General features: G+C 65.4%; 46 protein-coding genes and 2 tRNA genes (1 of these 48 running past the window's edge). 13 read left to right on the top strand and 35 right to left on the bottom strand.

The features are described 5' to 3' along the window. Nucleotides 1-225: 225 nt before the first annotated feature. The 8 genes from mgtE to dusB all read right to left on the bottom strand — a co-directional run bounded on the left by mgtE (nt 226) and on the right by dusB (nt 11,443). Complete coding sequence (gene mgtE, locus QJT82_RS18260) at nt 226-1,596, bottom strand: magnesium transporter (RefSeq protein WP_028339785.1); 1,371 nt, start codon at nt 1,594-1,596, stop codon at nt 226-228. A 153-nt stretch (nt 1,597-1,749) separates the two neighbouring features. Continuing rightward, nucleotides 1,750-3,144 (bottom strand): GTPase HflX, encoded by a 1,395-nt coding sequence (gene hflX, locus QJT82_RS18265; RefSeq protein ID WP_028339784.1) that lies wholly within the window; start codon nt 3,142-3,144, stop codon nt 1,750-1,752. Nucleotides 3,145-3,155: 11 nt separating this feature from the next. Continuing rightward, entirely contained in the window at nt 3,156-3,404 is a 249-nt protein-coding gene (gene hfq, locus QJT82_RS18270; RefSeq protein ID WP_006020546.1) for an RNA chaperone Hfq, read from the bottom strand. A 376-nt stretch (nt 3,405-3,780) separates the two neighbouring features. After that, nucleotides 3,781-5,151 carry a sigma-54 dependent transcriptional regulator gene (locus tag QJT82_RS18275; RefSeq protein ID WP_018271700.1) on the bottom strand — a complete coding sequence of 457 codons (1,371 nt, stop codon included), beginning with the start codon at nt 5,149-5,151 and terminating at the stop codon, nt 3,781-3,783. 17 nt (nt 5,152-5,168) lie between these two features. Next, nucleotides 5,169-7,640 (bottom strand): ATP-binding protein, encoded by a 2,472-nt coding sequence (locus tag QJT82_RS18280; RefSeq protein WP_028339783.1) that lies wholly within the window; start codon nt 7,638-7,640, stop codon nt 5,169-5,171. Nucleotides 7,641-7,817: 177 nt separating this feature from the next. Beyond that, a complete protein-coding gene (ntrC, locus tag QJT82_RS18285) occupies nt 7,818-9,260 on the bottom strand; it encodes a nitrogen regulation protein NR(I) (RefSeq protein ID WP_021079341.1) in 1,443 nt (480 codons plus the stop codon). Between the two features lie 9 nt (nt 9,261-9,269). After that, a complete protein-coding gene (locus tag QJT82_RS18290) occupies nt 9,270-10,445 on the bottom strand; it encodes a nitrogen regulation protein NR(II) (RefSeq protein WP_026192783.1) in 1,176 nt (391 codons plus the stop codon). Beyond that, a complete protein-coding gene (dusB, locus tag QJT82_RS18295) occupies nt 10,442-11,443 on the bottom strand; it encodes a tRNA dihydrouridine synthase DusB (protein ID WP_028339782.1) in 1,002 nt (333 codons plus the stop codon). The genes QJT82_RS18290 and dusB overlap by 4 nt, the downstream gene beginning before the upstream one ends. Before the next feature lie 285 nt (nt 11,444-11,728). On the opposite strand from dusB, the gene QJT82_RS18300 reads away from it, so the two are divergent. From QJT82_RS18300 to QJT82_RS18310, 3 genes are all read left to right on the top strand, one after another. Further along, nucleotides 11,729-12,955 carry a bifunctional 2-C-methyl-D-erythritol 4-phosphate cytidylyltransferase/2-C-methyl-D-erythritol 2,4-cyclodiphosphate synthase gene (locus QJT82_RS18300; RefSeq protein ID WP_028339781.1) on the top strand — a complete coding sequence of 409 codons (1,227 nt, stop codon included), beginning with the start codon at nt 11,729-11,731 and terminating at the stop codon, nt 12,953-12,955. A 1-nt stretch (nt 12,956) separates the two neighbouring features. Beyond that, nucleotides 12,957-13,556 carry a CinA family protein gene (locus tag QJT82_RS18305; RefSeq protein WP_028339780.1) on the top strand — a complete coding sequence of 200 codons (600 nt, stop codon included), beginning with the start codon at nt 12,957-12,959 and terminating at the stop codon, nt 13,554-13,556. 173 nt (nt 13,557-13,729) lie between these two features. Next, complete coding sequence (locus QJT82_RS18310; protein ID WP_028339779.1) at nt 13,730-14,125, top strand: BA14K family protein; 396 nt, start codon at nt 13,730-13,732, stop codon at nt 14,123-14,125. A gap of 86 nt (nt 14,126-14,211) precedes the next feature. Here the strand turns inward: QJT82_RS18310 and QJT82_RS18315 are convergent, their stop codons facing one another. The 3 genes from QJT82_RS18315 to lipA all read right to left on the bottom strand — a co-directional run bounded on the left by QJT82_RS18315 (nt 14,212) and on the right by lipA (nt 16,268). Then, complete coding sequence (locus tag QJT82_RS18315) at nt 14,212-14,679, bottom strand: SRPBCC family protein (RefSeq protein ID WP_028339778.1); 468 nt, start codon at nt 14,677-14,679, stop codon at nt 14,212-14,214. Beyond that, the gene (locus QJT82_RS18320; protein WP_028339777.1) at nt 14,679-15,218 is read right to left on the bottom strand and encodes a DNA topology modulation protein; all 540 of its coding nucleotides are present in this window, start codon (nt 15,216-15,218) and stop codon (nt 14,679-14,681) included. Before QJT82_RS18320 ends, QJT82_RS18315 begins: the two co-directional genes overlap by 1 nt. Nucleotides 15,219-15,308: 90 nt before the next feature. Continuing rightward, nucleotides 15,309-16,268: a lipoyl synthase gene (gene lipA, locus QJT82_RS18325; RefSeq protein ID WP_028339776.1), complete on the bottom strand. Its 960-nt coding sequence runs from the start codon at nt 16,266-16,268 to the stop codon at nt 15,309-15,311. A 213-nt stretch (nt 16,269-16,481) separates the two neighbouring features. Here lipA and QJT82_RS18330 point away from each other — a divergent pair, with 213 nt between their 5' ends. Beyond that, nucleotides 16,482-17,087 (top strand): DNA-3-methyladenine glycosylase, encoded by a 606-nt coding sequence (locus tag QJT82_RS18330; RefSeq protein WP_028339775.1) that lies wholly within the window; start codon nt 16,482-16,484, stop codon nt 17,085-17,087. 18 nt (nt 17,088-17,105) lie between these two features. On the opposite strand, the gene QJT82_RS18335 is transcribed toward QJT82_RS18330, so the two are convergent. The 7 genes from QJT82_RS18335 to QJT82_RS18365 all read right to left on the bottom strand — a co-directional run bounded on the left by QJT82_RS18335 (nt 17,106) and on the right by QJT82_RS18365 (nt 24,761). Beyond that, nucleotides 17,106-19,973, bottom strand: a complete 2,868-nt coding sequence (locus QJT82_RS18335) for a valine--tRNA ligase (protein ID WP_028339774.1) — start codon at nt 19,971-19,973, stop codon at nt 17,106-17,108. 156 nt (nt 19,974-20,129) lie between these two features. Further along, nucleotides 20,130-20,864, bottom strand: a complete 735-nt coding sequence (locus QJT82_RS18340) for a DUF2497 domain-containing protein (RefSeq protein ID WP_028339773.1) — start codon at nt 20,862-20,864, stop codon at nt 20,130-20,132. A gap of 333 nt (nt 20,865-21,197) precedes the next feature. Further along, nucleotides 21,198-22,601 carry a TolC family outer membrane protein gene (locus tag QJT82_RS18345; protein ID WP_028339772.1) on the bottom strand — a complete coding sequence of 468 codons (1,404 nt, stop codon included), beginning with the start codon at nt 22,599-22,601 and terminating at the stop codon, nt 21,198-21,200. A gap of 213 nt (nt 22,602-22,814) precedes the next feature. Continuing rightward, on the bottom strand, nt 22,815-23,480 hold the full coding sequence (locus QJT82_RS18350) for a protein-L-isoaspartate O-methyltransferase (protein ID WP_028339771.1): 666 nt from the start codon (nt 23,478-23,480) through the stop codon (nt 22,815-22,817). A gap of 136 nt (nt 23,481-23,616) precedes the next feature. Continuing rightward, nucleotides 23,617-23,796: a hypothetical protein gene (locus QJT82_RS18355; protein ID WP_016842100.1), complete on the bottom strand. Its 180-nt coding sequence runs from the start codon at nt 23,794-23,796 to the stop codon at nt 23,617-23,619. Nucleotides 23,797-23,928: 132 nt separating this feature from the next. Next, nucleotides 23,929-24,003: transfer RNA gene (locus QJT82_RS18360), tRNA-Asn, on the bottom strand. A gap of 272 nt (nt 24,004-24,275) precedes the next feature. Further along, complete coding sequence (locus QJT82_RS18365; RefSeq protein WP_028339770.1) at nt 24,276-24,761, bottom strand: anthrone oxygenase family protein; 486 nt, start codon at nt 24,759-24,761, stop codon at nt 24,276-24,278. A gap of 94 nt (nt 24,762-24,855) precedes the next feature. On the opposite strand from QJT82_RS18365, the gene QJT82_RS18370 reads away from it, so the two are divergent. Both QJT82_RS18370 and QJT82_RS18375 read left to right on the top strand, forming a co-directional pair. Further along, nucleotides 24,856-25,500: a TetR family transcriptional regulator gene (locus QJT82_RS18370; RefSeq protein ID WP_028339769.1), complete on the top strand. Its 645-nt coding sequence runs from the start codon at nt 24,856-24,858 to the stop codon at nt 25,498-25,500. Between the two features lie 436 nt (nt 25,501-25,936). After that, nucleotides 25,937-26,119: a hypothetical protein gene (locus tag QJT82_RS18375; protein WP_016842103.1), complete on the top strand. Its 183-nt coding sequence runs from the start codon at nt 25,937-25,939 to the stop codon at nt 26,117-26,119. Nucleotides 26,120-26,162: 43 nt separating this feature from the next. Here QJT82_RS18375 and QJT82_RS18380 read toward each other — a convergent pair. The 6 genes from QJT82_RS18380 to QJT82_RS18405 all read right to left on the bottom strand — a co-directional run bounded on the left by QJT82_RS18380 (nt 26,163) and on the right by QJT82_RS18405 (nt 36,330). Next, nucleotides 26,163-26,236, bottom strand: a tRNA-Cys gene (locus QJT82_RS18380). A 108-nt stretch (nt 26,237-26,344) separates the two neighbouring features. Continuing rightward, nucleotides 26,345-27,070, bottom strand: a complete 726-nt coding sequence (locus tag QJT82_RS18385; RefSeq protein ID WP_028339768.1) for a tRNA-uridine aminocarboxypropyltransferase — start codon at nt 27,068-27,070, stop codon at nt 26,345-26,347. 35 nt (nt 27,071-27,105) lie between these two features. Further along, complete coding sequence (locus tag QJT82_RS18390; RefSeq protein ID WP_028339767.1) at nt 27,106-30,210, bottom strand: efflux RND transporter permease subunit; 3,105 nt, start codon at nt 30,208-30,210, stop codon at nt 27,106-27,108. Then, nucleotides 30,207-33,335, bottom strand: coding sequence for an efflux RND transporter permease subunit (locus QJT82_RS18395; RefSeq protein ID WP_028339766.1), 3,129 nt, complete (start codon nt 33,333-33,335; stop codon nt 30,207-30,209). Before QJT82_RS18395 ends, QJT82_RS18390 begins: the two co-directional genes overlap by 4 nt. Nucleotides 33,336-33,383: 48 nt before the next feature. Further along, on the bottom strand, nt 33,384-34,844 hold the full coding sequence (locus QJT82_RS18400) for an efflux RND transporter periplasmic adaptor subunit (protein WP_028339765.1): 1,461 nt from the start codon (nt 34,842-34,844) through the stop codon (nt 33,384-33,386). Then, nucleotides 34,834-36,330: an efflux transporter outer membrane subunit gene (locus tag QJT82_RS18405; RefSeq protein ID WP_028339764.1), complete on the bottom strand. Its 1,497-nt coding sequence runs from the start codon at nt 36,328-36,330 to the stop codon at nt 34,834-34,836. Before QJT82_RS18405 ends, QJT82_RS18400 begins: the two co-directional genes overlap by 11 nt. 586 nt (nt 36,331-36,916) lie before the next feature. Between QJT82_RS18405 and QJT82_RS18410 the strand changes: the two genes are divergently transcribed. Beyond that, nucleotides 36,917-37,951: a cysteine synthase A gene (locus QJT82_RS18410; RefSeq protein ID WP_028339763.1), complete on the top strand. Its 1,035-nt coding sequence runs from the start codon at nt 36,917-36,919 to the stop codon at nt 37,949-37,951. Between the two features lie 146 nt (nt 37,952-38,097). On the opposite strand, the gene QJT82_RS18415 is transcribed toward QJT82_RS18410, so the two are convergent. From QJT82_RS18415 to QJT82_RS18430, 4 genes are read right to left on the bottom strand one after another with little or no spacing between them, the layout of a single operon-like run. Continuing rightward, nucleotides 38,098-38,838: an amino acid ABC transporter ATP-binding protein gene (locus QJT82_RS18415; protein WP_028339762.1), complete on the bottom strand. Its 741-nt coding sequence runs from the start codon at nt 38,836-38,838 to the stop codon at nt 38,098-38,100. Nucleotides 38,839-38,849: 11 nt separating this feature from the next. Beyond that, nucleotides 38,850-40,370, bottom strand: a complete 1,521-nt coding sequence (locus tag QJT82_RS18420) for an amino acid ABC transporter permease (protein WP_028339761.1) — start codon at nt 40,368-40,370, stop codon at nt 38,850-38,852. After that, a complete protein-coding gene (locus QJT82_RS18425; protein ID WP_028339760.1) occupies nt 40,367-41,572 on the bottom strand; it encodes an ABC transporter permease subunit in 1,206 nt (401 codons plus the stop codon). The genes QJT82_RS18420 and QJT82_RS18425 overlap by 4 nt, the downstream gene beginning before the upstream one ends. Nucleotides 41,573-41,595: 23 nt before the next feature. Then, a complete protein-coding gene (locus QJT82_RS18430; RefSeq protein WP_028339759.1) occupies nt 41,596-42,612 on the bottom strand; it encodes an amino acid ABC transporter substrate-binding protein in 1,017 nt (338 codons plus the stop codon). A 328-nt stretch (nt 42,613-42,940) separates the two neighbouring features. Here QJT82_RS18430 and metC point away from each other — a divergent pair, with 328 nt between their 5' ends. From metC to QJT82_RS18455, 5 genes are all read left to right on the top strand, one after another. Next, nucleotides 42,941-44,137, top strand: coding sequence for a cystathionine beta-lyase (gene metC / locus QJT82_RS18435; RefSeq protein ID WP_028339758.1), 1,197 nt, complete (start codon nt 42,941-42,943; stop codon nt 44,135-44,137). 287 nt (nt 44,138-44,424) lie between these two features. Further along, nucleotides 44,425-45,225 carry a Flp pilus assembly protein CpaB gene (gene cpaB, locus QJT82_RS18440; protein ID WP_016842117.1) on the top strand — a complete coding sequence of 267 codons (801 nt, stop codon included), beginning with the start codon at nt 44,425-44,427 and terminating at the stop codon, nt 45,223-45,225. A gap of 91 nt (nt 45,226-45,316) precedes the next feature. Then, on the top strand, nt 45,317-46,708 hold the full coding sequence (locus QJT82_RS18445; RefSeq protein WP_245288680.1) for a type II and III secretion system protein family protein: 1,392 nt from the start codon (nt 45,317-45,319) through the stop codon (nt 46,706-46,708). 33 nt (nt 46,709-46,741) lie between these two features. Then, nucleotides 46,742-47,479, top strand: coding sequence for a CpaD family pilus assembly protein (locus tag QJT82_RS18450; RefSeq protein ID WP_028339756.1), 738 nt, complete (start codon nt 46,742-46,744; stop codon nt 47,477-47,479). Further along, entirely contained in the window at nt 47,476-48,744 is a 1,269-nt protein-coding gene (locus QJT82_RS18455) for an AAA family ATPase (RefSeq protein ID WP_028339755.1), read from the top strand. The genes QJT82_RS18450 and QJT82_RS18455 overlap by 4 nt, the downstream gene beginning before the upstream one ends. A gap of 19 nt (nt 48,745-48,763) precedes the next feature. On the opposite strand, the gene QJT82_RS18460 is transcribed toward QJT82_RS18455, so the two are convergent. Both QJT82_RS18460 and QJT82_RS18465 read right to left on the bottom strand, forming a co-directional pair. Continuing rightward, entirely contained in the window at nt 48,764-49,588 is an 825-nt protein-coding gene (locus QJT82_RS18460; RefSeq protein WP_028339754.1) for a tetratricopeptide repeat protein, read from the bottom strand. 140 nt (nt 49,589-49,728) lie between these two features. Beyond that, nucleotides 49,729-49,974, bottom strand: coding sequence for a PilZ domain-containing protein (locus QJT82_RS18465; protein WP_026192789.1), 246 nt, complete (start codon nt 49,972-49,974; stop codon nt 49,729-49,731). 339 nt (nt 49,975-50,313) lie between these two features. On the opposite strand from QJT82_RS18465, the gene QJT82_RS18470 reads away from it, so the two are divergent. Continuing rightward, nucleotides 50,314-52,011: a Na/Pi cotransporter family protein gene (locus tag QJT82_RS18470; protein WP_028339753.1), complete on the top strand. Its 1,698-nt coding sequence runs from the start codon at nt 50,314-50,316 to the stop codon at nt 52,009-52,011. Between the two features lie 49 nt (nt 52,012-52,060). Here the strand turns inward: QJT82_RS18470 and QJT82_RS18475 are convergent, their stop codons facing one another. From QJT82_RS18475 to QJT82_RS18495, 5 genes are all read right to left on the bottom strand, one after another. Beyond that, entirely contained in the window at nt 52,061-53,857 is a 1,797-nt protein-coding gene (locus QJT82_RS18475; RefSeq protein ID WP_028339752.1) for a M23 family metallopeptidase, read from the bottom strand. A 141-nt stretch (nt 53,858-53,998) separates the two neighbouring features. Next, nucleotides 53,999-54,337 (bottom strand): lipid-A-disaccharide synthase N-terminal domain-containing protein, encoded by a 339-nt coding sequence (locus QJT82_RS18480; RefSeq protein WP_016845896.1) that lies wholly within the window; start codon nt 54,335-54,337, stop codon nt 53,999-54,001. Next, nucleotides 54,337-55,128 carry a glycosyltransferase family 2 protein gene (locus QJT82_RS18485; RefSeq protein ID WP_035631165.1) on the bottom strand — a complete coding sequence of 264 codons (792 nt, stop codon included), beginning with the start codon at nt 55,126-55,128 and terminating at the stop codon, nt 54,337-54,339. Before QJT82_RS18485 ends, QJT82_RS18480 begins: the two co-directional genes overlap by 1 nt. A 66-nt stretch (nt 55,129-55,194) precedes the next feature. After that, a complete protein-coding gene (locus tag QJT82_RS18490; RefSeq protein ID WP_028339751.1) occupies nt 55,195-56,040 on the bottom strand; it encodes a phosphatase PAP2 family protein in 846 nt (281 codons plus the stop codon). Nucleotide 56,041: 1 nt separating this feature from the next. Continuing rightward, a protein-coding gene (locus QJT82_RS18495; protein ID WP_155258401.1) for a glycosyltransferase family 39 protein crosses the window boundary here: on the bottom strand, nt 56,042-57,671 show its 3' portion. The gene runs 35 nt beyond the window's last position; only the last 1,630 of its 1,665 coding nucleotides appear in the window; its start codon lies off the right edge, out of view — the gene reads right to left on this strand; its stop codon occupies nt 56,042-56,044.

The following is a 57,671-nucleotide window of genomic DNA, read 5'->3' on the forward strand; positions in this document are numbered from 1 at the left end:
TCGACGCCTTCACCTCCGAGGAATGTGCCAACTACCTCAAAAATTCAGGCTATCGAACTTAATGCCATCACGCTTTAACGGTAGGTTAGCGATACCAGTACCGCGCAATTCACCGCCAAGCTTGGTTGCGCTGAACAACTGCGACCGAACTCAATAACGATGGCCGGTGGTTATGGGTCCCTGCTTTCGCAGGGACGACACCGAGGTTGAGGGCGCAGGCTCAGCCTACAACAGCGTCCCGCGCAGGATCACCGCGGCAACACCGAAATAAATCACGAGACCGGTAACGTCGACCAGTGTCGCGACGAATGGCGCGGACGCGCTCGCCGGGTCGAAGCCGATGCGCTTGAGGATGAAGGGCAGCATTGAGCCGCACAGCGATCCGAACGTGACGATGCCGACCAGTGCGGTACCGACGGTCGCGGCGACGAGCACCCAATGCGGGCCGTAATCGAACAGGCCGAGCGTCTGCCAGAGCGTGATCCTGATGATGCCGATCAGGCCGAGAATGGCGCCGAGCACGATGCCGGTCGGCACCTCGCGCACGGCGACACGCCACCAGTCGCGCAGCCGCACCTCGTGCAGCGCCAGCGAGCGGATCAACAGCGAGGTTGCCTGCGAGCCGGAATTGCCGCCCGAGCTCATGATCAACGGGATGAAGAGCGTCAGGACGATCGCCCTCTCGAGCTCGCTCTGGTACGACTGCATCGCGGTCGCGGTCAGCATTTCCGACAGGAACAGCGCGCACAGCCAGCCAGCGCGCTTCTTGATCATCTCGCCGAAACCGATCCGCAAATACGGCTCGTCGATCGCTTCCATGCCGCCGAACTTCTGGGCGTCCTCGGTGGATTCCTCGACGATGGCGTCGATGACGTCGTCGACCGTGACGATGCCGAGGATATGGCCGGGGCCGTCGACGACCGCGACGGCGAGCAGATCGTAGCGCGAGATCAGCCGCGCCGCCTCCATGCGGTCGGCCTCCGGCGAGATCATCAGCGGCTTCCGTGCCGGCGCCGCGGTCAGCACATTGGCGTGCGGATCGCCCGAGATCAGGCGGCGCAGCGGCACGGCCTGGATCAGGGTCTTCTTGACCGGGTCGATCACGAAGATCGAGTAGACGGTCTCGCGGGTGCGCTCGACCATCCGGATGTGATGCAGGACCTCCGCGATGGTCCAGCTCGAGGGCACGCTGACGAATTCGGTCGTCATGATGCTGCCGGCGCTGCGCTCGGGATAGGCCAATAGCCCCGAGATGACGTTGCGGGTCTCCGGATTGAGCCCGTTCAACAGCGTGGTGCGCAGCGGCTCGACCAGTTCCTTGAAGATATCGGCGGCACGGTCGTCGGAGACGCCCGACAGCAGCGAGACCGCGGTGTCTTTCGGCAGTTCGGCGAGGATCTCGCAGGTATTGTCGAGCCCGGGCAGGTCGAGCACCTCGATTGCCTTCTCGGCCGGCAGCGAGCGCAGCAGCTTGGCGGCATCCGCGGGCTCGCGGGCGTTAAGCGCATCGACGATCTCGGGCGCGCGGACATGGGCAAGATCACCGTTCTGGCCGGCGACCGTGTCGTGGGTGAGGGTTTCGCTGGTGTCCTGCATCGATCGGCCTCGGCTTTGCGTCTTGCAGCGCAATGAACCAAGGCGGCGCGGATTTCAAACAGAAAGTGCGACGCTGCGTCGCAGGCGCACCGGCGCCCGCAACGTCACGGCATCGTCATATTTCGGAAGATTGCAGGGACCGTCTTCGAGGGCTTACGCCTCGTGGGGAACGGCCGCGAACCGGCTCATCACGATGTCGCGCTTGGTCTCGTCGACGCGCACCGTCATGTCGAAGCGCTCGCCATGCAGCTCCTTGTTCAGGACCTCGGCATTGCGGTGCAGCCAGCTGATGCCGGCGCCATCGGAGGCGTCGATCGAGAGATTGAGCGTCGAGCGCTTGGCCGCGAGGCGATCCTCGATCGCGGCGAGCAGCGCATCTATCCCCTCGCCTGTTGCGGCCGAAACCAGGAAGCATGGCCGCTCCGGCGGACGGCGCGCGGCGATATTGCGCAAATTGTCCCGCTCCTCGGGATCGAAGCGGTCGATCTTGTTCCAGACCTCAATGATGCGCTGGCCGCCGTCGGCGTCGGGGTCGATGCCGAGCTGGCGCAACACCGCCTCGACGTCGCGCTCCTGCGCCTCCGCATCCTCATGAGAGATGTCGCGGACATGCAGGATGATGTCGGCTTCCAGCACCTCTTCCAGCGTGGCGCGGAACGCGGCCACGAGCTGGGTCGGCAGATTGGAGATGAAGCCGACCGTATCGGACAGCATCGCCTTGCCGCCATGCGGCAGGTTGAGCGCGCGCAGGGTCGGGTCGAGCGTCGCGAACAGCATGTCCGCGGCCTGCACGTCGGCGCGGGTCAGGCGGTTGAACAGCGTCGATTTGCCGGCATTGGTGTAGCCGACCAGTGCCACCACGCGGTACGGCACGCGCTGGCGGCCGGCGCGATGCAGCCGCCGTGTCGCCTGTACCTTCTTCAACTCTCCCTCGAGCTTGGTGATGCGCTCGCTGATCAGGCGGCGGTCGGCCTCGATCTGGGTTTCGCCGGGGCCGCCCATGAAGCCGAAGCCGCCGCGCTGGCGCTCGAGATGGGTCCAGGACCGCACCAGGCGGCTGCGCTGGTAGTTGAGATGGGCGAGCTCGACCTGCAGCGCGCCTTCCTTGGTCTTGGCGCGGCGGCCGAAGATTTCCAGGATCAGGCCGGTGCGGTCGAGCACCTTGGTGCTCCAGGCCTTCTCGAGATTGCGCTGCTGGATCGGCGACAGCGCGCAATCCATCACGACGAGCTCAACCTCGTTGCTGGCGACGAGCCCGTTGATCTCCTCGACCTTGCCCTTGCCGAGATAGGTCGCGGGCCGGATCTGGCTGATCGGCGCGATGACGGAGTCCACCACGGTGAGGTCGATCGCACCGGCGAGGCCGGCGGCTTCCTCGATCCGCGCTTCATAGTCGCGGACAGAGGAATCCGTTTGCGCGTCGCCGTCTCCACGGCGCGTGCGCAGGTACGGGCCGATGACGATCACCCGCCCGGTGCTGCCGCTCCCCGCCGACCCGGGCCTAGACTTGGTCCGGTCGGCGCCCCCTTCACGATTGAAGGGTTCCAATCAGTTCACTCTCAAGCCGGTGCGTCCTCACCACCTTCGAACAACTGAATCGGAGCTCCGGGCATGATGGTCGAGATCGCGTGCTTGTAGACAAGCTGCGAGTGGCCGTCGCGCCGCAACAGCAAGCAGAAATTGTCGAACCATGTGACAATGCCCTGCAGCTTTACTCCGTTGACCAGAAATATCGTCAGTGGCGTCTTGGTTTTACGAACGTGATTAAGGAAGGTGTCTTGTAGATTTTGTGCGCGGTCTGCCGCCATTGTTTTTGTCCCGCAAGCTTGTGCTTCTTTTTATTGAACCGGTTGCTGCTCTCTGACGGAGCCTCCTCCGGCTGCCCACCTGCCACGAGATCCCCCTCCGGCAGGCATAGCGGTAGGATTAGAGGCTACGCGCGGTTTTTAGGCAAGCCAGTTCGCGGTGCAGTCGGTAGGAACACGGTGGCAATTCTAAGAAAGTGCGGGAAAAGAGACGAATATTCTCGTGGAGAGTGGATAAATCCCCGGTTGTACCGGCCCCACCCTCGCCCCGCCGATCGATCCAAACCGCCCCCGAGAGCCGCCCTGTCGGCCCCCCGGCGGATGACCGCCGGGGCTTCGCTCCGAACCCCCGGCGGACTGCCGGCCTGCCGCGCCGGGGTCAGCCGACCCCGAGCGCCTTCAGCTTGCGATGCAGCGCCGAGCGCTCCATGCCGACGAACTCCGCGGTGCGCGAGATATTGCCGGAGAAGCGGCTGATCTGGGCGATCAGATAGTCGCGCTCAAACACCTCGCGCGCCTCGCGCAACGGCAGGCCCATGATGTGCTCGCCATTGTTGGAGGTCGGCATCGCCGGCACCATCGAGCCGACGTCCTGCGGCAGCATGTCGGCGGTGATGATCGCCTCCGGCCCGCCGCCGGCCAGGATCATCACGCGCTCGACATTGTTGCGGAGCTGGCGGACGTTGCCCGGCCAGACATGCGACTGCAGCACCGCCATCGCGTCCTGCCCGATCTGCCGCTTCGGCAAGCCGGTGGCGGCCGAGATCTGGTCCATGAAATAGTCGATCAGCTCGGGGATGTCCTCGCGGCGCTCCGACAGCGGCGGCACCCGGATCGGCACCACCGAGAGGCGATGATAGAGGTCCTCGCGGAAGCGGCCCGCTGCGATCTCCTCCTCGAGATTGCGCGCGGTCGAGGAGATGATGCGGACGTCGACATGGACCTTGCTGGTGCCGCCCTGGCGCTGGAAGGTCTGATCGACCAGCACGCGGAGAATCTTGTTCTGGGTCTCGCGGGGCATGTCCGCGATCTCGTCGATGAACAGCGTACCGCCATGCGCCTCCTCGAGCGCGCCGGCCTTGCGCTGCTGTTCGCCGTTCGATCCCTCGATGCCGAACAGCTCGATCTCCATGCGCTCCGGCGTGATCGCGGCCGCATTGATCACCACGAACGGCCCCTCGGCGCGCCCGGAGGCATGGTGCAGCGTGCGCGCGGCAAGCTCTTTGCCGGCGCCGGAGGGACCGACGATCAGGATGCGGCTGTTGGCCTTGGCGGCGCGGTCGATGGTCTGGCGCAGCTGGTTCATGCAGGCCGAGCGGCCGGTCAGGACGCTCGCCGCGGGTGCCAGTTGCTTGAGCTCCTTCACCTCACGGCGGAGCCGCGAGGTTTCCAGCGCCCGGGTCGCGACCAGGATCAGCCGATCCGACTTGAACGGCTTCTCGATGAAGTCATAGGCGCCGCGTTTGATCGCTGCGACCGCGGTTTCGATGTTGCCGTGGCCCGAGATCATCACGACGGGCAGATCGGCATTGTCCTTCTTGATCTGCTCGAGCAGCTGCAGGCCGTCGAGCTTGGAGCCCTGCAGCCAGATGTCGAGGAAGACCAGGTTGGGCCGGCGGTTGGCGATCTCGGCGAGCGCCGAATCGCTGTCGCGCGCGGTGCGCGTGGAAAAGCCCTCATCGTCCAGAATACCCGCAACGAGGTCGCGAATGTCAGCTTCGTCGTCGACAATCAGAATGTCACTTGCCATGGGTTACACCTGCCTTGTCAGTCGCTCGTCGCGGCTTTGAATTTTGGCTGTTGCGCATTTGGCTCTTGATTATTTGGCCCTTGATCAGCGGGATCTTGGATTGGTTCTTGGGTCGGTTCTTGGATTTTTGGTTCATTGTTGGTCGCTTGTGCCGGGCTGTTGGTCGGCTCCTCCGGCGGATTTTTTTCACTGTCCGGTTCGGTCTTGTCCGGTTTGACGTCCGGTTTTTGGTCCTTGCCTTCGGACTTGCTCTCCGGCTTGGCCGCCTGGCCCGTGACGGCAAAGCGCAGCCGCATCCAGGCGCCGCGCTGGCCGTCGCGGAAATCGGAGGCATCCTTGAGCTCGATGCGGCCGCCATGGTCCTCCAGAACGCGGCCGACGATCGCCAGGCCGAGGCCGGTGCCCTTCGCCCGCGTCGTGACATAGGGCTCGAGCAGGCGCGCACGGGCGACCTTGGGCAGGCCGATGCCGTTGTCGACCACGTCGATCAGGATGTCGTCGTTCTCGCGCTGCGCCACGACGTCGATGCGGCCCTTGCCGAGTTCCTCGCGCGGCACCTGCTCGATCGCCTCGGTGGCGTTCTTGATGATGTTGGTCAGTGCCTGCGAGATCAGCCGGCGGTCGAATTGCGCCGGCAGCGGCGACTGCTTGATGTCGGCCTCGATGTCGAGATCGGGATGGGCGACCTTCATCAGGAACACCGCCTGGCGCACCACGTCGGCGACGTCCTCGCCTTCCATCACGGGCTTCGGCATCCGCGCAAAGCGCGAGAACTCGTCGACCATCCGCCTGATGTCGTCGACTTGGCGCACGATGGTATCGGTGCACTGTTCGAAGATCGACTTGTCCTTCTCCTCGGTGATGGTCTTGCCGAACTTGCGGCGGATGCGCTCGGCGGAGAGCTGGATCGGGGTCAACGGGTTCTTGATCTCATGGGCGATGCGGCGGGCGACGTCGCCCCAGGCCGATGTGCGCTGCGCCGACACCAGTTCGGTGATGTCGTCGAGCGTGATGATGTAGCTGTCGCGCGACTGGCTGGTCTGTTCGGCCGAGACGCGGACCGACAGATTGCGCTCATGGCCGTCGCGCAGGATCGTGACCTGCCCCTGCACCAGGCGCTGGGTTCCCTCGCGCGCGGTCTTCATCATCTCGTCGAGCTCGGGCAGCACGTCCGACAGCGGATGGCCGAGCGTCTCCGACTCGGCGTGCCCGATCAGCTTCTCCGCCGAACGGTTGAGGACGCCGATGGTGCCTGAGGCGTCGACCCCGATGATTCCGGCAGAGGCCGACGACAGCACCGCCTCGATGAAGCGGCGGCGGCTGTCGATGGTTTCGCTGGCATCGACCAGCTCGTTGCGCTGGGTGCGCAGCTCCTGCGTCATCTTGTTGAAGATTTCGCCGAGCAGCGCGAGGTCGCTTTCCGACTTGTTGACGGGCACCTGGACATTGAGGTTGCCGGTCGAGACCTCGCTCGCCGCGCCCATCAGCTGGCGGATCGGCGACACCAGCCCGTTGGCGAAGTTCAGCCCGATCAGCACCGAGGCCATCAGGATGGTCAGCGCGATCACCGCGAACATCAGCGCGAACGCGACCTGGATGCCGAGCCTGCGGGTCTCGAGCTGGGCATATTCGGCGGCGCTGGTCTGGGTCTGCTTGAGCTGGGCAACCACCGCCGGATCGAGCAGCCGCGCCACGTACAGGAACATGTCGTCATAGGCCCGCAGGCGGACCACGGAGGCGACGTAGTTTTCCGGAAAGACCGAGATCTTCGGCTCGGTCTCGTTGATGTCCTTCAGGATGTCGGGCGGCGGCGCCTCGTAGTTCAGGCGAACGCCGGTTTCGGCGCTGGCGACGATCTTGCCGTCCTTGTCCATCAGGACCGCGACCGGCAGGTTGCGCGACTCGGCGCCGGCCGTCATCAGCTGCAGGAACGTCATGCGATCCTGGTCGTAGAGCGGCCGCGCATGGGCGAGGTCATTGGCCATCGCCAGCGTGTCGCCGTTGATGAGCTGGGCGTGCTCCTGCATGTAGGCGCTGGCAATCGTCAGCGAATTCTGGATCACCTGCTTGGTCGGGCCGGAGAACAGCCGGTCGAGGCCGCGCTCGATGGTGACGTTGGCCACGATCGACACCAGCACGGCGGGCAGCACCGCGATCACCGAGAACAGGCCGACGATCTGGACATGCAGCCGCGCCGCGGCCCGGCCGCGCCGCCTCGCCTGCACCATCTGCCAGACTTCCCGGACGATGATGCCGACCAGCAGCAGGATGGTGCCGGCGTTGATCATCAGGAAGGAGCGGACCACCTCGGACGTGGGCTCGATCGGGGTCAGCCCGGTCAGCACCACGAAAGTCAGGAAGGCGGACAGCAGCGCGATGGCCACGGCAAACGGCGCCAGCCAGCGCCGCAGCGGGAAGCCCCGCGCCTCTGCATTGGGCTCGGCCGGTGAGGCGTGTAATGTTGAAGCGGTGGTCTCTGCGCTGGTCATACCGGCAATTGAGCTGAGAGCGATCGCCCGCGGGAATTGCGAACTGATGCAATCATATCACAATGTTGCCGAATTGCGACATTTCCGCGGCGCAAACCAAGGTGCGGCGCCGTGTCCCCAAAACCATTTGTGACTACTCAATAACGGCGGTGGGGCCCGTGCCGGCCCCGTCAACCTCTACCCGCCGCTCCGGTAGACCTGGATGTCGAGGTCGCGGATCTTCTTGCGCAGCGTATTGCGGTTCAATCCGAGCAGGTCGGCGGCCCGGATCTGGTTGCCGCGGGTCGCCGCCAGCGCGGCGGTCAGAAGCGGGATCTCGATCTCCTTGAGGATGCGGTGGTAGAGGCCCGGCGGCGGCACGCCGTTCGGGAAGCCGGAGAAGTGCGAGGACAGATAGGCCTCGACCGCGCCGCCGAGATTGTCGACGCCGACGGTCGCCGTGCTGCCCGAGGTGACCGCGGGCGGCGCCAGCTCGCCGTCGATGACGGAAGCGGTGATGACGTCCTGCGGATAGAGCGCGGCGAGCCGCCGGGCGAGGTTTTCCAGCTCGCGGACGTTACCCGGCCAGCGATGCTGCTTGAGCCGCTCCAGCGCCTGGGCGTCGAGCTTCTTCGGCGGCAGGCCGTCCTTCTCGGCGAGCGAGAAGAAGTGCCGGATCAGATCGGGCAGATCCTCGATGCGCTCGCGCAGCGGCGGCAGCCGCAGCGGCACCACGTTGAGACGGAAGAACAGGTCTTCGCGGAACAGGCCCTGCTGGATCAGGATGCGCAGGTCCTTGTTGGAGGCGGCGACGATGCGCACGTCGGTCTTGATCGGGGTGCGGCCGCCGACCGTGGTGTATTCGCCCTGCTGCAGCACGCGGAGCAGCCGGGTCTGCGCCTCCATCGGCATGTCGCCGATCTCGTCGAGGAACAGCGTGCCGCCCTCGGCCTGCTCGAAGCGGCCGGAGGCGCGGGTGTTGGCGCCGGTGAATGCGCCGCGCTCATGGCCGAACAGCTCCGATTCGATCAGGTCGCGCGGGATCGCCGCCATGTTGACCGCAACGAACGGGCCGTTGCGGCGCCGCCCATAGTCGTGCAGTGCGCGGGCGACCAGCTCCTTGCCGGTGCCTGACTCGCCCGAGATCATCACGGTGAGGTCGGTCTGCATCAGCCGCGCCAGCACGCGGTAGATTTCCTGCATCGCCGGCGAGCGGCCGACCAGCGGGATCGAGTCGAACTCGCCGTCGTCGGCGGGACTGGAGACCCGCTCCTTCGGCTCGGCCAGCGCGCGGCCGACGATGGTGATCAGCTCCTTCAGGTCGAACGGCTTCGGCAGGTATTCGTAGGCGCCGCGCTCGGAGGCGCGGATCGCGGTCATGAAGGTGTTCTGCGCGCTCATCACGATGACCGGCAGATTCGGCCGCATCTTCTTGATCCGCGGCAAGAGATCGAACGCGTTCTCATCCGGCATCACCACGTCGGTGATGACGAGATCGCCCTCGCCCTGGCTGACCCAACGCCATAACGTTGCGGCGTTGCCGGTCAGGCGCACCTCATAGCCGGCGCGCGAAAGCGCCTGGTTCAGGACGGTCCGGATGGCGGTGTCGTCGTCAGCGACAAGTATGCTACCTGCAGGCATTGGTGTTCCTCATCGTGCATCCTGAGAGGCAGGCGAGGACGTACCCGGAACGTCATCGCGGTTGCTTTGGTCGAGTTGTTTGGCGGCGCTGTACATCGGCATCAGCACGCGAAAGGTGGTTTTGCGCGGCTGCGACTCGCATTCGATGATGCCGCCGTGATCGCCGACGATCTTGGCGACCAGCGCGAGGCCGAGCCCGCTGCCGGTCTGCTTGGTGGTGACGAAGGGATCGAACAGGTTCGGCAGCAGGTCTTCCGGCACGCCGGAGCCGTTGTCCTTGACGCAAAATTCCAGCGGCAGCGAGACCCGCGATTTCTTGCCGGGCACCGACAGCCGCACCCCGGGCCGGAACGCCGTGGTGAGCTGGATCTCCGCATCGGTGCCGAGATCGGCGACCGCTTCGGCGGCATTCTTCACGAGGTTGAGGAACACCTGGATCAGCTGGTCCTGGTTGGCCAGCACCGGCGGCAACGACGGATCGTAATCCTCGATGAAGCGCACATTGCGGGCAAAGCCGGACTGCGCCAGGCGCTTCACATGATCGAGCACGGAATGGATGTTGACCGGGCCGCGCGCCACCGGGCGGTCGTCACCGAACACCTCCATGCGGTCGACCAGCGTCACGATGCGGTCCGCCTCGTCGCAGATCAGCCGCGTCAAGAGCCGGTCCTCGGAGGAGGCCTGCTGCTCCAAAAGCTGCGCCGCGCCGCGGATGCCCGACAGCGGATTCTTGATCTCGTGGGCGAGCATCGCCGCCAGCGCGATCACCGAGCGCGCCGCGCTGCGATGGGTGAGCTGCCGATCCATCTTGTCGGCGATGGTGCGCTCCTGCAGCATCACCACGATATGCCCGGGCCGCTCGGTCAGCGGCGCGACGTGCAGATCGACCTGGCGATCGCCGCCGATCCGCGGCGTGCCGAGATCGACCTTGTATTCGTTGACCGGCGAGCCGCTCGTCCGCACCTGCTCGATCAGCGCCAGCAGCGGGCTGCCGAACGGCACCAGCTCCTTCAGCGACTGCCGGCGCAGAAACTGGGTCGAGATCTCGAAGAAGGATTCGGCTGCGATATTGGCGTCGACGATCCGCCCGTCGGGTGCGACCAGCAGCACCGGATTGGGCAGCGCATTGAGGATGGCCTCCCCGTCAGTCGGCACCGGCCGGCGGAATTCCATGGCTGACGTCATGCGGCAGCACTCCAGGCAAAATCGTCGTAGGCGTCGGCGAGCGAGCGATGCACGCCGGACGGCTCTTCCGCGGTCAGGATCGCCTGCCGCCAGGTCTTCAATGTCGCGGCCGGTGCGCAGCTATAGGCCGCGGCAGCCTCCAGCGCCCAGCCGAGATGCTTGCGCGCATGCTTGAGCCCGATGCGCAGGCCATAGTGGCTGCAAACCTCGTCATAGAGCGCGCGAATGTGCTTGAGCTGCTCGGCGAGCGACGGCGCCGCCTCGGCAACCCCGGTCTCGAGGCGGCGGCCGATCTGTCCCGGCAGCCAGGGCTGCCCCTGCGCGCCGCGGCCGATCATGACGGCGTCGGCACCCGACATCTCGAGCGCGCCGACAGCCTTATCGAACGAGGTGATGTCGCCATTGACCACGACCGGGATGGTGACGGCGTCCTTGACCGCGCGCACGGCGCTCCAGTTCGCCTCGCCCTTGTAGAACTGGCAGCGGGTCCGGCCATGTACGGTGATCATCTGCACGCCGGCAGCCTCGGCGCGGCGCGCCAGTTCCGGCGCATTGAGCGAGCGGTCATCCCAGCCGAGCCGCATCTTCAGCGTGACCGGCACCTTGACCGCAGACAGCGTCGCCTCGATCAAGGTCACCGCATGGTCGAGGTCGCGCATCAGGGCGGAGCCGGACTGGCCGCCGGTCACGTGGCGGGCCGGACAGCCCATGTTGATGTCGATGACGTCGGCGCCGGCGCCTTCGGCGATCCGCGCGCCCTCCGCCATCCAGTGGGTCTCGCAGCCCGCCAGCTGGACCACATGCGGTCCGACCCCGGCTGCCTCGCAACGCAGCTTCGACATCGGCTTGCCGTTCACCAGATCGTTGCTGGCGGTCATCTCGGAGACCACCAGGCCGGCACCCAAAGTGGCAGCGAGTCGCCGGAAGGGCGCATCGGTAATGCCGGACATGGGCGCGAGGAGAACCCGGTTGGCGACAGCAATATCGCCGATCTTCAATGGGTTACGAGGAGTACTTTGCACGCCGGTCACAGCCGTCTCGTCGTTCTGTCAGCCACGCCATTGCAGCTGACGTCGTCTATTCTGCGCACAATTCTTGTGCAGTCAAGGTTCATGCCTACGGTTTAGACATTCCTACCATCAGTACAAGTGCACTGCAACAAAATCTGCTTTTCCCACAGTCATCGGCAAACGCTCTGTTTTTGCGCAGCGGTCATGCTAAGGGCTGTGCGCGGCGATATCAGCCGTCCCCCTCATCCCCGATTCGTCTGTCACTGGTTCAAAATGCCGAAGCCTGAGCGTACCGCAGCCATTCTTGTCGCAGCCGGCCGTGGACTGCGCGCCGGCGCAGGCGGGCCGAAGCAATACCGGACGATCGGCGGACAGACGGTGATCTACCGCGCCATGGAGGCGTTCTCCGCACACCCGGACGTGTTTGCGGTGCAGCCTGTGGTCAATCCTGACGACACCGCGCTGTTCGATGAAGCGGTCGCAGGCCTCCGTCATCGGCCGGCGACGCCGGGCGGCGCGACCCGGCAGGCCTCGGTCCATGCCGGGCTCGAGGCGCTTGCAAGCGAGAAGCCGGACATCGTGCTGATCCACGACGCCGCGCGCCCCTTCGTCACCGCAGCCGTGATCTCGCGCGCGATCGCCGCGGCCGGCCGGACCAGAGCTGCGATCCCCGTGATTCCCGTCACCGACACGATCAAGCTCACCGGCGATGCCGGCGACGTCGAGGCGACGCCGGAGCGCGCGCGCCTGCGGATCGCGCAGACACCACAGGCTTTTCGTTTCGACGTAATATTGGAGGCGCATCGTCGCGCAGCGCGCGAGGGCCGCTCCGATTTCACCGACGATGCGGCGCTTGCCGAGTGGGCGGGATTGACGGTTGCGACGTTTGAAGGTGATGCTGCCAACATGAAACTCACCACACCCGAGGACTTCGTGCGCGAGGAAGCGCGGCTCGCAAGCCAGCTCGGCGACATCAGAACCGGCACCGGCTACGACGTGCACGCCTTTGGCGACGGTGACCATGTGATGATCTGCGGCGTGCGCGTGCCGCACACGAAAGGATTCCTGGCCCATTCCGACGGCGATGTCGGGCTGCATGCGCTGGTCGACGCGATCCTCGGCGCGCTGGCCGACGGCGATATCGGCTCGCATTTCCCGCCGAGCGACGCCAAGTGGAAAGGCGCCTCCTCCGACCAGTTCCTGAAATACGCGGTCGAGCGCGTCACCGCGCGTGGCGGACGGATCGCCAATCTCGAGGTGACGCTGATCTGCGAGCGGCCGAAGATCGGGCCGTTGCGCGACACCATGCGGGCGAAGATCGCCGAGATATCCGGCGTCCACATCTCGCGCGTGGCGGTCAAGGCCACCACCAGCGAGCGGCTCGGCTTCACCGGCCGCGAGGAAGGCATCGCGGCAACCGCGAGCGCCACGGTCCGTCTCCCTTGGGATGATAAAGGTTGGGACGATAAAGGTTGGGATGATAAAGGCCGGAGTGCCTGACATGGGCGGCAGCGACGCTCGTGCCCTCTCCCGCTCGCTGCTCGACCTGTGCCGGATGCGCAAGCTGACCATCGCGACCGCCGAATCCTGCACCGGCGGCCTGGTCGCGGGTGCGCTCACCGACATCCCCGGCTCTTCCGACGTGATCGACCGCGGCTTCGTGACCTATTCGAACGAGGCCAAGCGGGTCATGCTCGGCGTCAAGGCGGCCACGCTGGAAACGTTCGGCGCGGTGAGCAAGGAAACCGCGACCGCGATGGCGATCGGCGCGCTGGAAAAGGCCGGCGTCGACCTTGCGGTCTCGATCACCGGCATCGCGGGCCCTGGCGGTGCGACGCCGGGCAAGCCGGTCGGCCTGGTGCATTTCGCCGTCGCGGCGCGCGACGGCCGCATCATTCATCGTGAGCAGCGATTTGGCGCAATCGGCCGCAGCACGGTGCGGCAGCGCTCCGTGGTCGAAGCATTGCGTATGCTGATGGAGCTTGCGCGCCCGCCGCAGGCCGCCAAGCCGCGTCGCGAGGCTGCCAGCCGGTTGCGGCCAAGGGTGGCCCGCTCGCCTCGGAGCCACACTGCGAAGCGCCGCCGGCCGCCGCGCGGATAGGCCCGACTCGAAGTCGGGTCGCGTCACGGCCCGCCCTACACTGACTTGTGTCAAGTGCGGCCCAGTGACGCCTACCTAAAATGGAACTCTGACGCGGCTTCGCCGCTTTATGTTGTTCCAACTCTGCTGTTTCGATTGTTCGTCCAACAGCAAAATCCCACAACAAGGAGAAAATGATGAAGTTGGGAACTTTGCTCGTGGCCGCCATCAGCGCTGGCGCCATGACGCTGTCGACTGTTGCGCCGTCGTCCGCCGCACCACTCGCTCCCGCACGATTGCAGGACCAGCCTAGCTCCGTCGAGCATGTGCAGTATCGTCACTGGCACGGTGGTCCGCGTTACGGCTATCGCGGCGGATACGGCTACCGCGGTGGTTACTATCGCGATCGCGGTAGTAACGGCGCGGCGATCATCGGCGGGCTTGCGGCCGGCGCGATCATCGGCGGTGCCATTGCGGCAAGCCAGGCGAAGGCCAACAACGACGCCTATTGCTCCCAGCGCTTCCGTACCTACGACCCGGCTTCGGGCACCTACATCGCATCCGGCGGCGTGCGGCGATCCTGCCCGTAAGTCGGCGAACGGTCTCCCGCATCATCCGTCGTGCCCGGCCTCGTGCCGGGCATTTGCGTTCCAGGGAAGCAAACGAGACGGCTTCGCTACGTCGACAGCTGCGGCTTGCCGTAGACCTGATCCGCGCGCTTCTCGAACGCCGCGGCAAAGCGTGAAAACGCGGCGTCGAACATCGAGCCCATCAGCATCGCCAGCATCCGGCTCTTGAATTCGTAGTTCAGGAAGAAGCCGACATCGCATTCGGCTTCCGACTTCGGCTCAAAACTCCAGCGATTCTCCAGATTACTGAACGGGCCGCGCAGATATTCGACCAGGATCTTCAGATTGGGGCGGTCGAGCGTCACCCTGCTGGTGAAGGTTTCCCGCACCAGCTTGAAGGACACCGTCATGTCCGCCACCACGACCTCGGTGCCGTCGTCCTTGGGCGTGCGCTGGCGGATCTTGAGCGACTGGCACAGCGGCACGAATTCGGGATAGCGCTCGACGTCGGCGACCAGATCGAACATTTGAGGTGCGGTGTGGCGGACCCGCCGCTTGCTTGAGAATCGTGGCATCAGTGGATACTCGCACGGTTTTGCCCGAGTGCGAGGCGCTCCAGATAGTCATCCGCCTGCGCCCGATCGGTGAAGCAGACCAGCGATTGATCGGGCCGCAAGCCGGCAAAATACTCGATCAGCTTCGGCCGCTGCTGCTGGCGATAGGTCCAGACGTAGCGGAAGAATTCGAGATCGATCTTCTCGGGACAGCCTTCCGCCATCTCGGGGCGGACCTGGCCATAGCTCCCGGCAATCCGCCTGAAGATACCGAGCATGCAGGACGACCGCGGCAGATCGAACCAGATGATCGTATCGGAGAGCTTCCGGCGCAATTCGCCTGCACCATGCCTCATGTAGTTCCCATCCATGATCCAGCGCGGTTCTCGGGCTGCTTCGGTCATGCGGCGCTCGAATTCGTCCCTGCCCGACTCGACCCAGCCCGGTTTCCAGAACAGCGCATCGATCGACACGGTCGGTATCCCTGTCATCGCGGACAGCCGCCGCGCAAAGGTCGACTTGCCGGATCCCGACGATCCCATCACCAGAACGCGCTGCATTGGTCCAGTCCAAGATTCGATCAACGTTCGGTCAAGGCCCGATCAAGCAACGGCGCGTGACGGCGCCGGCTTACCGCCGTTTACAAAAATCTAGCGGCCGCGGGCCGTGCGCGCCGCCTGCAGTTTGGCGAAATCCTCGCCGGCGTGATGCGACGAGCGCGTCAACGGGCTCGCCGACACCATCAAAAAGCCCTTGGTATAGGCGACGCGCTCGTAGCCTGCGAACTCGTCCGGCGTCACGTAGCGCATCACGGCGTGATGCTTGCGGGTCGGCTGCAGGTATTGGCCGATGGTCAGGAAATCGACTTCGGCCGAGCGCAGGTCGTCCATCACCTGCAGCACTTCGTGCCGCTCCTCGCCGAGGCCGACCATGATGCCGGACTTGGTAAAGATGGTCGGGTCCATTTCCTTGACCCGTTGCAGCAGCCGGATCGAATGGAAATAGCGAGCGCCGGGACGGACCGTCAGATAGCGCGACGGCACGGTTTCCAGATTGTGGTTGAAGACGTCGGGCTTGGCCGCGACCACGCGCTCCAGCGCGCCGTCCTTGCGCAGGAAGTCCGGTGTCAGGATCTCGATCGTGGTGGTCGGGCAGCGCGCGCGGATGGCGCGGATCGTCTCTGCAAAATGCTCGGCGCCGCCGTCGGCGAGATCGTCGCGGTCGACCGAGGTGACCACGACATGACTGAGCCCGAGCTTGGCGGTTGCCTCCGCGACGTATTCCGGCTCGCTCGCTTCGAGCGCGCCGGGCATGCCGGTCTTGACGTTGCAGAACGCGCAGGCGCGCGTGCAGGTGTCGCCCATGATCATGAAGGTGGCGTGCTTCTTGTCCCAGCACTCACCGATATTGGGGCAGCCCGCCTCCTCGCACACCGTGACGAGGCCGTTCTCCTTCACGATCCGGCGCGTATCCGCATAGCCGCGCGTGTTCGGCGCGCGGACGCGGATCCAGTCCGGCTTCGGCGGCGACACGGCATCCGGCCGGTTCACCTTTTCGGGGTGCCGCGGGCGGAGCTGAGCGGTGGAGATGGTGTCGACGATGGTGACCATTTGTGCCTGCAAGTCGCGGGAGCATGATCCGGAAAAGTGGAGACCGGTTTTCCCGCGACAAACCCGGAACGGGTTTGCGCTGGAGATCATGCTCCGAACCAAGGGTTTAGCTAATCGGTGTTGACGCGGCTCGCAACCCGCCCTGCGACCCTAGCAGGTCAGCCAATATATTGGCAGTCTTGCGGTCCGTTCCATGCCGATTCCCACCTCAAAATGCCTCAAAAACCCCGAACCACCAGCGCGACCGCGCCGCGCCTCGGCAAGCCGCTGAAGCGCTCCTTCTTCGATCGCAGCGTCCACGAGGTCGCCCCCGACCTGATCGGCGCGACCTTCCTGGTCGGCGGCGCCGGCGGCATCATCACCGAGGTCGAGGCCTATCATCACACCGATCCGGCGGCGCATTCCTACCGCGGGCCGACCCCGCGCAACCAAGTGATGTTCGGCCCGCCGGGCTTCTCCTACGTCTACCGCTCCTACGGCATCCATTGGTGCGTCAATTTCGTCTGCGAGGAGGCGGGCTCCGCCAGCGCCGTGCTGATCCGCGCGCTCGAGCCGACCCATGGGCTCGCGGCGATGCGCCGGCGGCGCGGGCTGGAGGACGCGCGCGCGCTGTGCTCGGGGCCCGGCAAGCTCTGCGAGGCGCTCGGCATCACCATCGCGCACAGCGAATTGCCGCTCGACCGCGCCCCGATCGCGCTCCATGCGCGAACCGAAGCACCCGACATCATCACCGGGGTGCGGATCGGCATCACCAAGGCCGTCGATCTGCCCTGGCGCTACGGGCTGAAGGGATCGAAATTCCTCAGCAAGCGGTTTTGAGCGCCACGGCGTTATCAGCTACGACGCCTTCTTCAACCGCTCGATCGCCTCGAGGATCTTGGCGCGGCGCTCCGTTGCTGCCGCGCGCTTTTCCTTCTCTTCCTCGACGAGCTCTTCCGGCGCGTTGGCGACGAACTTCTCATTGGCGAGCTTGGCATCGACCCGCTTGATGTCGGCGTCGGCCTTGCCGAGCTCCTTCTCCAGCCGCGTACGTTCAGCCGCGAGATCGATCACGCCCTTCAGCGGCAGCGCGACCACCTCGCCGCGGACAAGGAGCTGCACCGCGCCTTCCGGCGGGTGATCGGCGAACGAGATATCCGACAATCGCGCGAGCCGCTTGATGGTGTCGTTCCAGCGCTGCGCGCGGTCCCGCGTCTCGGCGGAGGCGCCCGCGATCACCAGCGGCGTCAGTGTCGACGGCGGGATGTTCATTTCCGCCTTCACCGACCGCATCGCGGTGACGAGATCGACCACCCAGCCGATCTCGGCCTCGGCCGCGGGGTCGCTGAACTCGTCGGCGTCGAGCGCGGCAATGACCGACGGAATGATCGGATCGACCACCGGACCGGCGGTCGCGATCGCGGCCAGCTGCTCGCCGGTCACGCCCGACTTGCGCGGCCAGGACGCCAGCACCAACAGGCCGTCGCGCTTTGCGGTCACCGCCCACAGCTCCTCGGTGATGAAGGGCATGAACGGATGCAGCAGCTTGAGGATCTCGTCGCGGGTCCAGGCGATCATGGCGCGGGTCTCGGCCTTGGCCGCGCCCTCCTCACCCATCAGCACGGGTTTCGCGAGCTCAAGATACCAGTCGCAGAACACGTTCCAGACGAAGCGGTAGATCGCGGCCGCGGCATCGTTGAAGCGATGATCCTCGATCGTCTCGGTGACCTCGCGGGTGACGCGCGAGGTTTCGTGCGCGATCCAGCGGTTCAACGTCTCCTTTGCGCCCTTCGGGTCGAACCCGTCCGGCTTGACGCACTCGTTCATCTCGGCGAAGCGGCAGGCGTTCCAGAACTTGGTCGCGAAATTGCGGTTGGTCTCGACCAGATGCGGCGACAGGCGGATGTCATGGCCTTGCGCCGCCTCGCGGGTCAGCGCGAAGCGCAGCGCGTCAGCGCCGTATTCGTCGATCACGCCGAGCGGGTCGATGACGTTGCCCTTCGACTTCGACATCTTGGCGCCCTTCTCGTCGCGGACGAGGCGGTGGATGTAGACGGTCGAGAACGGCGCCTCCTTCATGAAATGGAGCCCCATCATCATCATGCGGGCGACCCAGAAGAAGATGATGTCGAAGCCGGTAACCAGCGTGTTGGTCGGGTAGTAGCGCGCGACCTCCGGGGTGTCGTCCGGCCAGCCCAGCGTCGAGAACGGCCACAGCGCCGACGAGAACCAGGTGTCGAGCACGTCCTCGTCACGCGTGATGAAGCCCTCGCGCTTGGCGGGGTCGACCGCCATCTCGTGGCCCTGCTCCGGCGTGATGACTTCCTGCTCGACGTAATAGCCGAGCGCGTGGCCGACCGCCTCTTCCTCGGTCTCGGCGACGAACACCTTGCCGTCGGGTCCGTACCACGCCGGGATCTGGTGGCCCCACCAGAGCTGGCGCGAGATGCACCAGGGCTGGATGTTCTCCATCCACTCGAAATAGGTCTTTTCCCAATTCTTCGGCACGAACGTGGTTTCGCCCGAGCGCACCGCCGCGATCGCCGGCTGCGCCAGCGTCTTGGCGTCGACATACCACTGGTCGGTGAGATACGGCTCGATCACGACGCCGGAGCGGTCGCCATGCGGCACCATGTGGGTGTTGGGCTCGATCCGCTCGAGGAAGCCGAACTCCTCCAGCCTTGCGACGATCTTCTTGCGCGCCGCGAAGCGCTCGATCTTGTCGAACTCGGCGGCGAACTCGGCGGCACCCATCGGCAGGCCGCGCAGATAGTCCTCGTTGCCCACCAGGCTGAGGCTGCCTTCCTGATCGAGCACGCTGATCTGCGGCAGGCCATGGCGCTTACCGATCTCGAAGTCGTTGAAGTCGTGCGCCGGCGTCACCTTGACCGCGCCCGAGCCCTTCTCCGGATCGGAATAGTCGTCGGCGACGATCGGAATCCTGCGGCCGACCAGCGGCAGGATGACGTGGTGGCCGACCAGATCGGTGTAACGCTCGTCGTCCGGATGCACCGCGACCCCGGTGTCACCGAGCATGGTTTCGGGGCGCGTCGTCGCGACCACGATGAACGACTTCGGATCGTCGGGGCTGAAGCTGCGGCCCTCGATCGGGTAGCGCAGGTACCAGAGATGGCCCCTGACCTCGACCTGCTGCACTTCGAGATCGGAGATCGCGGTGAGCAGCTTCGGGTCCCAATTGACCAGGCGCTTGTCCTTGTAGATCAAGCCATCGCGGTGCAGCTCGACGAACACCTTGACGACGGCGCGCGACAGGCCCTCGTCCATGGTGAAGCGCTCGCGCGACCAGTCGCAGGAGGCGCCGAGACGCTTGAGCTGGTTGACGATGGTGCCGCCGCTCTCGGCCTTCCATTGCCAGACCCGCTCGAGGAATTTGGCGCGGCCCATGTCGCGCCGGCCCGGCTCCTGCCGTTCCATCAGCTGACGCTCGACCACCATCTGGGTGGCGATGCCGGCGTGATCGGTGCCGGGCTGCCACAGCACGTCGCGGCCGCGCATCCGCTCGAAACGGCACAGGATATCCTGCAACGTGTTGTTGAGCGCGTGTCCCATATGCAGCGAGCCGGTCACATTCGGCGGCGGGATCACGATGGTGAAGGGCGCGGGGTCCTTGCGTTCAGGCCGGCCGGCCTTGAACGCACCGCTCTCCTCCCAGATCCGGGCCATGCGGTGCTCGATATCGGCGGGCTGATAGTTTTTCTCGATCATGACAATGCGCTGTGGACCATGGAAAGGGCTAGAAAGCCGCCGGAGCGCACCAAGTCAACCGGACCGGCACGTCAAAACGGCGTTTAGGGCATTTGGGAAGCTGAATGAGGGCTGCCAGACCCGACGGCGGGAGCCAGCCTCGCGCCCGCGGCGGAGCTAGCGCCCGCGGGATACCCGCTCGATCTCGGCCTTGACGATCCGCTCGACCAGCCCGGGCAGATTGTCGTCCAGCCAGGACTTCAGCATCGGCCGCAGCATCTCCTTGACCAGATCCTCAAGCGTCCGCGCATTGTTGCTCAGCACGGTGTTGGCCAGTGAGTTGAAGGCCGACTCGACGGCCCGCATCGTGGTTCCCGAGATGATCTGCTGCATGGGCGCGCTCTCGATCGCCGGCGGCTCCCGGGCCGGTTCCGGCGCCCGGCTCCGCGCTTCCGTGAACTCGAGGTCGTCCTGCGGCTCGACCTTGCGGAACGACGGCGCGGACGCCGGATCCGGCAGCGCCATCTCGTCGGTGAGTTCGAACACGTCGGCTTCGGGCTGGGCTGCGGGCTGCGGCGAAGGCCTGATCTCGGCTGCGGGCGTCGCCTCGTCGAGGCTGGCGAGCAGCGAGTCGATGTCGTCCTGACTGTTGCTGGCCACCGGTGCCGACGCAGGCGGCGGTGATTTCGGCGCGGGCGCGGCGACCTTCGCGGCCGGTGGCGCTGCGGGCGGCGGGCTCTTCATCGCGGGCTTGGCTGCTGGTGCTGGCTCGACCTTCGGCGGCGGTGCTGCAGCGGCGGCCGCAGGCTTCTCGGCCGCGGCCGGCTTCGCCTCGTCGTCGGCAATGATGCGACGGATCGACGCCAGGATCTCCTCCATCGAGGGCTCTTGGACCTTCGCAGGTTGCGTCATCTCCGACTCCACATCGAAACGATTTTACATCAAGCCCGAGAGGATTCGCCGGTTCCGATGATGCGGGCGGAGATTTTCATTACTCCCGCCCGACTTGTCCCCAGATCAAGCCCGCCCAAGGCTTTGTGCAAGCCTCGTGTCGCCCAATGCAGCGTGATCACAGGTGGCGTCGCACCTGTCACACGCTATGCCGGCGCGCCGCGAATCGCCTTGCTGCCCGACAAAACGGTATGTCAGGCCAATTATCGAATGCAAGCAAACGCGCCTGTTTGTGGTCCTGATTAACTCAGAACCACAAACATGACGCGACAAGCGATGATGATGCGAAGGTGTTTAGCGGCCGTCGGGCGTGCGGACGCCGGCCCAGTTGTCACGAACTTGCTGGTAATGCACGCTCGGATCGTAGACGTTGGTCGAAAGGCCCATCACCTGCGGCGACAAGCGGCCAACTGCGCTCAGCACGTTATAGGACGCGACGACGCGGTCGTGCTGCGCGGTGACCAGCGCGTTGCGCGCGTTGACGAGCGCCTGCTGCGCGTTGAGCACGTCGAGCGTGGTGCGCTGACCGGCCTTGGCTTCTTCGCGCACGCCGTTCAGGGCGATCTCCGACGCGGTCACCTGCGCCTGTGCCGATGCCACCTGCGACTTGCCGGCGACCAGCTGGCCCCATGCGGTGACGACGTTGGCGCGCGCCTGATCGCGGGTCTGTTCGAGCACAAGGCGCTGCTGCGCCAGCGATTCCTTGGACTGGCGGATCAGCGAGTATTCCGCACCGCCCTGGTAGAGCGGCACCGACAGCTGGACCGCCGTTCCCGCGCTGAATGCGCGCTGGCTGATCATGGTCTGCTCGTATTGCTGCTGCACGGACGTTTGCAGATTGACCGACGGGAACAGCGCACCTTCGCTGACCTTGACCTGCAGGAAGTTGACGTCGACGCCGTACATCGCCGAGGTGACGTTCGGATTCTGGGTCAGGCTGAGTTCGACGGCGGATGCAAGCGTCGTTGGCAGGAAGCGGTCAACCGGCGAGCCCGGTGCGAGATTCTGCGGCTCGTTGCCGATGATGCGGCGGAAATTCGATCGCGTCGTCGTCAGGTTCGATTCGGCGGTGAGCTGCTGGGTTTTGCCAGCCGCAAGCTGCGCTTCGGATTGCGCGACGTCGGTCCGCGTCACTTCGCCGACATTGAAACGGTCCTGAGTCTGCTTCAGCGTCTGTTCCAGCACGCGCGTGTTGCTGCGTTGAACTTCGACGATGGCGGAGTCGCGGAGAAAGTCCATGTAGATCGTGGCCGCGCTCAGGATCACGGTTTGCTCGAGCACGCGCAGGCCCTCGCGGGCCGCCGAGACCTGGCTTTCCGCCGCGCGCACCCTGGGCGCTGTCTGCGCGTTGAACAGCGACTGGTTGACCGTGAGGCCTGCGCTCCGCGGCGCGTTGGCGCCATGGATTCCGGTGCGGACAAGATTATTCGCGTCGCCGCCCTGTGTCGTCAGCGTATCGGTGTATTGGTACCCCGCGCTTGCCGTCAGCGCGACTTTCGGGCGGTAGCCCGACAGTGCTTGCGGAACGTTCTCGTCAGTTGACCGCACCTGCGCGCGCTGCGCGTTCAGCTGGGGATTGTTTTGGTAGGACCGCACCAAAGCGGCCTCGATTGTATCGGCGAGTGCGGGCACAGGGCCCATCTCCGCCAACAGAAGGACGGCAGTCGCAGCCGCGGTGACAACCTTCACCCCACGCATCCCCGGAAATCCAATCATTGTAGTCGCCGTCTCCACACGCAAATCAGTCCGGCGGTCGCTTCAGTCGAAGTGAGTCCCGCCTCACCTTAGTCCGCAGCTAGGGCCAACGGAACTACCCCGCAACGGAACACGGTCGAAACTCTTCACATGGGGCAAACGGGCCACACTTCTGATTCGGAACGGGATTTTATCAGCCCGAGCGCCGCGATAGCGTCAGAAGACGAAGGCGGGAAGCCGCTCGAATCCGGGCAAAACGGGGGCCGAGGCGTCGAACAGCTCGCGATGGCCGAAATCCCCGTGCGAGTGCGTCACCAGGGTGGCGCGCGGCGGCGGCAACAGACTGAACACCCCGACCAGCCGGCCCCCCTCCTTGAGCTGGCCGAACAGCCCGGTCGGGACGATTTCAGTGGCACCATTGAGGATAATGACGTCGAACGGGGCACCTGCGGCATCGCCGTCGGCGGCCGCAGCCGTTTTGACGGTGATATTCTGGATCCCGAGCTGGGCGAAGGCTGTGGTCGCCTTTGCGGCAAGCGCCGGATCGCTTTCGGTCGCGCTGACGTCTGCGGCAAAGCGCGCCACGACGGCGGCGGCGTAACCGGTCGCACAGCCGACCACCAGGACGCGGTCGGTGGCCTTGATCTCGGTGGCCTGGAGCATCCGGGCGAGCAGCGCCGGCGTGATCAGGCAGCGCCTCGTCGCACCGCCCTCGGCTACGTCGAGGTCGAGGTCGAGGTAGGCCAGCGCCTGCTTGCCGGCCGGCACGAAGACCTCGCGCGGCACGGTCAGCATGGCATCGAGAATACGATCATCGGTCACGTCGCTCGGACGCACCTGACCATCGACCATATACTGGCGCGCGGTCGAAAAACCGGTCATTGGCGGAGACCCTGCAAGTCGCGGCATTGCCGCTGGAGAAGCTAGAACAGGGCCATCTTTTGGAACAAGCTCCGCCAAAACGCAACACGCCGCTGGCGTGCAAAACGCGCTCCCAAAACGCGCTCCAAGGCGCGGTCTATTCGATCGTGACGGCGAGTCGGCCGATCAGCCGGGCCACTTCATCGAGATGCTCGGAATCATGCTCCTCGACGGCCCTCGCGAGCCGGCGGACGCACTCATCGTCACTGATGTCAGGGGCATCATTCGGAACCAGCGTCGGCTGCGGCATCGACAGGTCGATCAGGTTAATGGCCATCAAAATCACCTCTCAAGACCCGGCGAGAGCAAGTGTCGACGGCTATTGAGTCGATTTGACGACGTTTTCGGCCTGTCCGATGCGGACCACGGGCTTGTGATTGTTAATGAGTGTGATGGGGCCAGACCGAACTGGCTCCCCGGGCTGGATTCGAACCAGCGACCATTCGATTAACAGTCGAATGCTCTACCGCTGAGCTACCGAGGAATAGGCGAACATCCGTTCGCGCGCGGGCAGCGTATAACAAAGCCTTTCGGCCTTGCAAAGAACCAAATGGCCCCTCCGGCGAAACTTTAGCGCGCACGGTAAGCCTCTGCGATACAAGGGCTTACCCATCGCCCGGCGTACTACATACCCAGCCCGCCGGCCCGGTCGCAGCACTTGTGGGCGCCTGGAAACACCGCCAGCGCGGCGATCGGGCCGTGCCTATGATTCGGGTCTCGGGCAGCACGCCCGGCTTCGTGCACAAACGCGGCCGGCTATCGCCCGGCGATGGCAACGATGAACAGCGCGGTCGCCGCCAGCGAGGCAATGGTCCGCACGTGGTTCCAGAAGGTCCAGTCGGTCAGATAGCGCGCCCAAACCGATGCCGCCGACGTGCCGGCAGGATCAGAGGCCGCAAGCTGATCGTTCAGCGGCACATTGAAGACGATGGTCACGACGAACATGCCGACCACGTAGAGGCCGCCGCCGCAAATCATCGCAATCGCGCCCGGCTCCTGCCATCTGAGCCCGCCGAGCACGACCAGCACGGCGCAGGACAGCGTGGTGCCGAGGAACACCGGCATGAACGGCGAGCGGACGATATCGACATTGATCGCGTTCATCGCCGAGATGCCGGCGGCCTGATCGATGCGGCCGAGCGCGGTCATGACGAAAGCCGAGAACGCGAAATAGAGCCCGGCGAGCAGGCCGCAGCCGAGCGCGGAAAACCACAGCAAGCCCGAGGTCAGGATCTGGCGCATCGTTCCGCCTCCAAATGCGAGATATACTCGTATTTGTGAAATGCGATAAACTCTCGTATTAGAGCCGTCAACCCCGATTGCAGGGAAGAAAGAGATGTCGAGACGAAAGGCCGCGCCCGTGGAAGTCCCCCTGCCCGGGCTGGCGCGGCTTGCCCCGACCCAGCAGCGCAGCCGCGAGCGCTTCGAGCGCATCCTTGCCTGCGCGACCGAGATCATGGCGGAAAAGGGCAGCGAGGCTTTCCGCATGAGCGACGTCGTCGCGCGCAGCGGCGTCGCATTCGGCTCGCTCTATCAATATTTCCCGGACAAGGCCGCGATCATCGGCACCCTGGCCGAACGCCATAACGCGGTCGGGCGCGATTGCGTCAGACGCGATCTGGCCACCGTGACGACCGCGCGCGACCTGCACCCGGCGCTTTGCCGGATCGTCGACAGCTACTACGAGATGTTCATGCGCGAGCCTGTCATGCGCGACATCTGGCAGGCGACGCAAGCCGACCGCGCCCTGCAGAAGCTCGATGCGGACGACATGGCCGTGCTCTCCGGCCTGTTGTCCGGTGCGGTCATCCGGATTGCGCCCGACATGCCGAGTGCCACCGTCGCCACGTTCTCGGGACTGACCATGACGCTGATCGCAGCCGCCGTGCGTCATGCGATCACGCTGCCACCAAGGAAGGCGCGGCAGGCGCTGACGCAGTTCAAGTCCATGCTGCCGCACGACCTCGCCGGGCTGACGTAACGGCGCGCAGACGTCGGGAATTTCCTCCGGCCCGAGGCGATAGACAGCGGGTGTCGACGATTTGCGCTGTCCGGGAGCTGCCCGCAGCGCCCAACGCTGCCCACTGGTGAAACCATGTCAGCAAGAGCCGAGGATCGAGGTGGCATGCGATCAACGAGTATCCCGCGACGCACGCCCTCATTGTCACGGCACCCTAAAATTCCTGCGATATTTGACGGCTATGAGTATTGCCGGGAATTCCAGGCAGAGTTTTTCGCAAGATGTGATCTGCCTCACATGAGGTGCGGCCACGCCGACCTAGGTTCCCGAAGGGGTCACCAACGATTTATTAACCAACGCGGGCGCCATCGTTCTTTTCATAAAATTCGAACGAATCGCTCAATCCGGACCGAAGACTGTTTTGCGACCATGGCGCTCTCGAACCTCGGAGAGCGCGATGAGCGAAGTCGAATTTGATCTGCTGCTGGACGCCGTGCGAACGGCGATCGCGCCCATTGCTCAGGAGGATCTTGTGGCTCAGCCCTCGCCCCGCATTCAGCCGCCACCGCGCGCGGCCAATGACAACCAGGCGCCGTGGCCGCTGATTCCATTTCCTGAAGGTTGGTACGCCGCGAGCTAATGCGGCTTCTCATTGATTGGCTGCAAGCCATTGATGAGATGAGTGGAGGCCACGACCAGAATTGAACTGGTGTACACGGTTTTGCAGACCGTTGCGTAACCACTCCGCCACGTGGCCCCTTGCGGCGGACTTCATATACGGCCTCTCTCCGATAGGCAACCGAGCCGGAAGGTAAGGTGCCCTTGTTTGAGCATGATCCTTTCGGAAAACCGTTCGGGCCAGGCTCTAACGCCGGCGCCTCCGGAAATCCCGCTTCTTCGGTTTTGGCGCCAGTTCCGGCAATTTGACCTGCACTTCCCGGAACCTCGCCAGCATCCGCTCGAAACTGCCTGACAACGTTGCGGCAATATCCGGCCGCTTCTGCAGCCCCGCCAGCAGGATCGCGGCCGCCTCGATGGTCGACAGACCGTCGCGGCGCGGTTCCCGCCGCAGTCTGCCGTAGAGCGAGGGCCGTTTCGGTCCGAGAATCACCCGCTGGCACTTCAACATCCAGGCATTGCGCCACCACAGCGCCTTGGCCTGGCTCCAGGTGCCGTCGAGCAGCACGATGCCCTCGATGTCGGCCAGGATGGCACGCTGATGCGGCTCAAGCTCGCCCTTGCGGTTGATCGCGACGATCTCGGCATCGGTCTCGAGGTCCTCGACCTTGGCGGAGCCGAGATAGAGCACCGCCCAGCGCGACGGATCAGGCACCGGCCGGCCAAGCGCCTTGGCAAGGCTCGGCCAGGACAATCCGATCCGCACCACGGCGTTCTCGAAATGCCGCGCCAACAGTCGCGCGGTGCCGAGCGCCCTGTCCTGCTCCTGCGGATGGATCAGGATCAGGAGCTGGATGCGGCTCTCGATCGGCGTGACGCTGTCGCAGATGCACAGCGGCAGTGGCTTGCCGCAATGCGGGCACTCCTCGATCTCGGCGACATCGTCGGTTTTTGCTTCGGTCGGTTCGGACATCGCTCCGCTATACGCTTGCAATCGTGCAATTCAAACTATTCCGCGGGTGCGTGCACGCCTGACGGCTCGCGGCGCTGGCGCAGCCGGTCGATCAGCAGGTAGATCACCGGTGTCGTGTAGAGCGTCAGGATCTGCGACACGAACAGGCCGCCGATGATGGTGATGCCGAGCGGCCGGCGCAGCTCGGTGCCGGGGCCGGTCGCAATGACCAGCGGAATGCCGGCGAACAGCGCGGCCATGGTCGTCATCAGGATGGGACGGAAGCGCGCGCGGCAGGCCTCGAAGATCGCGTCCCGCGACGACAGGCCCTGATGCCGCTCGGCCTCGAGCGCGAAGTCGACCATCATGATGCCGTTCTTCTTGACGATGCCGATCAAGAGGATGATGCCGACGAAGGCGATCACCGTCAGCGGCGTGTTGGTCACCTGCAAGGCGAGCAAGGCGCCGAGGCCGGCCGACGGCAGTGTCGAGATGATCGTGATCGGATGCGCCAGGCTCTCATAGAGCACGCCGAGCACGATATACATCGCGACCAGCGCGCCGAGGATCAGCAGCGGCTGCCGCCCGCTGGTCTTGTTGAAATCGCCGGCATTGCCGTCGAAGCTGCCGCGGATGCCCTCGGGCATGTGCAGCTCGTCGACCGCCTGCTGGATGTTCGTCGTCGCGACCTCCAGCGGCACGTCCGGCAGCAGGTTGAACGACACCGTGGTCGAGGGGAAGCCGCCGGAGTGATAGACCGCGAGCGCCGACAATCCACGCTGGTAGTGCACCAGCGCCGACAGCGGCACCTGCACGTCGTTGGCGCCGGCAACGTAGATGCGCTCGAGGTTCGACGGGTCGCTCTGGAATTTCGGATCGATCTCGAGCACCACCACGTACTGGTTGCGCTGGGTGTAGATGTACGAGATCTGCCGCTGCGAGAAGGCGTTGTTGAGCGCGTTGTCGATGTCCTGCACGCGGACGCCGAGGCTGGAGGCGGTCTTGCGGTCGATCGCGAGGTTGAGCTGCAAGCCGCCGGGATCGCGGTCGGAGGAGACGTCCGTGATGCCCTCCACCGTCTCCATGCGCTTGGCCACGATCGGCGCCCATTTCTGCAACAGCTCGAGGTCGGTCGAGGCGAGCGTGTACTGGTAGTCGGAATCGCTCTGCCGGCCGCCGGTGCGGATGTCCTGGGCGGCGAACATGAACAGGCGGATGCCCGGCACCATGAACAGGTTGCGGCGCAGCCGGTCGATCACCTGCGCGGTCGATAGGCCGCCCCGCTCCTCCGGCGGTTTCAGGCTGATGAACATGGTGCCGCGGTTGGAGGTGGCGCCGCCCGGGCCGCCGCCGGAGCCGACCGACGAGCCGATGCCGGCGACCGCGGGATCGGCCATCACGATGTCGGCGAGCCGCTGCTGCAGCTGAAGCATCGCCTGGAACGAGATGTCCGCCGACGCCCGCGTCGAGCCGATCACGAAGCCGCTGTCGTCGGTCGGAAAATAGCCCTTCGGCGTCTTGATGTAGAGCGTCACCGTCAGCGCGACGGTGGCGAAGAACACCACCAGGGTCAGGAAGGGATAGCCGAGCACAATCCGCAGCGTCGATGCGTAGAACGCCACGACACGGGACAGCGTGCCCTCGATGACGCGGTCGTACCAGGTGGCGTGATCCGAGGTCGCCTCCCTGATGTAATGCGCGCAGATCATCGGCGTGATGGTCAGCGACACCACGGTCGAGACCGCGATCGCGAACACCAGCGTTAGCGAGAATTCGCGCAGCAGCCGCCCGACGATGCCATCCATGAAGATAAGCGGCGTGAAGGCCGCGATCAGCGACAGCGAGATCGACAGCACCGTGAAGCCGATCTGCTTGGCGCCTTCGACGGCGGCCGGATATGGCGCCATGCCCTGCTCGAGATTGCGGTACATGTTCTCGATCATCACGATGGCGTCGTCGACCACGAAGCCGACGGAGATCGCCAGCGCCATCAGCGACAGATTGTCGATCGAGAAGCCGGCGAGCCACATCCCGGCGCAGGTGCCGGCCAGCGCCAGCGGTACCGAGACGCCGGCGGCGATCGTCGGCACCACCCGGCGCAGGAACACGAACACCACAATCATCACAAGCACGGCGGTCGCCAGCAGCGTGAACTGCATGTCCTCGACGCTGGCGCGGATCGTTCCGGTGCGGTCGACCAGGGTCGAAATCTCGACGCCCGCCGGAATCCATTTCCTCAGCTCCGGCAGCAACCTGCGAACGCCGTCGACGGTGTCGATGACGTTGGCGTCGCCCTGCTTGGTAATCTGGATCAGCACCGCCGGCTGCTTGTTGAACCAGGCGATCGAGCGCGAGTTGCGGACGGAATCCTCGACCTCGGCGACGTCGGCGAGGCGGACGAAATTGCCGTTCGAGCTCTTGATGACGATGTCGCGGAACTCGGCCGCGGTGCGCATCTGCTTGTTGATCGAGAGCGTCTCGCTCAGCCGGCCGCCATTGAAGATGCCGACCGGCCCCAGCGGGTTGGCATTGATGATCGCGAGCCGAACGTCGTCGGTCGCGATCCCGGCGTTCGCCAGCGACACCGGATTGAGCGCGATGCGCACCGCCGGCTGGTCGGCGCCGCTGACGGTGACCTCGCCCACTCCCGGCACCTGCGAGATGCGCTGCGCCAGCACCGTGTCGGCGACGTCGTACATCGCGCTGGTCGAGATCGTCTTCGAGGTCAGCGCCAGCACGAATACCGGCGACGCGGCCGGGTTGGCCTTGCGGAACCTGGGCAGCGACGGCAGGTCGCTCGGCAGATCGGCGAGCGAGGCGTTGATCGCGGCCTGCACGTCGCGCGCGGCGCGGTCGATGTTGCGGCCGATCGAGAACTGCACCTGGATGCTGGTGGTGCCGAGCGAGCTCGTCGAGGTGATCTGGTCGACGCCAGAAATGGTGCCGAGCTTGCGCTCCAGCGGTGCGGCGACGGTCGCGGCCATCACCGAGGGATCGGCCCCCGGCCTGGACGCCGACACCCGGATGGTCGGGAAATCGACATTCGGGACCGACGACACCGGCAGGAACTGGTAGGCGACGATCCCGACCAGGAACAGCCCGATCGCAAGCAGTGTGGTGCCCACCGGCCTGCGGATGAAGGGCTCCGAGATCGAGATCACTGCATGCCCTCGGTGGCGCCCGCGATCGGCGGGCCGCTGGGACCCGGCTCCGGCACGGCCCGCTCGATCCGGCGGTTGAGCCGGTCGAGCGCCAGATAGATCACCGGCGTGGTGTAGAGCGTCAGCAGCTGGCTCAGCAGCAGACCGCCGATGATCGAAATGCCGAGCGGGAAGCGCAGTTCGGCGCCGGTGCCGCTTTCGATCGCGAGCGGCAGCGCGCCGAACAGCGCCGCCAGCGTCGTCATCATGATCGGGCGGAAGCGCAGCAGGCAGGCCTGCACGATGGCGTCATAGGACGACATGCCCTGGTGACGCTCGGCCTCCAGCGCGAAGTCGATCATCATGATCGCGTTCTTCTTGACGATGCCCATCAACAGGATGATGCCGATCAGGCCGATCACCGAGAGGTCCTGCCCGCACAGCATCAAGGCGAGGATGGCGCCGACGCCGGCCGAGGGCAGCGTCGACAGGATCGTGATCGGATGGATATAGCTCTCGTAGAGCACGCCGAGCACGATGTAGATCGTGATGATCGCCGCCAGGATCAGCCAGGGCTGCCCGGCGAGCGAGCGCGCGAATTCGGCGGCGTCGCCGGAATAGATCCCGACGATGCTGCCGGGCATCCCGATCCTGCCCTCGATCGCCTTCACCGCCGCGACCGCGTCGCCCAGCGCCTCGCCCGGCGCCAGGTTGAAGCTGAGCGAGACCGACGGGAATTGCGCCTGGTGCGAGATCGCGAGCGGCGCCGTGGTCCGGACCAGCGTCGCCACCGCCGACAGCGGCACCTGCGCGCCGTTGGCGCCGGGCAGATAGAGCTTGTCGAGGATCGACGGGTCGCGCTGATACATCGGCAGCGCTTCGAGCACGACGCGGTACTGGTTGGCCTGGCCGTAGATCGTCGAGATCTGCCGCTGCGCGAAGGCATCGTTCAGCGTGTCGGTGACGCCCTGCAGACTGACGCCGAGCTGGCCGGCACGCTGGCGGTTGACGTCGAGCGCCGCGCGCAAGCCGCCCTCCTGCGCCTCCGAGGAGACATCGCGGAAGATCGGGTCGTGCCGCATCTCGGCGACGAGCTTTTGCGCCCATTGCGAGACCTCGGCGGCGTCGGTGGCGGTCAGCGTGTACTGGTATTGCGAGCGGCTCGACTGGGTCGAGATCTGCACGTCCTGCACCGGCTGGAAGTACACCGTCATGCCGGGCACCGTCGCGACCTTCTGCTTGAGGCGCTCGATCACCTTGACGACGCCCTCGCGCCGCTCGTCGAGCGGCTTCAGCGTCATCACCAGACGGCCGACATTGGTGGTCGGATTGACCGAGCCCGAGCCGATCACCGAGACCACGCCAACCACATCGGGATCGGCCTTGATGATGTCGGAGACCGCGCTCTGCCGCCGCTGCATCTCGGCGAACGAGACGTCGGGACCGGCCTCGGTCACCGCCGTGATCGACGAGGTGTCCTGCAGCGGCAGAAAACCCTTCGGCGCCAGCACATACATGATCAGCGTCAACGCGATGGTCGCGAACGTCACCAGCAGCGTCGCGCGCTGGCGCCGCAGCACCCAGAGCAGCGTCCGATGATAGAACTCCACCATGCGGTCGATGAAACGGCTGACCGCGGCCAGGCCCGGGACCGCCATCTCCTCATGGATGTTCTTGAGCAGCCGCGAACACATCATCGGCGTCAGCGTCAGCGAGACGATCGCCGAGGTCACGACCGCGATCGTCAAGGTGAGCGCGAATTCGCGGAACATGCGGCCAACCAGGCCGGACATGAACAGCAGCGGGATGAACACCGCGATCAGCGACACCGTCAGCGAGATCACGGTGAAGCCGATCTCGCTGGCCCCCTTCAGCGAGGCCTCCATCACCGTCTCGCCGCCTTCCATGTGGCGGACGATGTTCTCGATCATGACGATGGCGTCGTCGACCACAAACCCGGTTCCGATGGTCAGCGCCATCAGCGACAGATTGTCGAGGCTGAAGCCCGCGAAATACATGATGCCGAAGCTCGTGATCAGCGACAGCGGCAGCGCGACGCCAGCGATCAGGGTCGCCCGCAGCGATCGCAGGAACAGGAGTACCACCAGTGTCACCAGCACGACGCTCAGGATGAGCGTGAACTGGACATCGCGCACCGAGGCGCGGATCGTCACGGTACGGTCGGAGACGATGGTCAGCTTGACGCCGGCCGGGACCGCCCGCTGCAGCCGCGGGATTTCGCCGCGGATCTGCTTGACGACGTCGATGACGTTGGCGCCCGGCTGGCGCTGGATGTCGATGATGACGGCCGGCGTGCCCTGGTACCAGCCGCCGGTGCGGTCGTTCTCCAGCCCGTCGACGATCTGGGCGACGTCGCCGATCGTGACCGGCGAGCCGTTGCGATAGGCGATGATGATCGGCCGGTAGGCGTCGGCGGCGGCGATCTGGTCGTTGGCGGCGATGGTGTAGGATTGCTGGGCGCCGTCGAGCGAACCCTTCGGCCCCGACACGTTGGCGCCGGCGATCGCGTTTCGCAAATCCTCCATCGCGATGCCATAGGCCGCAAGCCGGGCCAGATCGGCCTGCACGCGCACCGCCGGCTTGAGACCGCCGAGGATCGAGACCCGGCCGACGCCGGAAATCTGGCTCAACCGTTGGCCCAGGATGGTATCGGCGAGATCGCTCATCGCCCGCAGCGAGATCGTGTCCGAGGTCAGCGCCAGCGTCATGACAGGCGCGTCCGCCGGGTTCACCTTGGCGTAGACCGGCGGATACGGCAGCGTCTTCGGCAAAATGCCGGCGGCGGCGTTGATCGCGGCCTGCACATCCTGCGTGGCGCCGTCGATGTCGCGGTTGAGATCGAACTGCAGCGAGATCTGGCTGACGCCGAACGAGCTGGTCGAGTTCATCGACGACAGCGACGGGATCTGCCCGAGCTGCCGCTCCAGCGGCGCCGTGATCAGCGAAGCCACCACGTCGGGGCTGGCGCCGGGCAGTTGCGTCGTCACCTGCACGGTCGGGAAGTCGACCTGCGGCAGCGCGGAGACCGGCAGCGCCCAATAGCCAAGCGCACCGCCGATCATCAGGGCGATGCCGAGCAGCGAGGTGGCGATCGGCCGGCGGATGAACGGTTCGGAGACGCTCATGGCTGCGTGCTCGCTGTTGGGTCGGACATTACGAGGTCAGGATGCCGGTCATGGCTGCGCCTTCGGCGCGCCGCCCGACTGTTCGCCCCCTGCCGCCGGCGCGGGCGCCGGTCCGGTCTGCCCCTTCTGATCGCCTTCGCTATGCTCGTGCCGGCCGCGATGCTCGCCGTCCTTGCCCTGCCAGTCTTTCTTACCGTCCTTGCCTTGATCCTTCCCTTGCCCTTCGCCTTGACCAGCGCCGCGCTTGCCGTCGGGATTGCGGCTGCGCTTGCGCGGCGCGAGATCGGCGGCCGGCGGCCCGTCGTCCTTGCCGACCACGACCTTCGCGCCATCGGCGAGATTGGCAAAGCCGGTCGTCACGACACGGTCCGACGTGGTCAGGCCGCTGGCGATGACGGCCTCATGCTCGTTCTGCTGGGTGACCGTGACCGGCTTGGCGGTGACGATGTCGCCCTCGCCGATCACGTAGCTGAAGGTGCCGGCCGGACCGCGCTGCACCGCCGAGGTCGGCACCACGATCGCCTGCGGCAGGGTCTCGACCTTGAGCCGCACATTGACGAACTGGCCGGGCCAGAGCTGGTAGCTGGCATTGGGGAATTCGGCCTTCAGCTTCAGCGTGCCGGTGGTCGGATCGACCTGGTTGTCGATGCCGGTCAGCTTGCCGGTATCGATCACGGTGACGCCGTCATTGCCGAACACGTCGACCGCGAGCTGGCCCTTCGCCGCCGCTGCGTTCACCCGCATGATCTGCTGTTGCGGCAGGCTGAACCACACGGCGATCGGCTGCAGCTGGGTCAGGATCACGAGCCCGGTGGTGTCGGAGGCGTGGATGATGTTGCCCTGGTCGACCTGGCGCAAGCCGGCGCGCCCGGAGATCGGCGCCACGATCTTGGTGTAGCCCAGCGTGGCTCGCATGTTGTCGATCTGGGCCTGATCGGCCTTGATGATGGCCTGCTGCTGCGCCACCAGCGCGCGTTGTGTATCGGCCTGCTGCTTGGAGCCCGCATTGCTGGCGGCGAGCTGCTCATAGCGGGCAAGATCGATCTTCTGGTTGGCGAGCAGCGCCTCGTCCTTGGCTTTCGTGGCGACCGCCTGATCGTACTGCGCCTGATAGATCGCAGGATCGATCTCGCCGAGCACGTCACCCTTCTTGACGTCCTGCCCCTCGACGAAGTTCACCGCGATCAGCTTGCCGTCGACCTGGGAACGCACGGTAACCGTGTTCAACGCCCTCACCGAACCGACGCCGTCGAGATAGACCGGTACGTCCTGCACATGCGGCATCGCCGCAAGCACCGGCACCGGCAGATCAGGCCGCCCGCCCGCGCTGCGCCCGCCGCCACCGTTTTGCTTGGGCTGGAAGGCGAGCCAGCCGAGATAGCCGAGGCCGCCCAGGATCACGAGCGTGATGAGCAAGGACACCATGCGCCCAAGCAGGCGCGAGAGAAGGCTCCGCTTGCGCGGCGCCGTGCGTTTCTCGTCGTCCGTCGAGTCGGGCTTAAAGAGCATCGACCGGTCTTTCCATCTTCGGTTCCCAGCCGCCCCCTAATGCCTGATATAGGCTCACGATCGCCAATAGCCGGGCCAGTTGGGCCTGCGAATAGGCATCTTCCGCCTGGAATAGGGTCAGCTGCGTGTTTAGCACAGTTACGATATCGGCGGTGCCGGCCTTGAGCTGCTGCTCGGCGAGGTCGAAGGCCCGCCTTGACGACGACAGCACGTCGCGCTGCAGCTGCAACCGCCGCGTGGTCTCGCGGATCGCGACCAGCGCATTGTCGACGTCGGTGAACGACTGCACCACCGTCTTGCGGTAGGTCTGCAGCAACTCGTCCTGCTTGGCCTTGGTGTATTCGAAATTGCCGAGGATCCGGCCGCCGTCGAAGATCGGCTGGGTCATGCTGCCGACCAGGTTGAAGAAGGCGGCATGCGGCTGGAACAGCGAGACCAGCGCCTGGCTCTGGTAGCCGCCCGTTCCGGTCAGCTGGATGCTCGGGAAGAACTGCGCCCGCGCGCTGCCGACATTGGCGGTGGCGGATGCAAGCTGCGCTTCCTGCCGGCGGATATCGGGACGCTGGGTCAGCAATTCAGACGGCAGGCCCGGCGTGACGCGCGGGATCGCGACGGCGTTGAGCGAGCCGCCGGAGACGCGCACGCTTTCCGGCGGCCGCGACACCAGCACCGCGAGCGCGTTGATATTCTGGTCGAGCGTCTGCCGCAGCGGCGGCACCAGCGCGCGCTGGTTGGCGAGCACGCTCTCCTGCTGCGCGACGTCGAGATCGGAGCCGGTGCCGGCCTTGAAGCGCTCCTTGATCGCATTAAGGATGCGCTCGGCGCTGGCGATGTTGCGCTGCGCGGTGCGCAGCCGGTCCTGCGTCGCGAGCACCGTGAAATAGGCATTGGCGACGCTCGCCAGCGTGGTCAGCGCCACCACCTCGCGATCGAACCGGTTGGCAACGGCGGTCTCCTCCGCCGCCTGCGCGGCGTCGCGGTTCTGGCCCCAGAAGTCGAGCTGATAGCTCGCGCTCAGCGAGGCATTGTAGTTCACCACCTCGCGCCCGCCATTGGTGAGGCCGCTGGCGCTGGAGCCTGAGGTGCGCGAGTAGGTTTCCGATCCGTTGAGGTTGAGGGTCGGCAGCAGCGCCGCGCCGGCCTGCCGCGCCAGCGCGTCGGCCTGGCGGAAGCGCGCAACCGCAGCGGCAATGTCGAGGTTGACGGTCTGCGCCTCCTCCATCAGCTGGGTCAGCTCCCTGGAGCGGAAGCCCCGCCACCAATCGAGCGTCGGAAGCGCGTCGCCCGGCCGGCCGAGACGCGCGGCCTTGTAGCCCTGCGGCACATCGAGCGCCGGATCAGGGATGTCCTGGGTCAGAATGCAGCCGGCAGAACCAGCAACCAGGCCAAGCGCAACAAGCGAGCGTCCCGCGAGCCGGCGCGCGCGGACGGCGAGGCCGAACCGGCCTCCAGGCACCATCACGGGTACGGGCTGGGTCACACCCATTCTCCGCCGAAGCCAGACCTCGCCCGTGGCGCACGAATGACGCGTTCAGCGATGGTCTGGGTGACGTTCACGGGGGTATGCTTCCAATGGAACCTGCCTGTCCCATCCTACCCTTGGGACAATGGGGCGGACAGCCCCGTCACGATTGCGTGGCGTCGCATCGCAAGCGATTCGTGGCTACCTTGAATGCCGACTTTTCCCTATTTTTTACGGCATTTCCGCGCATTTCGGCCCGTGCCGGAAGTCACGATTCTTACAAAGATTTCATGGGGATTTCTCGGCTCCTGTTGCATTGAATCCGCAAGATGTGCCGGCGCGGCGCGAAAGTCGCGCCACCGCGCACCGCGCCGTCAGGTCTCGATCGGCCTGGAGCGCGCAACTCATGCAAAACCGCGGACCACAGGATGATTCTGCTGGCCGACCCGACCGCCGAAAAACGGCGTTCTCCCCAAGTCCGCAACATTCGCGCTTGTGAGGTCAAGCGTGTTGAACCCGCCTCTTGCCGCAGTGCAAAAGCCCTTCCCTTTTTCGATCAGCACACTAGGTTCGCCAAGCAAGACACAGACCGGCAAAGAAATTCCCCGACATGATATTCAACAAAGACGTCATCGAAGCGATCGGCAACACCCCGCTCATCAAGCTGAAACGCGCGTCCGAACTGACCGGCTGCACCATTCTCGGCAAGGCCGAATTCATGAACCCGGGCCAGTCGGTGAAGGATCGTGCCGGCAAATGGATGATCCTGGAGGCCGAGAGGCGCGGCGCGCTGAAGCCCGGCGGCCTCGTGGTCGAGTCGACCGCAGGCAATACCGGGATCGGGCTTGCCGTCGTGGCGAGTGCGCGCGGCTATCGCACCCTGATCGTCATTCCTGAGACGCAGAGCCAGGAAAAGAAGGACATGCTGCGGCTGTGCGGCGCCGAACTCGTCGAGGCGCCGGCGCTGCCCTTCGCCAATCCGAACAACTATCAGCATCTCGGCAAGCGTCTTGCCGAGCAGCTGCGCAAGACCGAACCGAACGGCGTGCTGTTCGCCGACCAGTGGAACAACCTCGACAATCCCAAGGCGCACTACGACTCGACCGGACCGGAAATCTGGCAGCAGACCGACGGCAAGGTCGACGGCTTCATCTGCTCGGTCGGCACCGGCGGCACGCTTGCCGGCGTCAGCCGCTACCTGAAAGAAAAGAACCCGGCCATCATCACGGCCTGCGCCGATCCGCACGGCTTCGGAATGTACGAACTGTTCAAGAATGGGCAGGTCAAATCGACGCCGGGCGACTCGATCACGGAAGGCATCGGGCTCGGACGCGTCACGCCTGTGGTCGAGACGGCGAAGGTCGACACCGCGTTCCTGATCTCCGACGAGGAAGCCGTGACCATCATCTATGAGCTGCTGGAGCACGAAGGCCTGTGCCTCGGCGGCTCGACCGGCGTCAACATCGCGGGCGCGATCCAGCTCGCCAAGCAGCTCGGCCCCGGCAAGACCATCGTCACCATCCTCTGCGACTCCGGCAACCGCTATCAGTCCAAGCTGTTCAACCCGGCCTTCATGCGTTCGAAGAATTTGCCGGTCCCGGAATGGCTGGAAAAGCGCAGCAAGATCGAGCTGCCGCTGGTGTAACGAACCGCGTCCCCGCAGACGTCATTGCGAGGAGCTATTGCGACGAAGCAATCCATGCTTCCGATGCGGAAGATTGGATTGCTTCGCGGAGCCTGTCATCCGGCGGCGCTTTGCGTCGACCGGGTGGCTCGCAATGACGGCGGAAATCACCGGAGAATCTGGCTCAAAAACAGCTTCGACCGCGCGTGCTGCGGGTTGGCGAAGAATTCCTGCGGCGTGTTCGATTCGATGATCTGGCCCGCGTCCATGAAGACGACGCGGTTGGCGACCTCGCGGGCAAAGCCCATTTCATGGGTGACGACCAGCATGGTCATGCCCTCCTTGGCAAGATCGACCATGGTGTCGAGCACTTCCTTGACCATTTCCGGGTCGAGCGCCGAGGTCGGCTCGTCGAACAGCATCACCTTCGGGTTCATGGTCAGCGCGCGGGCGATCGCAACGCGCTGCTGCTGACCGCCCGACATCTGGCCGGGAAACTTATTGGCCTGATGCGGGATCTTGACCCGCTCGAGGAACTTCATCGCGGCGGCCTCGGCATCCTTCTTCGGGATGTTGCGCACCCAGATCGGCGCCAGCGTGCAATTGTCGAGCACGGTGAGATGCGGGAACAGGTTGAAGCTCTGGAACACCATGCCGACCTCGCGGCGGACTTCGTCAACACGGCGCAGGTTCGGGCCAAGGTCGATGCCGTCGACCACGATCTCGCCCTCCTGGAATTCCTCCAGCGCGTTGATGCAGCGGATCAGGGTCGACTTGCCCGAACCGGACGGCCCGCAGATCACGATGCGCTCGCCCTTGCCGACCTCCAAGTTGATGTCGCGCAGCACGTGGAAGTCGCCGTACCATTTGTTGAGAGCGGAAATGTTGACGATCGGGGTTGTGGACATGGTGACCTTGTTCAGTGGCGGCGGTGAGCGTTGAGCCGGTTTTCGACGAACAGCGAGTAGCGCGACATTCCAAAGCAGAACACGAAGTAGATCATTCCAGCGAAAGCGAAGCCGGTAAAGGCCGTGGTCGGCGTCGACCAGGTCGGATCGGAGAACGTCGCATGCAACGACCCCAAGAGGTCGAACAGCGCGACGATCGAGACCAGCGAGGTGTCCTTGAACAGCGCGATGAAGCTGTTGACGAGCCCCGGAATGACGTGGCGCAGCGCCTGCGGCATCACGATCAGCGACGTGGTCTTCCACCAGGTCAGGCCGAGCGCGCTCGCCGCCTCGCCCTGCCCGCGCGGGATCGCGGCAAGGCCGCCGCGCACCACCTCGGCCTGGTAGGCGCCGGCAAACAGCGCGATGCCGATCAGCGCGCGGACCAGTCCGTCGACGTTGAAATTGCCCGGCAGGAACAGCGGCAGCATGTAGGTTGCGAAGAACAGCACCGTGATCAGCGGCACGCCGCGCCAGAACTCGATGAAGGCGATCGAGAATATCCGGATCAGCGGAATGGTCGAGCGGCGGCCCAGCGCCAGCGCGATCCCGATCGGCATCGAGGTGACGATGCCGGTGACCGACACCACCAGCGTCACCAAGAGGCCGCCCCACAGCCTGGTGTCGACGATGGGCAGTCCGCCGCGGTCGAGCCCCATCAGCTTGATCACGATCGCGATGCCGGCAAAGCCGACAAGGCTCGCGAGCAGCGCCCGTTGTCCGGTTCGCATGCCGCCGCCGAGGAAGAACAGGATCAGCGAGACGATCGCCGTGGTCAGCAGGAAGTCGAACCAGAGCGGCTGGCTCGACATCTGAAGCTGCTCGCGCAGCCAGGTCACCGGGGAGATCAGCCAGCCGATCAGGCTGCCGACGAGCACGATGATCTTGCCGACGGCCCACAGCGGCGGTCCGATCGCCGAATTCTGGCTGAGATTGACCAGTACCTGCCCGGCATTGCCGATGCTGTCGTCGAACAGCTGCAACAGGCTCGCGACCCAGCTCACGCCGAAACCGGTCAGCCCGCCGCCGCGCAGCAGGAAGAATGCGACCGCGGGAAACGCGAAGAAGAACAGGCTCGCATTCAAGCCCTTCGCCGGCAGCCGCGGAATAAGGAGTGGCAGCAACAAGACAGCCGCGAGGACGAAGGTCAGGTTGACGCGCCAGCGTTCGGCTTCCGGATAGAAGCCATAGACCAGCTGGGTGAGCTTGGCCTGGATATAGGGCCAGCAGGCGCCGACCTGACGGCCGGCGGTCTCGGCGAGGCACGCATTGCGGTCCTTGCCACTCCAGACCGCATCGACCAGCAGGAACCTGAACGCGGGAACGATCATGTACCAGAGCAGCCCCAGCGCCAGGATCGTCAGCAGGATGTTGGTCGGCGAATTCAAGAGCCGCGTGCGGATGAAACCGACGAGGCCGGTGGTCCTCACCGGCGCCCGGCGCTCGGGCACCAGGTCCTGCCGGACAAAGGATGACGCGGTGACGTCGGTCATGCCCCAAGGCTCCGGTTGATGCGCCAGCCATAGACGCTCATGACCGCGCTGGTGACTAGCGAGATCAGCAGGTACACGCCCATGGTGACGGCGATGATCTCGATCGCCTGGCCGGTCTGGCTCAGGGTCGTTCCGGCAAACACCGAGACCAGGTCGGGATAGCCGATCGCGACCGCCAGCGACGAATTCTTGGTCAGGTTGAGATACTGGTTGGTCAGCGGCGGAACGATGACGCGCATCGCCTGCGGCACGACGATCAGCCGCAAGGTGGTGCCACGCGACAGACCGAGCGACGAGCCGGCTTCCATCTGTCCCTTATGGACCGACAGAATACCGGCGCGGACGATCTCGGCGATGAAGGCCGCCGTATAGGTCGACAGCGCAACCACCAGCGCAACCAGCTCCGGAATGACCCGCGCGCCGCCGGCGAAGTTGAAGCCCTTGAGTTGCGGCAACTCGACGGTCACCGGCAGCCCGAACACCAGCACCGTCACCAGCGGCAATCCGACCAGCAGGCCGAGCACATAGGGCCAGATCCGGATCGCCTGCCCGCGTTGAAACAGCGCCCGCCTTGCGTAGCCGCGCAGCGCCTGCGCGCCTGCGATGGCGATCGCAAGCGCGATCAGAAACGGATCAAGCCCGGCCTCGCCGATCGGCCGCGGGATCACCAGCCCGCGATTGGAGAGGAAGAAGGCGTTGAACAGCGAGATGCTCTGGCGCGGCCCCGGCAGCGCCGCCAGCACCGCAAGGTACCAGAACAACAGCTGGAACAGCAGCGGCAGATTGCGGACGATCTCGACATAGATCTCGCCGAGCCGCGCCAGCAGCCAGTTCGGCGACAGCCGGCACAGCGCAATGATGAAGCCGATAATGGTGGCGAAGACGATGCCAATGCCCGCAACCAGCAGCGTGTTGAACAGGCCGACAAAGAACACCCGCGTATAGGTGTCCGATCCTGAATACGGGATCAGGTTCAGGCTGACGTCAAAGCCCGCATTGTTCTTGAGAAACCCGAACCCGGAGGCAATGCGCTGCGTCTCCAGGTTGGCGCGGGCATTGGCCACGATCTCATAGGCGACCCAGGCCAACAACGCCGCGAACACGATCTGCACGGCAAGGCCAGTCCAGCCGGACTGGCCGCCGAGCGCGCGCTTCAGGCGGAAGATGAACTGCGGCGGTGGTTTTCGGGGCTCGGTCGTCATCGCCGCAGCCGCCTCGTCGCCGATCAGCGGATCGGAGGCGCGTACTGGATGCCGCCCTTGTTCCAGAGATTGTTGAGCCCGCGTGCGATCTGCAGCTTCGATCCGACGCCGACGTTGCGATCGTACATCTCGCCGTAATTGCCGACGGCCTTGATGATGCGGGAGAACCAGTCCTTGGTCAGGCCGAGCTGCTCACCGAGATTGCCGTCGGTGCCGAAGGCGCGCTTGAGGTCAGGCTTGTCCGACTTGGCCATCTCGTCGACGTTCTTCTGGGTGACACCGAGTTCCTCGGCATTGATCTGGGCGAACAGCGCCCACTTCACGATGTCGAACCACTGGTCGTCGCCGTGGCGAACCATCGGGCCGAGCGGCTCCTTGGAGATGATCTCGGGCAGCACGACGTGGTCGGCCGGGTTGGCGAGCTTCAGCCGCTGCGCATACAGCTGGGACACGTCGGAGGTGAACACGTCGCAGCGGCCGGTCTCGTAGGCCTTCACGGTCTCGTCGGCGCCGGCGAACGCGATCACCTCGTACTTCATGTTGTTACCCTTGAAGTAGTCGGCGAGGTTCTGCTCGGTCGTGGTGCCGGTCTGCACGCAGACCGACGCGCTGTTCAGCTCCAGCGCCGAGTTCACTTTCAGCGACTTCTTCACCAGAAAGCCCTGCCCGTCATAATAGGTCACGCCGGTGAAGTTGGCGCCGAGCGAAGTATCGCGCGACAGCGTCCAGGTGGTGTTGCGCGACAGCACGTCGATCTCGCCCGACTGCAGCGCGGTGAAGCGGTCCTTGGCCGACAGCGGCACGAACTTGACCTTGGACGGATCGTCGAAGATCGCCGCGGCGATGCCACGGCAGATGTCGACGTCGATGCCGGTCCAGTTCCCCTTGTCGTCCGGCGACGAGAAGCCCGGCAGGCCGCCGCTGACGCCGCAGGACAGCTGGCCTCGGTCCTTGACCGTCTTGAGGGTTTGCGCCGAGGCGGCCTGGACCGACAGGGCGGCGGCAGCGGCAAGGGTGACAGCCAGGGATACGCGTTTCATGGGCGGGGCCTTTCAGGGTCGTCCGGTGGACGGTTACTTTGTGATCGCCTCGCGTTCACGGGCCATCCCAATGATCCCTTGCAGCAAAAATGCCGATTTGACCGGCAGTTTGACCTGCAAACCGGTCAGGCAACGGATCGTAGGTCGCGGCAGGCCCCTCAACGTGCGGCGACTGGCAGTTGCGGCGCATCACATAGCGACTGACGAGCCGGGTCAAGGGGTTGACGCATGTCTTCTACCTCTTGTTAGTAACACCTCCCGGCCCGGCCCTGTTTTCCCGACGCGGTACGGCTGCGGCAAAAAGTCTAAAGTCTAACGGCAGCGCTCCATGACCTCCTCCGACGGCTCCACGCCCTCCCACCCGCAACAGGCCGCGACCCGTCTGGTCACGGCCGGCCGCGACACCAAGGCCCAGAAGGGCTTTGTCAATCCGCCGGTGTTTCACGGCTCGACCGTGCTCTATCCGACCGCGGAGGACCTCCACGCCCATCGCGCCGAATTTACCTATGGGCGCCATGGCAGCCCGACCACGCGGGCGCTGCAGGACGTGCTGTTGGCGCTGGAAGGCCCGCAATGTGCCGGCGTCGGCCTTGCCCCGTCGGGACTGGCGGCGATCAGCACCACGCTGCTTGCCGTGCTCAAAACGGGCGATCACCTCCTGGTGTGCGACAATGCCTATCGGCCGACCCGCAATTTCTGCGACAACATGCTCAAGCGCTACGGCATCGAGACGAGCTATTTCGACCCGCTGATCGGCGCCGGCATCGAGACGCTGTTCAAGCCGAACACCCGCGCGGTGCTGATCGAAGCGCCCGGCTCGCAGACGTTCGAGATGCCTGACGTGCGGGCGATATCGGCCGTGGCGCACGCCCGCGGCGCGCTCATGATCGACGACAACACCTGGGCGACGCCGCTCTACCACCGCTCGCTCGAACAGGGCGTCGACATCAGCATGCAGGCCGGCACCAAATATGTCGGCGGCCACTCCGACATCATGTTCGGCACCATCGCAGCCAATGCGAAAGCCTGGCCGCTGATCCAGGAGGCGATCCGCCTGCTCGGCGTCTGCGCCGGCCCCGACGACGTCTATCTCGCGCTGCGCGGGGTTCGCACGCTATCGGTGCGGCTTGCGCAGCACCATCGCTCCGGGCTCGAGATCGCGCGCTGGCTCGGCGCGCGGCCCGAGGTCGATCGCGTGCTGCACCCTGCCCTCGACACCGATCCCGGGCACGCGATCTGGAAACGCGACTTCACCGGCGCCTCCGGGCTGTTCAGCATCGTGCTGAAGCCGGTGCCGCAGACCGCGGTCGATGCAATGCTGAACGCGCTCACGCTGTTCGGCATGGGCTTTTCCTGGGGCGGCTTCGAAAGCCTCGCCATCCCGTTCGACTGCAGCGACTATCGCACCGCGACCAAATGGTCGCCGGGCGGCCCGACGCTGCGGCTGCATATCGGGCTCGAGAACCTCGATGACCTCAAGGCCGATCTCGATCGCGGCTTTGCCGCGTTGAAAGCCGCGCTCTGATCCGTGCGCGCGGGATTGCGCATCAGGCGACATTAACCACGACCGACCGGCTGTGACGCCGCGTTGCGACTCCCACATCGCACACGTTGCGCGAGCGCGAACTCCGGGATTCTGCGGAGATGCGACGGCGCCGATAACTCGCCGTTCACCATCCCCACCAATCCCTTAATTGTCCGGACCTTCCATCAAGTTCCCTTATACTTTTGCGGCCGTAGTGATGCCTCGGGAAGGGCTGTCAGTGCCGCAAGGACGCGATTGCCCGGTGTGAAGGGCATTCAGACAATCGCATGAAAACGGCACGCATCGTGGTCCTCGGCATCGCCGGCGTCGCAGGCCTCGCGGCCATGTATCTCGCGAGCGTTGGCGATCGCAAACCGGCGCCGGTCGCGCCGCCCGTCGCGCAACTGCCGACCGTCGAAGTGCTGGTCGCGAAGTCCGACATCGGGCTCGGTCAATCGGTCAAGGCCGAAGACATCCAGTGGCAGCGCTGGCCGGCTGAAACCGCAAGCAGCGCGTTCATCCGTCACGACGCCAACGCCAATGCCATGAACGACGTCATCGGTTCGATCGCACGCGCGCCCTTCATCGTCGGCGAACCGATCCGCGAGCAAAAGCTGGTCAAGGCCAATGGAAGCGGCTTCATGGCCGCGATCCTGCCCTCCGGCATGCGCGCGATCTCCACCGAAATCTCGCCGGAGACCGGCGCCGGCGGCTTCATTCTGCCGAACGACCGCGTCGATGTGATCCTGTCGCGACGCGACAAGAATCCCGACCAGCAAGGCGGCCGCGATATCGTCACCACTGAAATACTGCTGTCCAACGTCCGCGTGCTGGCGATCGACCAGGCGCCGAAGGAGAAGGACGGCAACAACTCCCTCGTCGGCAAGACCGTGACCCTCGAGCTCAAGCCCGAACAGGCCGAGACGCTGGCGCGCGCCCGGCAGAGCGGCACGCTGGCGCTGGCGCTGCGCAGCATCGCCGACGTCAACGAGCAGACCGACGAGACCAGAGACCATGCCCCGAAGCGGGGCGAGAGCATCAAGGTGGTGCGCTTCGGCATCCCGAGCTCTCTGACGACACAGAAGTGATGGGGGCTTCGATATGACGACGGGTGCGAAACAAATGGCGACGTCGACCACGCTGGTCCGCGCGCTGTCATTCTCGGCGATCACTGCGCTGATGCTGATCCCTGCCCTTGCCAGCGCGACCGATCCCGACAAGAACGCGGATGTCGCGGTGACGAGCAGCATCGCCGCCAAGACGCGCTCCGTCTCGCTCGGCGTTGGCAAGTCGGTCGTGGTCGATCTGCCGCGCGAGGCCAAGGACGTTCTGGTCGCCGATCCCAAGATCGCCAACGCCGTGATCCGCTCGGCGCAGCGCGCCTATATCATCGGCGCGGCGGTCGGCCAGACCAATGTGGTGTTCTTCGACGCCGACGGCAACCAGGTCGCCTCCTACGACATCGCCATCAAGCGCGACCTCAACGGCATGCGCGCTGCGCTGAAGCAGATGCTGCCCGGCGTCCAGATCGAGGGCGTCGGCGACAGCGTCGTCCTGACCGGCACGGTGGCAAGCCCGGTCGAGGCCCAGCAGGCCGGCGACATCGCCGCCAAACTGGTCGGCAGCGCCGACAAGGTCGTCAATTCCATCGTGGTCCGCGGCCGCGACCAGGTGATGCTGAAAGTCACCGTTGCTGAAGTCCGCCGGGACGTCGTCAAGCAACTCGGCGTCGACCTCAGCGCCAACATGAACTACGGCACCGCCGCGGTGGTCTTCAACAACGCCAACGCCTTTACCGCCAATAACGGTGCGCTCGCCCCCAGCAACGGGCTGACGGGCGCAGCCCTGAACAAGCTCGGCGTGCCGACCGTCACCGCGACGCTGCGCGCGATGGAGAGCGCGGGCGTCGTCAAGACGCTGGCCGAACCCAACCTCACCGCGATCTCGGGCGAGTCGGCGACCTTCATTTCGGGCGGCGAGTTTCCGATTCCGACCGGCGTCACCTGCCAGACGACGACGTCGGGCACGATCGGCAATTGCGTCCAGACCGTCAGCTTCAAGAAGTTCGGCATCTCGCTCAACTTTACTCCGGTGGTGCTGACCGAGGGACGGATCAGCCTGAAGGTGATGACCGAGGTCTCCGAAGTCTCGATGGAAAACGCCCTGACCGGCGGTCAGAACGGCACGACCATTCCCTCGATCAAGACCCGCCGCGCCGACACCACGCTGGAGGTGCCCTCCGGAGGCTCGATCGCGATGGCCGGTTTGATCCAGGAGCAGACCAAGCAGGCCATCAACGGCATGCCCGGCGTCGATCAGATCCCGATCCTCGGCCAGCTCTTCAGGAGCCAGGACTTCGTCAACAACGAGACCGAGCTCATGGTCATCGTGACGCCCTACGTGGTGCGCGCCGTTGCGCAGAAGGAGCTGTCCCGTCCCGACGACGGATTTGCTCCGGCTTCCGACGCGCAGTCGGCGCTGCTGGCGCGCGTCAATCGCATCTACGGCGTTGCCGCCCGCGGCGAGCCGATCGGCGCCACGCCGGTCAATTTCGGCTTCATCATCGACTGAGGCGCGGACCTGAAGGGGTTGGGGGATCCTATGATGACACGCAACACACAAGCCGGTCGTGCCAGGACGCTGTCGCTGTTCGGCGCCCTCGTCGTCAGCGCGATCGCGCTCGGCGGCTGCAATCTGACGGGCGATGTTGTCACCGGCACGGTGCCCGACGACTACCGGCAGCGGCATCCGATCGCCGTCACCGAAGGCGAGCAATCGATCGTCGTCTTCGTCGGCCGCGCCCGCGGCAACCTCACCGAAACGCAGCGCGACGACGTCATGGGGCTGGCGCGGACCTGGCGCCGCGAAGGCACCGGCGCGATTGCGATCGACGTGCCGGCCGACAGCTCGAACGCGCGCTCGGCACAGGCGGTGTATCAGGAGATCCGCGGCCTGCTGGCGTCGATGGGCGTGCCCGCCCATGCCATCACCAAGCGCCCCTACCATCTCGACGATCCGCGCGCGCTTCCGACCATTCGCCTGAGCTATCCGAAGATGGCCGCCGTCGCCGGTCCCTGCGGAGTGTGGCCGAGCGACCTCGGTCCCTCGATCTACAATCCGAGCTACAACGAGAACAAGCAGTACGACAATTTCGGCTGCGCCACGCAGCGTAACCTTGCCGCCATGGTCGCCAATCCGTCCGACCTCGAACAGCCGCGAACCGAGACCGCAGCCTATACGCCGCGCCGTACGATCGCGTTCGATAAATACCGCAAGGGTGAGTCGACCGCGACCGCCTACCCCGAAGCCGAGAAAGCCAAGCTGAGCGACGCCGCGAAATGACCGAACAGCAAGACGAGCCGCAGCACGCCAACGATTACATCGCGCCGGCGCCGCGGATTTCCGTGCAGGCCTTCTGCGCCAGCGTCGCGACCGCCGCGAACGCACGCGCGGCTGCCGACGACCGCCGGCTCGCCAAGGCTCATCTCTCGGTCCATATGGGCGGCATCGCCGCGGCGATCGACGCCTACCACAAGGCGCCGACGCCCAACGTCATCATGCTCGAGACCGAGCCGGATCATGATTTCCTGGCCGGTCTCGACGAGCTCGCCACGGTCTGCGATCCCGGCACCCGCGTCGTGGTGCTCGGCATGCCCGGCGAGACTGCGCCGTATCGCGAACTGGTCCGGCGCGGCGTCAACGACTACGTCATCGGGCCGGTCAAGGTGCTCGACATCGTACGCTCGATCTGCAGCCTGTTCTCGGCCTCCGAAGCGGTCTCGGTCGGCCGCCTGATCGCGGTCGCGGGCGCCAAGGGCGGCGTCGGCGCCTCGACCGTTGCCCACAATGTCGCCTGGACCATCGCGCGCGACCTCGGGCTGGACTCAGTGGTCGTCGATCTCGACCTCGCCTTCGGCACCGCCGGGCTGGACTACAATCAGGACCCGGTGCAGGGCATCGCCAACGCCGTGTTCTCGCCCGAACGTCCGGACTCTGCGTTCATGGAACGCCTGCTCGCAAAATGCGGCGATCATCTCAGCCTGCTGGCGGCGCCGGCCACCCTCGACCAGGTCTACGATTTCGGCGCCGAAGCGTTCGATGCCATCTTCGATACGATGCGCATGACGACGTCCTGCATCGTGCTCGACGTGCCGCATCAATGGACCGCCTGGACCAAACGCGTGCTGGTCGGTGCCGACGATATCCTGATCGTGGCCGAGCCCGACCTCGCCAACATGCGCAACACCAAGAACATGATGAACCTGTTGAGGACCGCACGTCCGAACGACCGCCCGCCACTCTACTGCCTGAACCAGGTCGGCATGTCGAAGCGCCCCGAGATCGAGGTCAAGGATTTCGCCAAGACGATCGAGAGCCAGCCGATCGCGGCGATCCCGTTCGACTGCCGGCTGTTCGGTGAAGCCGCCAACAACGGCCAGATGATCGCGGAAGTCTCCGCGCGTCACCGCACCACAAGGACTTTCCTGCAGATCGCGCAGCGCCTCACCGGCCGCCCCGATCTCGCCGAAGCCCGCGAGTCGTTCCTGTCGCCGATCCTCAAGAAGCTGCAGTCGCGCCGAAACGACGGGCGCCGGGCCGCCGGCTAGCGTCCCGCTTGAAACCGTCCTAGTCGCGGCGACTGGCCGCGACCGGGATCTTTTCGGCGTCGGTGCGGCTCGCATCCCTGCGCGCCAACAGCCGCTTCAGCGCGGCGACGTTGGCTGAACCCTGGTCCGGCGGCAAATCGGCCTTCATGATGGTTTCCGCCTCGGACTGGCGGCCCTGCAGGCCAACCACGACGGCGAGATTGGTTCGCACCCGCATGTCGCCGGGGGCGCGCTCCCGGGCACGGCGCAGCGTCTCCTCGGCCTTCGGCAGGTCCTTCGACAGCAAATAGGACAGCCCGATATTGGAGAGCACTGACGGATCGTCAGGCACGATCTTCAGCGCACTCGCATAATACTGCCGCGCCTCGTCGTGGCGATCGAGCTGATCGAGCACGGCGCCCTGCGCCGACAGGATGCGCCAGTCCGGATCTTCCGGGGTATGCGCGCGCCCGAGCACGTCGAATGCCTGCTGGAAATTGCCGTTGTCGGCGAGCGCCCGTCCGTAACCTGCGAGCAGCGCCTTGTTGCTGGGCTGCGCCAGCACCGCCTGCTCCATGACGGCGACCGCCTGGGCCCGCTGGCCGGTGGCGCGCAGCGCCCGGGCGTATTTCAGCGCGGCGTCAGTATCTTTCGGGTTGGCGCGGACGCGCTCGTGGTAGGTCGCGATGTCGCGCCGCGGATCGGCCGGGGCCGGCGTGGCCTCCGCCGTGTCGCCCAATGAGCCCGTGATGTCAGACGGGCCGGAGGTTTGACAGGCGGACAACCCGATCAGCAGGATCGCGGCAGATACCGAGCCCGCGAGACGGCGCGCGCGGCCTGAGGGTCGGGGTAATTTCTCAAACATAAAGCGGGACTCGGAACGGCGAAGGTTCCGGGATGCTCACAGCTTAACCCTAAGGTCCGGTTAAGGATGCCATCATGTCGCCGTCATCCGGCCCAGATCCGGTGCCGGACGCCTTGCGAGAAAGCAGCCAAATGGCGGGTTCAGTCGACGAACTGGGCGCCGAACTCGTGCCCGATCTGCCAGGCCAGGCGACACTGACGCGGACTGCCGGTCGACAGGATGATGGTGAATTCCGGCGGGATCTCCAGATATTCGGCGATCACCTTGACGCCGCCGGCCGAAATATCGGTGATCATGCAGTCGCGTGGCAGCGACCCTGTGCCCAGTTGAATTTTGGCGACGCTCCGGCACGGGCGGCGTTCGCTCTTGCGGCGATTCATGAACATTCTGATCCCCAAGCCTTTCTGGGCAACTTCCTGGCCTATCGTCATACCCGGGAAAGATTGGAAACTGCCTAGCGGAACCGATCGCAATTGAGCGGTCGCGTTCGAGATTCGTTTACCCGGGGGCGCCCTCGCCGGGCCCCAGAAGCTTTGATCAATCAAAGATTGAATAGTTGAGAATTGTCGCTGCAGGTCGCATAACGCCCTCCCGATCGGCCGATCCACTCAGCAGCGCGCGTCGCTCCCGCCCGGGGCTCGCATGAGAACAAAAAGGGGTTGATCGCCAGTCGATAGACGATACCTATATCCTTTCGACTCGAATTCGCCGGGATGCCAGGAAGCATGGGAAGCATTGTTCTGCTCGATCTGATGGGGGGCGTGGCACTCCTGCTGTGGGGCCTGCACATGGTCCATAGCGGGATTCTGCGTGCCTTCGGACCGGATTTGCGGTTACTGCTCGCCCGGGCGCTGCGCAACCGCTTTACCGCCCTTGGCGCGGGTCTCGGCTTGACCGCCCTGCTCCAGAGCTCGACCGCGACTGCCCTGATCACCAGTTCCTTCGCCGCCGAAGAGATCGTCAGCCTGGTGCCGGCGCTCGCGATCATGCTCGGCGCCAATATCGGCACCACGCTGATCGTGCAGGTGCTGTCGTTCAACGTCGCCGCCATCGCGCCGGTTCTGTTCATTGTCGGCCTCGTCGCGTTCCGCAGCGGGCCGCGCTCCCGGATCAAGGACCTCGGCCGCGTCTCGATCGGCCTCGGCCTGATGCTGCTGGCGCTGCACATCCTGCTCGATACGATGGCGCCCGCCGAGAATGCCCCGGGCGTGCGCGTGTTCCTGGGCGCGATCACCGGCGATCCCGTGCTCTGCATCCTGATCGGCGCCGTCGTCACCTGGCTGGTCCATTCCAGTGTCGCCAGCGTGCTGCTGGTGATGTCGCTGGCCTTTTCCCAGTTCATCTCGCCCTATGCCGCATTTGCGCTGGTGCTCGGCGCCAACCTCGGCAGCGCCATCAATCCGTTGCTGGAGGGCGCGCGGCGCGACAACCCGGCAAGCTACCGGCTGCCGGTCGGCAACCTCGTCAACCGCGTCGTCGGCATCCTGCTGGTGGCGCCGTTCCTCCGCCCGATCACCGAGATCATCTACGCCTGGCAGCCCGATCTCGCCAAGGCGACGGCGCTGTTCCACATCGCCTTCAACGTTGCGACCGCGCTGCTGTTCATCGGCGTGCTTGATCACATGGCGCGGCTGCTCGAGCGTCTGTTGCCGAAGCGAGCGCAGGAGACCGATCCATCACGGCCGCGCTATCTCGACGAGAGCGCGCTGGAGACGCCCTCACTGGCGCTGGCCGATGCGGCGCGCGAGGTGCTGCATATGGGCGATCACACCGAGGCCATGCTGCGCAAGGTGATGGCGGCGATGCTGACCAACGATCGCGCTTTGGTCGACCAGGTGTCGAAGATGGACAACACCGTCGACCGGCTGAACGAGGCAATCAAGCTTTACGTCACGAAACTCACCCGCGGCAGCCTGGACGAGCGCGAGGGTCAGCGCGCGATGGAGATCGTCGCCTTCGCGATCAATCTCGAACATATCGGCGACATCGTCGACAAGAACCTGAGCGAGCTCGCGACCAAGAAGATCAAGCATCGCCTGCAATTCTCCACCGAAGGCGCCGAGGAACTGTCGGCGTTCCACAAGCGCACGATCGACTCGCTGCGGATCGCGTTCGGCGTGTTCATGTCGGGCGACGCCAACGAGGCGCGCAAGCTGCTCACCGAAAAGGCGGCGCTGCGCGCGGCCGAATTGGCCGCCGTCGAGCGTCATCTGGAGCGCCTGCGCGAAGGCCGGCCCGAAACCATCGAGACCACTTCGCTGCATCTCGACGTGCTGCGCGATCTTCGCCGCATCCATTCGCATATCTGCTCGGTCGCCTATCCCGTGCTCGATGCCGCCGGCGAGACCGCCGCCGACCGCGAGAGCACGATGGCGACGACCGACGTTGCGGCGCCCGTGCCTTCGAGCTCTCCGGGCTCCTGACCCCGGCAAGGCCCGCCACGGCGCCATGGCCTGATGCGATCTGCGCTCGCTATGTCGGCGGCCGATGTTCGGAGCCGAAACGCCGCTGTGGAAGCGCGGAGACCGCGGCGAGTTGGTTGATGCTGTCACGCTGGCGATCGAAGGCCCCAAGCAGGTCGCCTTGCAGCAGCCGGCCGCCAGACAGCTTCATCCGAAGCGGATCGACGTTGCGGCCGTTGATCCGGACCTCGTAATAGAGATGCGGTCCGGTCGAGAGCCCGGTCGATCCGACAAAGGCGATCGTCTCGCCCTGCCGAACGCGGTCTCCGATCTTCAGCCCAGGCGGGAAGCTCGCGACGTGGGCATAGGTCGTCTCATAGCCGCGGTCGTGCCGCACGCGGATAAATTTCCCGTACCCCCGTTCGTACCCTTCGGTCTCGACGACGCCGGCGCCGGCGGCCGCGATGGGCGACCCATAGGGCGCCGCATAATCGACGCCCTCATGGAAGCGGCGGTCGCCAAGGATCGGATGAATCCGCCAGCCAAAGCCGTCGCCGAGCCGCCCGCTCACGACCGGCTTGCGCAACAGGAATTTGGTGATGGACTGGCCGGTCTCATCATAGAAATCGGAGCTGCCATCGTCCGGCGCAGTGAAGCGATAGTACCGGCGGGTCTGCCCGCCCGCCGTCAAGTCAATGAAGACCAACTCCGGCTGACCGATGTCGTTCGGCGCGTAGATGATCTCAGCCACATCGGCGTCGCCGAGCGGCTCGTCGAGATCGAAATCTCGGCCACAGAGCCGCATCAGTTCAGCAACGATCCCCTGATCGACGTGGTTGGAGCGGGCGAGCGCGTTAAGCCCGTCACGGAGCGTTTCGCCCGGAACGGAATGCGTATCGATCGACTCACGCAGCGGGCTATCGCTCCGCACGGCGATGTCGGGCTGTTCCGGCACGATCGGCTGGTATTGGCCGCCATCGGTGCGACCGACGGCGGACACATCCGAGCCGGCCCGTTCGATCGACACTTTCGCGACATGGCCGCGCGGCGAACCGGCGTCTCCGCCTTGTTCGATGACCGTGATTTTGTCGCCACCGGAAAGCGTCTCTCGAGCGCCAGGCGACGGGAAAGCCGCGAGGATCGCCGGCGCGTCCTCCGCGGCCGCCGCCAGCGCCCGCAAGATGGCGGACAGCGTGTCGCCGCTTCTTGCGATAATGACATGTCGCCGGTGACGCGACGACGAAGGAGACTTCGGAAGGTTGGTTACGTTGACAGCCTCACCTATCGGAACCGGCGGATGCGGCACGTCCTCACCGTCAGCATAGGCGCTGGTGCCGCCCGGCAGCGGGCGGCGCGATGGACCTGTCCGTATGATGGCCGGCAGTTCCGACAGCAGGTCGCGTTGCGAGCCCGGTCGCGCCTCGTCCTTTTCGTCTCCCGGCGCTTCCTGGTGTGGTTCGAGATCGATCTCCGCGAGCCGCGCTGACACGCGGGTAAATCGACGGACCGCGCCGGCATCGCTCAGCTGCTCAATCTTGAGCGCAGCGGAATTGCCCTGCGAGCCCAGTCTTCGGTCGAGACGATCGCCGCGCCGCGCCTCGTCAGCCACCTGCCCTGCGAAGCGCGGAAGTGACACGACCGGCGCTGCTGCGAAGCGCACGTGATCGCCAAACGCCCCGCGAAGCGCGCCGGCAAGAAGAGCGACGGCGGCGGATCCGATCAGAATCGTCCCCGCCATCCAGCGGAAACTGACGGCGCGCCGGTCAGGCAATTTGCGCTCGCCGGTCAGCGGCGGCTCGTCAAGCGACGGAACATCGCGGACGCCCGATAGACCACCCGCTTTCGTCGCTTCGTCACGGCTGGTCATCAACGCCCCTCATCCCCTGGGGCACGGTCTCGAGATGCCGCCACGCCCACGGCAGGTCGTAGATGCCATGCGCCTTGGGGCGAATCTTTGACCTTGGTTCAGATTCGGTCGCAATCGATGCCGTGCCGACGATGACGGCAATCAGCTATCGAGCGTCTTCGACCCGCGGCCGCGGTTCTTCACGATCAGCATGATGTTGCGGATGTAGATCAGCGTGGCGAGACCCTGCCCGATGATGATGACGGGCTCGCGCTTGGCAAGCCCGTAGATCAGCGTCATCAGGCCGCCGCCCATCGAAAAGAACCAGAACGCCATCGGTACCACGCTCTGGCCGGCGCGCTCGCTGGAAATCCACTGCACGAGGAAGCGCGCGGTGAAGAACAGTTGCGCGATCAGGCCGAACGCCAGCCAGAAGTCGAACTTGGCGATGAACACGTCGTAGAGATAGGCGCTCAGCGCCTGACCGTACTGAATCAGCATCACTTCACCTCGGTCACGCCCGGCACGCCGGCGACATCGGGCACTTCAGCGACCACTTCAGTGACGACCGGCGTCGGCTTCTTGCGGCGGATCAGCCACCACACGCCGGCGAGATCCATGATCCCGATCCAGAGCCGGTCGAAGAATCCATAGTTCGACACGCCGGAATGGCGCGGCCGGTCGACGACGTCGACATAGGCAATCGTCAGCCCCTCGCGGCGGACCAGTGCCGGAAGAAAACGATGCAGCCCGTCGAAGTAAGGCATCGCCAGAAACACCTCGCGCGGAAACGCCTTCAGACCGCATCCGGTGTCGCGGGTGCCGTCGCGCAGGATGATACCGCGCACCGTGTTGGCGATGCGCGATTGCAGCTTCTTGAAGCCGGTGTCCTTGCGCCCGACGCGCTGGCCCGCGGCGAGGCCGACGCGACCGTTGCCGCTTTCGACCGCCGCGATCAGGTCCGGCAGGAAGGCGGGATTGTTCTGCCCGTCACCGTCGAGCGTCGCCACGATCGCGCCGCGCGCGGCGCGCACGCCGCTGCGCACGGCCGCCGACTGGCCCGACGAGACTGCGTGGCGGAGCTGCCGGAGATTGCGCCGCTCGGCCATGACCGCGCTCAGTCGCTCGCCGGTGGCATCGGTCGAACCGTCATTGATGTAGATGATCTCGTAGGCCCAGCGTCCGTCGAGCGCGGCCGCGATCTCGGCGATCAGCGGCGCGATATTGTCCGCCTCGTTGCGCACAGGCACGACGATGGAAACGGCGACCGGCGTCTGGTCGGGAGCAGGCAAATCGGCACTCGTGGTTGGTATTGTCGGCGATGGAACCAGCCCGATCCGACCGTCGGGCGACCGCTTTTATGGGGCGAAGGCGCTCCTCGCAACCCTTTTGAGACGCCCGTCCGACGGTCCTGACAGCGCCACCACAGTGCCGTCGCGATGAATGGCAAAACCAAGGCGGCGGGCGGCGAACCAGTAGCGCACGACCATTGCGCCGATCACCCCGACCAGCGCGCCGGCCACCACGTCGCTCGGATGATGCGCCAGCAGCACGAGCCTGGTCGCGGCGATGACCAGCGCATAGACCAGCATCGCGAACCGCGCGCCAGGCCACACCGCGGACACGGCAAAGGCCAGCGCGAACGCGGTGATCGAATGTCCCGACGGAAAGCTCGAATAGGCCTCGGTGCCGGCGAAATGCTGGAAGTTGAAGGCATTGGCCTTGCCGCCGACAAAGGGCCGCCCGCGGCCGACGATCCACTTGATCAATTCACCGACAGCGACGGAGAGCACGACCGACAGAAACAGGTATTGCAGCCTTGTCCCGAGGCCAAGCAAGGTGGCGCGCGGCACGCCACGCAGCGCAGGCGCCGCCAACGCGACCGCGATCAGCAGCAGGCCAAGCGCGCACAGCACATACTCGTCCTTGCCGAAATCGGTGAGCGTCTTCACCCACCACAGACTCGGCGTGCCGCGTGGCGGCATCAGACTTATCTCGGTGACATCGAACGCATACATCAGCGTGATGATCCCGGCGCCGACAATGACGACGAGCAAAAGTCCGTGGCGCGCGGAGCGGCGCGCCGCCTCGGCGCGGCGCGAATGCGACGGCGCCCGCACGAGCTGGGCGAGGGAAAGCCAAACCAGCGTCAGCAATCGTCCGAAATAGTTGGCGGATTCCGGGGTCGCTGGCAGCGCCGGCATGTCATTCCGTCCCTTCGGAACGGAAGATCGCGATCGAGACCGCCTTGCCCTGCGAGATGTTGTAGCCCTCGACGCGCACCGGCGCGTTGTAGCGCAGGCCGATCGCCTCGGCGCGCTGCACGAAGGCGCGCTCCGAGCGCTGTTCGACCAGCGCGAAGCGGCAGGAGCCCTGCCCGAGGAAATCCGCGGCGCCCGATCCGTCGGTGAGCAGCGTCGAGGTATCGGTCATGAACACGAGGCTCGGCTCGTGGAAGCCGGCGGCTGCCGCCTTCGGGCCGACGCAGGTCACGTTGCGCAAGGCGCGTGCGACCTCCTGGCTCGGAAATACGGTGGTGAGCCGCGGCAGCACCACGCCATAGGTGCCGGCTGCCATCAGCGCCGCGGCAATCACCGCATTGAGCAGCGAGCGCTCGGCGCGGCTGTCCTCGAACAACCACCACGCGAACAGTCCGAACACCATCGCGACGGCGAACAACGGCCAGGCCGGAAACACCGGCTGATGGATCGCCTTGATCGCGCCGACGATCACCAGCACGGCGCCGAATGCGGGGATCGCGAACCACCAGGCAGCGCCCCGCAACAGCCAGGGCGAGCGCGACAGCACGCGCCGCTCCAGCGCGCCGACGGTCAGAATCGCGATCGCCGGATAGAGCGGCAGCACGTAATGCGGCAGCTTGGTCAGCACGGCCTCGAACACGATCCAGGACGGGATCAGCCAGGCCAGCAGGAACTGTGCACCGGGCTCGCGCCGCGCCCGCCAAACCGCAGGTGCCGCCATGCCGGCCAGCGGCGCGCCGGGCCAGAACGTGATCCAGAACAGCAGCAGATAGATTCCAGGCGGCGCGCCATGGGATTCCTGTGCACCGAGCTTGCTCAGCATGTCGCCGCCGACCGAGTCGGCAAAGAAGGTCTCGCCGGCGCGCAGGAAGATCAGCACGAACCACGGCAGCACCAGCACCAGGGTCCACATCAGGCCCCAGACCGGGCGCATGCGCCAGAACCAGGCCGCCGATCGGTCGAGAATCGCAAGCCCCGCCATCGCAAGGCCGACGAACATCAGGATCAGCGGCCCCTTGAGCAGAATGCCGACCGCCAGCGCCGCCCAGAAGACCGCAGGCGGGACCCATGACGGGTGCGCGGGGTCCTCGCCACGCTGCCACGACAGATAGACCCGTGCCATCGCGCCCATCGCCGCGGTGACCGTCAGCAGCAGCATCGCGTCGGTCTTGGCGAGCCGGGCTTCGACCCCGAGCAGCACGCAGCTTGCCATCATCAGGGCGGCCAGCACGGCCCCCTGCCGCGTCACGAAGGCCAGCGCCGCCCAATAGGTCAGCAAAACGGCGCCGATGGCGCCGATCAGGGACGGCAGGCGGTAGACCCAGATGCGGACCTGGGCACGCGGCACCCCGAGCGCGGAGACGGTCTTCAGCGCAGCTGCCTGCATCCAGTAGATGCCAACCGGTTTCTTGTAACGGACGTCGTCTTGGAAGCGGATGTCGACAAAATCGCCGCTCTCGACCATCTGCTTGGTCGCCTGAGCAAAGCGGACCTCGTCACGGTCGATCGGCGGGATGGTGAAGAAGCCCGGCAGGAACAGCACCAGGCAGGTCAGCGTCAGGAACAGGATCGAA

It is taken from the genome of Bradyrhizobium sp. Mp19 (genome assembly GCF_029952935.1).
In the GTDB taxonomy this organism is placed as follows: domain Bacteria; phylum Pseudomonadota; class Alphaproteobacteria; order Rhizobiales; family Xanthobacteraceae; genus Bradyrhizobium; species Bradyrhizobium elkanii.

What these genes read in the sequence shown, in the direction of transcription:
- mgtE (WP_028339785.1), bottom strand. Translation starts at nt 1,596, where the DNA reads ATGCAGGACACCAGCGAAACCCTCACCCACGACACGGTCGCCGGCCAG.
- hfq (WP_006020546.1), bottom strand. Translation starts at nt 3,404, where the DNA reads ATGGCGGCAGACCGCGCACAAAATCTACAAGACACCTTCCTTAATCAC.
- QJT82_RS18275 (WP_018271700.1), bottom strand. Translation starts at nt 5,151, where the DNA reads ATGGCAAGTGACATTCTGATTGTCGACGACGAAGCTGACATTCGCGAC.
- QJT82_RS18280 (WP_028339783.1), bottom strand. Translation starts at nt 7,640, where the DNA reads ATGACCAGCGCAGAGACCACCGCTTCAACATTACACGCCTCACCGGCC.
- ntrC (WP_021079341.1), bottom strand. Translation starts at nt 9,260, where the DNA reads ATGCCTGCAGGTAGCATACTTGTCGCTGACGACGACACCGCCATCCGG.
- QJT82_RS18290 (WP_026192783.1), bottom strand. Translation starts at nt 10,445, where the DNA reads ATGACGTCAGCCATGGAATTCCGCCGGCCGGTGCCGACTGACGGGGAG.
- QJT82_RS18300 (WP_028339781.1), top strand. Translation starts at nt 11,729, where the DNA reads ATGCCGAAGCCTGAGCGTACCGCAGCCATTCTTGTCGCAGCCGGCCGT.
- QJT82_RS18305 (WP_028339780.1), top strand. Translation starts at nt 12,957, where the DNA reads ATGGGCGGCAGCGACGCTCGTGCCCTCTCCCGCTCGCTGCTCGACCTG.
- QJT82_RS18310 (WP_028339779.1), top strand. Translation starts at nt 13,730, where the DNA reads ATGATGAAGTTGGGAACTTTGCTCGTGGCCGCCATCAGCGCTGGCGCC.
- QJT82_RS18315 (WP_028339778.1), bottom strand. Translation starts at nt 14,679, where the DNA reads ATGCCACGATTCTCAAGCAAGCGGCGGGTCCGCCACACCGCACCTCAA.
- QJT82_RS18320 (WP_028339777.1), bottom strand. Translation starts at nt 15,218, where the DNA reads ATGCAGCGCGTTCTGGTGATGGGATCGTCGGGATCCGGCAAGTCGACC.
- lipA (WP_028339776.1), bottom strand. Translation starts at nt 16,268, where the DNA reads ATGGTCACCATCGTCGACACCATCTCCACCGCTCAGCTCCGCCCGCGG.
- QJT82_RS18330 (WP_028339775.1), top strand. Translation starts at nt 16,482, where the DNA reads ATGCCTCAAAAACCCCGAACCACCAGCGCGACCGCGCCGCGCCTCGGC.
- QJT82_RS18335 (WP_028339774.1), bottom strand. Translation starts at nt 19,973, where the DNA reads ATGATCGAGAAAAACTATCAGCCCGCCGATATCGAGCACCGCATGGCC.
- QJT82_RS18340 (WP_028339773.1), bottom strand. Translation starts at nt 20,864, where the DNA reads ATGACGCAACCTGCGAAGGTCCAAGAGCCCTCGATGGAGGAGATCCTG.
- QJT82_RS18345 (WP_028339772.1), bottom strand. Translation starts at nt 22,601, where the DNA reads ATGCGTGGGGTGAAGGTTGTCACCGCGGCTGCGACTGCCGTCCTTCTG.
- QJT82_RS18350 (WP_028339771.1), bottom strand. Translation starts at nt 23,480, where the DNA reads ATGACCGGTTTTTCGACCGCGCGCCAGTATATGGTCGATGGTCAGGTG.
- QJT82_RS18355 (WP_016842100.1), bottom strand. Translation starts at nt 23,796, where the DNA reads ATGGCCATTAACCTGATCGACCTGTCGATGCCGCAGCCGACGCTGGTT.
- QJT82_RS18365 (WP_028339770.1), bottom strand. Translation starts at nt 24,761, where the DNA reads ATGCGCCAGATCCTGACCTCGGGCTTGCTGTGGTTTTCCGCGCTCGGC.
- QJT82_RS18370 (WP_028339769.1), top strand. Translation starts at nt 24,856, where the DNA reads ATGTCGAGACGAAAGGCCGCGCCCGTGGAAGTCCCCCTGCCCGGGCTG.
- QJT82_RS18375 (WP_016842103.1), top strand. Translation starts at nt 25,937, where the DNA reads ATGAGCGAAGTCGAATTTGATCTGCTGCTGGACGCCGTGCGAACGGCG.
- QJT82_RS18385 (WP_028339768.1), bottom strand. Translation starts at nt 27,070, where the DNA reads ATGTCCGAACCGACCGAAGCAAAAACCGACGATGTCGCCGAGATCGAG.
- QJT82_RS18395 (WP_028339766.1), bottom strand. Translation starts at nt 33,335, where the DNA reads ATGAGCGTCTCCGAACCGTTCATCCGCCGGCCGATCGCCACCTCGCTG.
- QJT82_RS18400 (WP_028339765.1), bottom strand. Translation starts at nt 34,844, where the DNA reads ATGCTCTTTAAGCCCGACTCGACGGACGACGAGAAACGCACGGCGCCG.
- QJT82_RS18405 (WP_028339764.1), bottom strand. Translation starts at nt 36,330, where the DNA reads ATGGGTGTGACCCAGCCCGTACCCGTGATGGTGCCTGGAGGCCGGTTC.
- QJT82_RS18410 (WP_028339763.1), top strand. Translation starts at nt 36,917, where the DNA reads ATGATATTCAACAAAGACGTCATCGAAGCGATCGGCAACACCCCGCTC.
- QJT82_RS18415 (WP_028339762.1), bottom strand. Translation starts at nt 38,838, where the DNA reads ATGTCCACAACCCCGATCGTCAACATTTCCGCTCTCAACAAATGGTAC.
- QJT82_RS18420 (WP_028339761.1), bottom strand. Translation starts at nt 40,370, where the DNA reads ATGACCGACGTCACCGCGTCATCCTTTGTCCGGCAGGACCTGGTGCCC.
- QJT82_RS18425 (WP_028339760.1), bottom strand. Translation starts at nt 41,572, where the DNA reads ATGACGACCGAGCCCCGAAAACCACCGCCGCAGTTCATCTTCCGCCTG.
- QJT82_RS18430 (WP_028339759.1), bottom strand. Translation starts at nt 42,612, where the DNA reads ATGAAACGCGTATCCCTGGCTGTCACCCTTGCCGCTGCCGCCGCCCTG.
- metC (WP_028339758.1), top strand. Translation starts at nt 42,941, where the DNA reads ATGACCTCCTCCGACGGCTCCACGCCCTCCCACCCGCAACAGGCCGCG.
- cpaB (WP_016842117.1), top strand. Translation starts at nt 44,425, where the DNA reads ATGAAAACGGCACGCATCGTGGTCCTCGGCATCGCCGGCGTCGCAGGC.
- QJT82_RS18445 (WP_245288680.1), top strand. Translation starts at nt 45,317, where the DNA reads ATGCTGATCCCTGCCCTTGCCAGCGCGACCGATCCCGACAAGAACGCG.
- QJT82_RS18450 (WP_028339756.1), top strand. Translation starts at nt 46,742, where the DNA reads ATGACACGCAACACACAAGCCGGTCGTGCCAGGACGCTGTCGCTGTTC.
- QJT82_RS18455 (WP_028339755.1), top strand. Translation starts at nt 47,476, where the DNA reads ATGACCGAACAGCAAGACGAGCCGCAGCACGCCAACGATTACATCGCG.
- QJT82_RS18460 (WP_028339754.1), bottom strand. Translation starts at nt 49,588, where the DNA reads ATGTTTGAGAAATTACCCCGACCCTCAGGCCGCGCGCGCCGTCTCGCG.
- QJT82_RS18465 (WP_026192789.1), bottom strand. Translation starts at nt 49,974, where the DNA reads ATGTTCATGAATCGCCGCAAGAGCGAACGCCGCCCGTGCCGGAGCGTC.
- QJT82_RS18470 (WP_028339753.1), top strand. Translation starts at nt 50,314, where the DNA reads ATGGGAAGCATTGTTCTGCTCGATCTGATGGGGGGCGTGGCACTCCTG.
- QJT82_RS18475 (WP_028339752.1), bottom strand. Translation starts at nt 53,857, where the DNA reads ATGACCAGCCGTGACGAAGCGACGAAAGCGGGTGGTCTATCGGGCGTC.
- QJT82_RS18480 (WP_016845896.1), bottom strand. Translation starts at nt 54,337, where the DNA reads ATGCTGATTCAGTACGGTCAGGCGCTGAGCGCCTATCTCTACGACGTG.
- QJT82_RS18490 (WP_028339751.1), bottom strand. Translation starts at nt 56,040, where the DNA reads ATGCCGGCGCTGCCAGCGACCCCGGAATCCGCCAACTATTTCGGACGA.